Raw genomic sequence first — 55,096 nt, forward strand, 5'->3', positions numbered from 1 at the left:
CGCGACCCTCCCGGCCGAAGTAGGCGTGCAGCAGGTAGACCATCGCCCAGAGGTGCCGGCCCTCCTCGACGTTGACCTGGAACAGGTTGCGCAGGTCGTAGATGCTCGGCGCGGTGTTGCCCAGCACCCGCTGCTGCTCGACCGAGGCGGGCTCGGTGTCGCCTTGCACGACGATCAGCCGCATCAGGTCGGCCCGGTGTTCGCCGGGGACCTCCTGCCAGGCCGGCTCGCCCTTGTGCTTGCCGAAGCTCACGGTGCGGTCGGGGTTCTGCTCGGCGAGGAAGATGCCCCAGCGGTACTCCTCCATCGGCACGTGCTCGAAGTGCGCCCAGCCGTCGCGGCCGACCGCCACCGCGGTGCGCAGGTAGACGTCCTTGGTCGGCAGCGCCGGGCCGAGGGTCTTCCACCAGTCGATGAACTTGGGCTGCCAGCCCTCGAGCGCGCGCTGCAACCGGCGGTCGTCCGCGAGGTTGACGTTGTTCGGGATCCGCTCGGAGTAGTCGATCTTGCTGAGCGGGCCGGTGGGCGCGGGGGCTGCACCGGTGCGGTCGTCGGGGCTGGTCGCTGGGCTGGTCATCACGGCTCCTGTCGATGGGGCTTCCCTCTAAGTTCTACACTTCCTTTGCGAACAGGACAAGAGTTTGTCGACTGTTTCTGCCCCGTCGCACGTCCGCTGCCGGGCGGCCGGGATACTGCGGGCATGAGCGACTCTCGTGTGGACGGCCTGCTGGACGACGACATCACCGGCGACTTCGTGCGACACCTCGGCGTCGAGTTCGGGGAGGTCACCGGCGACCGGGTGACCGCGACCTGGACCGCGAAGCCCGACCTGCACCAGCCCTACGGCATCGTGCACGGCGGCGTGCACTGCTCGGTGATCGAGACGCTGGCCAGCGTGGGCGCCGCCGTCTGGATGGGCGAGCGCGGCAAGGTCGTCGGGGTCAACAACAACACCGACTTCTACCGCGCCGTCCGGACCGGCACGCTGACCTCGACGGCGACCCCGCTGCACCGCGGCCGCTCCCAGCAGGTCTGGCTCGTCGAGACCCTCGACCCGGACGGCAAGGTCGCCGCCCGCGGGCAGGTCCGGCTGCAGAACCTCTACCCCGAGGCCTGACCGGAGGCCGCCCGCAGCGCGCTCCCGGGCCGCTCGGCCGGCGTCTCACGCCAGTAGCCCATGAACGTCACCGCGCTGCGCGGCAGCCCCGCCGCCCCGACCAGGTGCCGCCGCAGGCCGCGCACCACGGCCGCCTCCCCCGCGACCCAGACGTACGGCGCCCCCGTCGGCCGCCCGCCGACGGCCGGCTCCCACAGCACCTCGTCCGGGTCGACGTCGGCGACCGGGCGGGACCCGCGTGCCGGGGCCACGGCCCGGACCGCCTCGGCGAGCAGCTCGCCGCGGGCGTGCGTCCCGCGCGCCAGCCAGGTCACCGCCACGTCGGCGTCGGTCCGCACGTCGAGGAAGTCCGCCGGGGCGGGCACCTCGAGGACCGCGCGCCCGTCGTACCCGGCGGGCAGGGTGGCCAGGACCGACGCGATCGCGGGCACGGCGGTCTCGTCGCCGACGAGCAGCAGCGGACCGGCGCCGGGGGCCGGCGGGGCCCACTCGATGCCGGCGTACTCCTCGCGGCGGCCGCGGCGCGGGCCGAGCAGGGTGACCCGGTCGCCGCGCTCCGCGGCGCACGCCCACGCCGACGCGGGGCCGGTCGCGCCGTGCAGCACGAAGTCGACGTCCACCTCGGTGCCCGTCCCGGACCCGCGGACGGCCCGCACCGTGTAGGTGCGCATCTCGCCGCGCAGCGCGGGGTCCCGCGCGAGCCACCGCGGGTACCAGCCCGGGGACAGGTCGCGGAGCGGCGGCGCGGCCCCGCCGGCCAGCGGCACGACGAGCTTGACCCGCTGGTCGCGCGGGCCGAGCGGGCCGCCGTCGTCGAAGCCGGCCAGGCAGTCGCCGCCGAACGTCACCCGCGCGAAGGTCGGCGACATCCGGTGCACGGCCCGGACCTCGACCTCGAAGCAGGCCAGCGGGCTCTCCCCGGCCGGACCGGTCATCGCGCGACCCGGGTGGCCGGGCGGCCGTGCCGCCCGAGGGGTACGACGAGCGGGGTGCCCGACACGGGGCACTCCACGACCAGCGAGTCGAGGCCGAACACGTCGCGGACCAGCTCCGCGGTGACCACGTCGCCGGGGGCACCGGCGGCGACGACCCGGCCCCGGGTCAGCGCGACGAGGTGGTCGGCGTAGCGCGCGGCCAGGTTGAGGTCGTGCAGCACCATCACCACCGTCGTGCCGCGGCTCGCGTTCAGGTCGCGGAGCAGGTCGAGCACCTCGACCTGGTGGGCGACGTCGAGGAACGTCGTGGGCTCGTCGAGCAGCAGCAGGTCGGTCTGCTGGGCCAGCGCCATCGCGATCCAGACCCGCTGGCGCTGGCCGCCGGAGAGCTCGTCGACGGCCCGGCCGGCGAGGTCGAGCACGTCGGTGGAGCGCATCGCCGCGGCGACGGCCGCGTCGTCCTCGGAGGTCCACCGGCGGAACCAGCCCTGGTGCGGGTACCTCCCCCGGCCGACCAGGTCGGTGACCGTGATCCCCTCCGGCGCGACCGGGTCCTGCGGCAGCAGGCCGAGCACGGTGGCCACCTCGCGGGTCGGCAGCTCGTGGATCGCCCGGCCGTCCAGCAGGGCCGCGCCGTGCGTGGGCGCCATCAGCCGCGCGAGCCCGCGCAGCAGCGTGGACTTCCCGCAGGCGTTCGCGCCCACGACGATCGTGACCTCGCCGGGCGGGACGTCCAGGGTGAGCCGGTCCACGACGGTCGTGGCGTCGTACGCCAGGGAGAGGTCCTGGGCGCGCAGGGTGTGGGTCATGCGGTTCTCCGGTTCGAGGCGACGATCAGGGCCAGCAGGAACGGTGCGCCGAGGGCGCCGGTGACCACGCCGACCGGCAGGGTCGCGCCGGGCACGAGGTTGTGCGCGACGAAGTCGGCGGCCAGCACGACGGCCGCGCCGACCAGCCCGGCCGCGACCAGCGACACCCGTCCCCGCAGCAGCCGGCGGGCGATCGGCCCGGACACGAAGGCCACGAAGGCCACCGGTCCGGCCGCGGCGGTGGCGACCGCGGCGAGCGCGACCCCGACGACGAGCAGCGCGAGGCGGGCGCGGGCCACCGGGACGCCGAGCCCGGCGGCCGGGTCGTCCCCGAGCGCCAGCACGTCGAGGAACCGGGCGAGCAGCACCGCCAACGGCAGCAGCACCGCCAGCGCGACCACGAGGTCGCGGACCCGGGGCCAGGTGCTGCCGTTCAGCGAGCCGGTCAGCCAGACGAACGCGTCGGACGCGACCCGCACGTCGGAACGGGTGAGGAGGTAGGACACCACCGACTGGAGCATCGCCGCGAGCCCGATGCCGACCAGCACCATCCGCGCGCCGCCCCCGCGGGCCAGCAGGTGGATCGCCAGCGCGACCACGAGGGTGCCGCCGAACGACCAGGCCGAGAGGGCCGGCCCGCTCGCGCCCAGCACGACGATCGCCAGCACCGCCCCGGCGCTCGCCCCGGCGGTCACCCCGATCACGTCGGGACTGGCCAGCGGGTTGCGCAGCATCGTCTGGAACACCGCCCCGGACACCCCGAACGCGGCGCCGACGAGCAGGCCGGTCACGGCCCGCGGCAGCTTGTCCTCCAGGACGACGAACGTCGCGCCCGGCAGGTCGGCGCCACCGACGATCCGGAGCAGGTCGGGGAGGGTGACGGTGAACGTGCCGAGCAGCACCTCGACGAGGAACAGCGCGGCCACCAGGACCACGAGCCCGGCCACGACCAGGCGGGTGCGGCGGTGCGTCGTCCGCCGGGTGCGGGTGACGACCTGCCGCGCGGCCGGGAGGTCGAGGCGCGCGCTCACAGCCCGACCGCCGTACGCCGCCGGACCAGCCAGACGAAGACCGGCGCCCCGACCAGCGCGGTCATCAGCCCGGCCTGCACCTCGGTCGGCGGGAGCAGGACCCGGCCGACGGTGTCCGCGCCCACGAGCAGCGCGGCGCCGAGCACGGCGGACACCGGCAGCACCCAGCGGTGGTCGCCGCCGACCAGCGAGCGCGCGGCGTGCGGGACGACGAGGCCGACGAACCCGATCGGGCCGGCGACCGCGGTCGCGGCCCCGCAGAGCAGCACCACCGAGAGGGCCGCCACCGCCCGCGCCACCCCGGGCCGCTGGCCCAGGGAGCGCGCGGAGTCCTCCCCGAGCGCGAGCCCGTTGAGCGCCCGCGCGGTGGCCAGGGCGACCAGCGTGCCGACCACCAGGAACGGCAGCACGTCGAGCACCGCGTCCCAGCTGCGCACGGCGACCGAGCCGAGCGCCCAGAACCGGTAGCGGTCGAAGGTGTCCTGGCTCACCACGAGCAGCCCGTTCGTGAGCGAGACGAGACCGGCGCTGGTCGCGGCCCCGGCCAGCGCGAGCGTGAGCGGGGTCGCGCCGGCCCGCGCGAGGCTCGCCACGGCGTACACCAGCACCGCCGCGGCGGCCGCACCCGCGAAGGCGAACCAGACGTAGCCCGACACGCTGCCCACCCCGAACCCGGCGATCGCGACGACCACCGCGAGCGCCGCGCCGGCGTTCACGCCGAGGATGCCGGGGTCGGCCAGCGGGTTGCGGGTCACGCCCTGCATCACCGCACCGGCGAGCCCCAGGGCCAGCCCGACGAGCACGCCGACCGCGGTCCGCGGCAACCGCGCCCGCACCACGGCGTGGTCGCCGTCGGCCGCGTCGGCGTGCAGCCACGCGTCGAGCAGCGTCGACCAGCCGACGGAGCGGGCACCGAGGGCCAGCGACGCCAGCCCCAGCACCGCGAGCAGCAGCACCGCCGCGGCGAGCACGACGCCCGGGGCGGGCCGGGGCCGGGTCGCCGTCCGGGCGAGGACGGCGGCGCTCACGCCTTCTCGGCCGCCGCGCCGAGCATCGGCAGGAACCGGTCCAGCGCCCACGGCAGGCTGAGCGGGCTCGACGCCGAGACGGACAGCGTCAGGGTGTTGTCGGAGTCGGCGACCCAGGAACCGCGCCTCACCGCCGGGATCTGGCCGAGCAGCGGGTCCTTCTCGATCTGCGCGACGGTCTTCTCGTCCGGGACCCAGGTCACGAAGACGTCGGCCTCGAGCTCGTCGGCGCGCTCGGCGGACCACGGGATGAAGAACGCCTGATCGTCCTCGGTGTTCTGCTCCACGACCGGCGCCTGCTTCATGCCGAGCTCGTCGAGGAACCGGGGCCGGTTGTCGGCCTCGGTGTAGACGTTCACCCCGTCCGCGGAGGCCGGCTCGAGGTTGCCGTAGATGAAGGTCTTGCCCCCGAGCTGGGGGTAGGCAGCCACCTCGTCGTCGATGGTCCTCTCGGTCGTGTCCACCAGCGCCTCGGCCGCCTCCTCGCGTCCGAGGGCCTCGCCGATCATCTCGGTGGAGTCCTGCCACGACGTCCCGTAGGCGATCTCCGGGTAGGCGACGACCGGGGCGATCTTGGAGAGCTTGGTGTACTCCGGCTTCGTCAGCCCGGAGTACGCCGCGAGGATCACGTCGGGAGCCGTCCGGGCGATCGCCGTGTAGTTGATCCCGTCCGCCTCGGAGTACTGCGCCGGCGCCGCGTCACTGCCGATCGGCGCACCCAGCCGCTCCAGCGCCGCGTCCTTCCAGGGCGTCGAGCCGTTCGCGTTGCCGCCCCACTCGTCCCTGGCCATCCCGACCGGGACGACCCCGAGGGCCAGCGCGACGTCGGCGTTGACCCACGAGACGGTCGCCACCCGGGTCGGTGCCTCCGGGATCGTCGTCGACCCGAAGACGTGGTTGATGGTGACCGGGAAGGCGTCCGGGTCGGCCGAGGAGCCAGTGCCGGCGGGGGTGGCCTGGGTCGCCCCGTCCGTCGTACCGGTGGAGCAGGCGGCGAGCAGCAGGGCGAGCACGGCGGCGGCGACGGCAGGCCAGCGCAGGGGACGACGGGGCACGGGGAGCTCCTGGAGGCGGCAGAGGTAGGTGGACGAAGTTAGGTAAGGCTGACCTTAGTTAGCCGACCCTAACCAGCGCAACCCACAGATCCGCCCACCCGGCGCGTCTGGCGGCGACACACCCGCCCACCCGGCGCCTTTGGCGCCGACCGCTCGTCCGGACGCGGCGCCCAGGTCGCCAAAGTCGCCGGGTCGGGCGTTCGGGCTCGCCAAAGTCGCCGGGTCGGCCGTTCGTGCTCGCCAGAGTCGCCGGGTGGGTCAGGGGTGGGCGAGGGCGCGGTCGACGGCGGCGGAGTCCAGGACCTCGCGGATCGCCATCGCGGCGCAGCCGACGACGCCGGACTGCTCGCCGTGGGTGACCGGGACGATCACCAGCTCGCGGGTGGCCAGCGCGGACGCCTGGGAGTAGACCGACTCCCGCAGCCCGGCCACGAACGTGTCGTAGGCCTGCGCCAGGTCGCCGCCGACGACGACCGCCTCGGGGTTGAGCAGGTTGACCGCGGAGGCGAGCGCCTCGCCGATCCGGCGGCCGGCCTCGCGGACCAGGTGCCGGGCGTCGGGGTCGCCGACGACGGCCAGCCGGACGACGTCGCGGATGTGGTCCACCTGGTGGCCGCGTTCGCGAGCGGTCTGGACCAGTGCCCAGCCGGCGGCGACCGCCTCGACGCAGCCGGTGTCGCCGCAGCGGCAGGGCAGCCCCTCGGCCGAGGAGGTCTTGGTGTGGCCGATCTCGCCGGCCGCGCCGGACGCCCCGCGCAGCAGCCGGCCGCCGGACACGATGCCGACCCCGATGCCGGTCGAGGCCTTGACGAAGATCAGGTCCCGGTGCCGCTCGAGGTGCCCGCGCCGCTCGGAGAGCGCCATCACGTTGGCGTCGTTGTCGACGAAGACCGGCGCGGCGGTCAGCGGGCGCAGGAACGGCGCCAGCTCGACCCCGTCCCAGCCCGCCATGATCGGCGAGTCCAGGCTGGCGCCCCGGTCGAAGTCCACGGTGCCCGGGATCGACAGCCCCACCGCGCGTACGGCGTCCGGCGACCGCCCCACGCTCGCCAGCAGGTCCCGGAAGGCCGCCACGACCTGCGCCATCAGGTCCTCCGCGGCCGGCCCGACCTCCTGGTCGAGGTCGACCGACGCGAGCACCGCACCGTCGAGGTCGCACACCCCGAGCTGGGTGCGGCTGCGACCGATCGCGCCGGCCAGCACCACGCCGGCCGCCCGGTTGAACCGCAGGTGCACCGGCGGGCGACCCCCCGTGGACGGGCCGCGATCGTCGGGCTCGGCGCCCTCGACGACCAGCCCGGATCCGAGCAGCGCGCCGAGCCGGGCGGCGACCGCGGTGCGGGACAGGCCGGTGATCCGGCCCACGTCGCTGCGGGTGAGCGCGCGGCCGTCCCGGATCAGGGAGAAGACCTGACCCGGCGTGGCCGGGCCCTGGCCCGTCGTGAACGCGGTCGACATGACTGGCATTGAACCACCTCGAGGTACCTGGAAACCCAGATGTTCTCACTTATGCTTTCTGAAATACATATCCGTGTCTTGCCAGCACGCATATCCGTCCCTACCGTGGACGACAGACGTGCACCTGCCCCGTCCCGAGAGAAAACCTGAGATGCCCCCCACTTCCGGCCCCGCCCCCACTCCCGTCTCCCCCTGCGACTTCGTCGTGTTCGGCGGCACCGGCGACCTGGCCGTCCGCAAGCTCCTCCCCGCCCTGTACCTCCGCGACCGCGACGGCCAGCTGCCGCCGGAGACCCGCATCGTCGCGGTCTCCCGCGCCGGCCTCGACGAGGCCGGCTACCGCGACAAGATCCGCGGCGAGCTGCCGCGCTTCGTGCGCGCCGCCGAGCTCGACCCCGAGCACAACGGCGCCACCGTCGAGCGGTTCATCGAACGGCTCACCCACGTCAGCCTGGACATCGACGACGAGTCGAGCTGGCCGGCCCTGGTCGAGCAGCTGCCGGTCAGCGACCGGGTCCGGGTGTTCTACCTGGCCATCGGCCCGGCGCTGTTCGGCCGGGTCAGCCAGCGGCTCGCCGAGCACGGCCTGGTCACCCCCACCTCGCGCCTGGTGCTCGAGAAGCCGCTCGGCCACGACCTGGCCTCCGCCCGCGAGGTCAACGACGCGGTCGGCGCCGTGTTCGAGGAGCAGCAGATCTTCCGGATCGACCACTACCTCGGCAAGGAGAGCGTCCAGAACCTCCTGGTCACCCGCTTCGCCAACACGTTCCTCGAGCCGCTGTGGAACGCGAACACCATCGACCACGTGCAGATCACCGCCTCGGAGTCGCTCGGCGTCGGCAGCCGCGGCGGCTACTACGACGGCTCCGGCGCGCTGCGCGACATGGTGCAGAACCACCTGCTCCAGCTGCTCTGCCTGGTCGCCATGGAGCCCCCGACGTACGTCGACCGGGAGACCGTCCGCGACGAGAAGCTCAAGGTCCTCCAGGCGCTCAGGCCCCTCGAGGACGGCGACGTGGACCGCTCGGTCGTCGCCGGGCAGTACGCCCCCGGGCTCGTCGACGGGCTGGCCGCGGCGTCCTACCGCGCGGACGCCGAGCGTCCCGACTCCACCACCGAGACCTTCGTCGCGATCAAGGCCGAGGTGCAGAACTGGCGCTGGGCCGGGGTGCCGTTCTACCTGCGCACCGGCAAGCGGATGGACCGGCGCTGCTCGGAGATCGTGATCCAGTTCAAGGCGGTCCCGCACGCGATGTTCCCGGGCAGCGAAGGCGCCCAGGAGCCCAACCGGCTGGTGATCCAGCTGCAGCCCGACGAGGGCATGAAGCTGCACATGACCGCGAAGGAGCCGGGCCCCGGCGGCATCCGGCTGCGTCAGGTCTCGCTCGACCTGAGCTACGCCAAGACGTTCCAGCGGCGCTCCCCCGAGGCCTACGAACGCCTGCTGATGGACGTCGTCCGCGGCAACCCGACCCTGTTCATGCGCCGCGACGAGGTCGAGGCCGCCTGGGCGTGGGTCGAGCCGATCCTCGAGCGCTGGTCCCGTCCCGACCACTCGCCGCGGCCCTACCCGGCCGGCACCAGCGGCCCGAGCGCCGCGACCACGCTGATCGAGCGCGACGGCCGCTCCTGGCACGAGAGCACCACCACCGCATGAGCCCCTCCCCCGAGCGCCCCGCGCGCTCCCGGAACGAAGGCACCAGCTGATGAACCACATGCACCCCGTCGTCGCGGAGGTCACGGCCCGCATCGTCGAGCGCAGCAGGGCCGAGCGCACGGCGTACCTCCGGCGCACCGACGCCGCCGCCCAGCGCGGACCGACCCGCGGCCGGCTGGCCTGCGCGAACCTCGCGCACGGCTTCGCCGCCTCGGGCGAGGTGGACAAGAAGGCCCTGCGCGGCACGGTGAAGCCGAACGTCGCGATCGTCTCCGCCTACAACGACATGCTCTCGGCGCACCAGCCGTTCGAGTCGTTCCCCGCGCAGATGAAGAAGGCGGTGATGCGCTCCGGCGGCATCGCCCAGTTCGCCGGCGGGGTGCCTGCCATGTGCGACGGCATCACCCAGGGCCGCGACGGCATGCAGCTGTCGCTGTTCAGCCGCGACGTGATCGCGATGTCCACCGCGATCGCGCTCTCCCACGACATGTTCGACGCGACGCTGATGCTCGGCGTCTGCGACAAGATCGTCCCCGGCATGCTGATCGGCGCGCTGTCCTTCGGGCACCTGCCGACGATCTTCGTGCCGGCCGGCCCGATGACCTCGGGCCTGCCGAACGACGAGAAGGCCCGGATCCGCCAGGAGTACGCCGCCGGCAACGTCGGGCGCGAGGAGCTGCTCGAGGCCGAGGCCGCCTCCTACCACTCGGCGGGCACCTGCACGTTCTACGGCACCGCGAACTCCAACCAGATGCTGATGGAGGTGATGGGCCTGCACCTGCCGGGTGCGAGCTTCGTGAACCCCGGCACCCCGCTGCGGGCCGCGCTCACCGACGCCGCCGCCGCGCGCGCCACCGCCCTGACCACCTGGGGCGAGGAGTACACCCCGGTCGGGAAGATCGTCGACGAGCGCGCGATTGTCAACGGCTGCGTGGCGCTGCTCGCCACCGGCGGGTCGACCAACCACACGCTGCACCTGGTCGCGATCGCGCGGGCCGCCGGGATCATCCTGACCTGGGACGACCTGTCCGACCTGTCGGCCGTCGTCCCGCTGCTGGCCCGGGTCTACCCCAACGGCAAGGCCGACGTGAACCACTTCCACGCCGCCGGCGGGCTGGCGTTCACCGTGCACTCGCTGCTCAAGGCGGGGCTGCTGCACGACGACGTGCACACGGTCGCCGGCCACGGCCTGTGGCGCTACACCACCGAGGCCCGGCTCGACGGCACCGGCGTGACGTGGGAGGAGGGCCCCAAGGCCAGCCACGACACGGACGTGCTGCGCGGCGCGGACGACCCGTTCTCCCGCGACGGCGGCCTGCGGATGCTGGACGGCAACCTCGGCCGCGCGGTCATCAAGACCTCCGCGGTCAGGCCGGAGCACCGGCAGGTCAAGGGGCCGGCCCGGGTCTTCGAGGACCAGAACGACTTCCTCCAGGCGTTCCAGGACGGGCTCCTCGACGACGGCGACTTCGTGGCCGTGCTGCGCTTCCAGGGCCCGGCCGCCAACGGCATGCCCGAGCTGCACAAGCTCACGCCGGCGCTCGGCGTGCTGCAGGACCGCGGCCAGCGGGTCGCGCTGGTCACCGACGGCCGGATGTCCGGTGCGTCCGGCAAGGTGCCCTCGGCGATCCACCTCACCCCCGAGGCGGCCGTCGGCGGTCCGCTCGCCCGCGTCCAGGACGGCGACCTGGTCACCCTCGACGCCGACGCCGGGGTGCTCGAGCTGCACGTCGCGCCGTACGACCTCGACGCCCGTGCCGCCGCCGTCCCCGACGACACGCTGGTGTTCGGCACCGGCCGCGAGCTGTTCTCGTCCTTCCGCGCCGCCGTCGGGCCCGCCGACCAGGGCGCGAGCGTCTTCCCCACCGCCACCCCTCTCACGGAGAACGCCGATGACTGACTCACTCCTCGACCGCGTCCCGGTCATCCCGGTCGTCGTCCTGCACGACCTCGACCACGCCGTCCCCGTCGCCCGCGCGCTGGTCGAGGGCGGCGTCCCGGTGATCGAGCTGACCCTGCGGACCCCGGTCGCGCTCGACGCCATCGAGGCGATCGCCACCCACGTGCCGGAGATCCTGGTCGGCGCCGGCACCATCGTCGCGCCGGCCCAGGCCAAGGACGCGCTGTCCGCCGGCGCGCAGTTCCTGGTCTCCCCCGGTACGACGGAGACGCTGGCCGCCGCGATGCAGGACACCGGCCTGCCGCACCTGCCCGGGGCGGCGACCGTCTCGGAGGTGCTGCGGCTGCTCGAGCTCGGCTACTCGGAGATGAAGTTCTTCCCGGCCGAGGCCTCCGGCGGCGCGGACTTCCTGAAGTCGATCGGCTCGCCGCTCCCCCACGCGCGGTTCTGCCCGACGGGCGGGATCACGGCGTCGAGCGCGGCGTCGTACCTCTCGCTGCCCAACGTGGGCTGCGTCGGCGGCTCCTGGCTGACCCCGGCCGACGCCCTGCTCGACCACGACTGGGACCGCATCGTGCGCATCGCCACCGAGGCCACCTACCTCCCGAGCTAGCGCGAGGTCATCGGGCCGCCGTCGCGGCCGTGCGAGACGGCGACGAGCTCGGCGACCACCGACAGCGCGATCTCACCGGGTGCCTTGCCGCCGGTGTTCAGGCCGGCCGGGACGTGCAGCCGGGCCAGCGTCGCGGCGTCCAGCTCGGCGTCCAGCGCGGCGAAGACGCCCTCGGCCCGGCGCCGGCTGCCCATCATCGCGACGTAGCCGGCCCGCCCGGCCAGCGCCTGGCGCAGCAGGGCCTCCATGCCCGGCGTGTCGTGGTCGCACATCACGAACGCGTCGGCCTCCTCGAGCGGGTGCTCGGCGAGCCACTGCGCGGGCGTCGGGTCGACGTCCTCGTCCGGCAGCAGCACGGTCCGGCGGCCCACGACCTGCGCGATCGCGACGACCGCGCGGCCGATCGGGTTGTCGGTGACCACCACGACCCGGCCCTGCTCCGGGACGTCGTCGGACCAGGGCTGCTCACGGTTCGCGCTCATGGCGCCGACCCTACTGCCGGCTGGCAGACTGGCCGGGTGATCCTCGACGGCGGGCTGTCCAACGCGCTGGTCGCGCGGGGGCACGACCTCTCCGACGACCTCTGGACCGCGGCGCTGCTGCGGGACCGGCCCGAGGAGGTCGCGGCGGTGCACCGGGCGTACTTCGCGGCCGGGGCCGAGGTCGCGACCACCGCGAGCTACCAGGCCAGCGTGCCCGGCTACGAGCGGGCCGGGCTGTCCCGGCCCGAGGCCGAGGCGCTCGTCCGGCGCAGCGTCACGCTGGCCCGTGAGGTCCGCGACGAGCTCGCCGGCGACGGCCGGCGCCGGCTGGTCGCCGCGTCGGTCGGTCCGTACGGCGCGGTGCTGGCCGACGGCTCGGAGTACCGCGGGCGCTACGGGATCGGCGCGGCCCGGCTCCGCGACTTCCACCTGCCCCGCCTGGAGCTCCTGGTCTCGGCCGGCCCGGACCTGCTCGCGGTCGAGACGATCCCGGACCTCGACGAGGCGGCGGTGCTGGTCGACCTGCTCGACGAGCTCGGCGTGCCCGCCTGGCTGTCCTACTCCTGCGCCGGCGACACCACGCGGGCCGGGCAGCCGCTCGCCGAGGCGTTCGCGGTGGTCGCCGGCAGCACCGCGGTCGTCGCCGCCGGGGTGAACTGCTGCGCCCCCGAGGACGTGCTCCCGGCGCTGCAGACCGCGGCCCGGGTCAGCGGCAGGCCCGGGGTGGCCTACCCGAACTCCGGTCAGGGCTGGGACAGCGGCACCCACTCCTGGCAGGGCCCGACGGCGTACGACGTGCGTCTCGCGCCGGACTGGGTCGCAGCGGGCGCGACGTACGTCGGGGGCTGCTGCGAGGTCGGGCCGGCGGACATCTCAGCGCTGAGGGACGTGCTCGGTCAGTCATCGTCGTAGCCCCCACCCGTCCTCATGCCGCCATCCTCCGGCAGCCGGGCCGGGCACGCCATGGCCCGGCCTGACCATCACCGATGACTTCCCCGCCGCGCCGGGGTCTACCTCCCGACGCACGACGAGAGGACTTCCGATGTTGAGGGACAGCACGACGATGAGCGGCTTCTCCGTGGACGACCCGGAGGCGGCGCGCACGTTCTACGAGGACACCCTGGGCCTGCGGGTCGAGGCCGGCGACGGGGGCTTCCTGCGGCTGAAGGTCGCGGACGGCCGTGACGTGCTGGTGTACCCCGCGCCGCAGCACCGGCCGGGGTCCTACACCGTGCTGAACTTCGAGGTCCCGGACATCGAGGCCGCGGTGCGCGACCTGACCGCACGCGGCGTGGTCTTCGAGAAGTACGCCGGCACGGAGATGGCGACCGACGACCTCGGCGTGTTCCGCAAGGGCGGCCCGCTGATCGCGTGGTTCACCGACCCGGCCGGCAACGTGCTGTCGGTGCTCGAGCAGCCCGACGCCTAGGCACGACGCAGGACCGGGTCAGCCGCCCAGGGCCGCGCTGACCACCTCGCGGGCCTCCTCCTGGACCTGCCGGAGGTGGTCGGGGCCGCGGAAGGACTCGGCGTAGATCTTGTAGACGTCCTCGGTGCCCGAGGGGCGCGCCGCGAACCAGGCGTTCTCGGTGGTCACCTTGAGCCCGCCGACCTTGGCGCCGTTGCCGGGGGCCTCGGTGAGCTTGGCGGTGATCTCCTCGCCGGCGAGCGAGGAGGCGCTCACGTCGTCCGGGGACAGCGCGGCGAGCTTGGCCTTCTCCGCGCGGTTCGCCGGGGCGTCGACGCGTGCGTAGGCCGGGTCGCCGAACTCAGCGGTGAGGTCGGCGTAGTGCTCCGACGGCGACTTCCCGGTGGTCGCGAGGATCTCCGAGGCGAGCAGCGCCAGGATGATGCCGTCCTTGTCGGTGGTCCACACCGAGCCGTCGAAGCGCAGGAACGACGCCCCGGCGGACTCCTCGCCCCCGAACGCGATCGACCCGTCGAGCAGGCCGGGCACGAACCACTTGAAGCCGACCGGCACCTCGGTCAGGGTCCGCCCGACGAGACCGGCCACCCGGTCGATCATCGAGGACGACACCAGCGTCTTGCCGATCGCCGCGTCCCCGGGCCAGTCGGGGCGCGCGCCGCCGTACAGGTACTTGATCGCCACCGCGAGGTAGTGGTTCGGGTTCATCAGGCCACCGTCGGGCGTGACGATGCCGTGCCGGTCGGAGTCGGCGTCGTTGCCGGTCGCGATCGCGTACTCGTCCTTGCGGGCGATCAGCGACGCCATCGCCGACGGCGAGGAGCAGTCCATCCGGATCTTGCCGTCCCAGTCGAGGGTCATGAACCGCCAGGTCGGGTCGACCAGCGGGTTCACCACGGTCAGGTCGAGGCCGTGCCGGTCGGCGATCTCGCCCCAGTAGGCCACCGACGCCCCGCCGAGCGGGTCCGCGCCGATCCGGATGCCGGCCTGCTTGACCCGGGCCAGGTCCACGACGTTCGGGAGGTCGTCGACGTACGTGCCGAGGAAGTCGTACGGCGCGGCCGCCGCCCGGGCCCGCGCGAAGGGGATCCGCCGCACCCCGGCGAGGTCCTTCTCGATGTAGGCGTTCGCCGCGTCGGCGACCCACTTCGTCGCGTCGGTGTCCGCGGGGCCGCCGTTCGGCGGGTTGTACTTGAAGCCGCCGTCGTAGGGCGGGTTGTGCGAGGGCGTCACCACGATCCCGTCGGCCAGACCGCTCGTCCTGCCGCGGTTCGCGCGCAGGATCGCGTGCGAGACCGCCGGCGTCGGGGTGTAGCCGTCCCGGTCGTCGACGAGCACGGTGACGTCGTTGGCCGCGAGCACCTCCAGCGCGGAGGCCCAGGCCGGCTCCGAGAGACCGTGGGTGTCCCGGCCGATGAACAGCGGTCCGTCGTACCCCTGCCGGCTGCGGTAGTCGCAGATCGCCTGGGTGGTGGCGAGGATGTGCGCCTCGTTGAACGCGGTGTTCAGGCTGCTGCCGCGGTGCCCGGAGGTGCCGAACGCGACCCGTTGGTCGGGGTCGGAGGGGTCCGGCTGCCCGGTGTAGTAGGCGGTCACGAGGTGCGCGACGTCGACGAGGTCGGACGGCTGGGCGACGGTTCCGGCGCGAGAGCTGTTCACGGGGACACTCCGTTCGTGCGGGCGGGCGGGGACGACTGCGGTGGGACGGACGGTAGCGGGGGCACCCGGACCGCGACCACGGCGATGTCGTCGCGGGCGGTGCCGGCCTGGAAGTCCAGGACGTCGCCGAGGATCCGCTCGGCGGGCCGGGAGGTCCCGCGGTGCGTGCGGACGGCGTCCTCGAGCCGCTCGTCGCCGTAGAACTCGGCGCCGTGCCGGCCCTCGGTCACCCCGTCGGTGTACATCACGAGCACGTCGCCGGGGACCAGCCGCACCTCGCTGTCCTGCGCGGTGATGGCCGCGAGCACGCCGATGAGGGAGCCGGTCTCCCCGACGGTGCGGACCACGCCGGCGGCGGAGACGTGCAGCGGGAGCGGGTGGCCGCCCGACGCGAAGGTGGCGAGCCAGCCCTCCTCGTCGAGCCGCAGCCGGACCAGCACCACCGTGCAGAACCGGTCGGTGCCCTGGCCGACCAGGATGTCGTTGAGGGCGTGCAGCACCTCGCTCGGCTGCTCCTGCTGCACGGACAGCGCCCGCAGGGAGTAGCGCACCAGCGCCGTGACGACCGCGGCCTCCACGCCCTTGCCGCACACGTCGCCGATCGCGACGACCCAGTCGCCGGACGCGATCTGGAAGATGTCGTAGAAGTCGCCGCCGACCTCCTCGCCGTCCCCCGCGGGGCGGTAGGCGGCGGACACGTCCAGGCCGGGCAGGCTGGGCGGGGACGGTGGGATCAACGTCGACTGGAGCGTCCGGGCCAGCGCCTGGGCCCGCTCCTCGGAGCGCTCGGCACGCTGCTTGGCGATCAGCAGCTCGCGCTCGTAGGCCCGCCGGTGCGTGGCGTCGAAGACCGCGACCCGGATCAGCCGGGGGTCCCGTCGGGCTCGGTCTCGAGCACCGCGTTGACCAGCACCGGGATCCGCCCGCCGTCGGCGCGGACCACCTCGAAGGCGACCTCGGCGACCTGGCCGTGCATCCGCAGCAGCGGCGCGAAGTGCGTCTCGTGGTAGATCCGGCCGCCGGCGGTGAGCAGCTCGGAGAAGGTACGGCGGCCGATCAGCTCCTCGCGGTCGTACCCGGTCAGCGTGCTGAAGGTCGCGTTCGCCTTCACCACCGTGCCGTCCGGCGTGGTGGTCAGGTAGCCGCACGGCGCGCGCTCGTAGAGCTGCTCCGGGTCGTCGTCGAGCAGGGCGGCGTAGAACGCCTCCGTGGCGGTCTCCCAGCTCATGCGCCGACGACGGCGCTGCCCCGGACGAAGCGGGTGATCGCGGCGACCGTCTCCTCCGGGGCGCTCATGTGCGGACAGTGCCCGGTCGCGTCCAGCACCACCAGCGACGCCTCCGGGATGGCGTCGGCGACGTACCGGCCGACCTCCACGGGGGCGATGGCGTCGTGCGCGCACTGCAGCACGAGCGTCGGGGTGCGGACCTCGGGCAGGTCGGCCCGGTTGTCGGAGAGGAAGGTGACCTCGGCGAACCGGCGGGCCCGGTCGGGGTCGGTGCGGCAGAAGCTGTCGGTGAGCTCGCCGCCGAGGTCGGGACGCTCGGGCGCGCCCATGATCACCGGGGCCATCGCGCTCGACCAGCCGAGGTAGTTGCTCTCCAGCGACTCGAGCAGCTCGCGCACGTCCGCCTCGGTGAACCCGCCGACGTAGCCCTCGTCGTCGATGTAGCGCGGCGACGGGCCGATCAGCACCAGCCGGTCGAACAGCTCGGGCGCCGCGGCGTCCGCGAGCACGCCGATCATCGAGGACACCGAGTGGCCGACGAACACCCCGTGGGTGATGCCCAGCTCGCGGCAGATCTCCACGACGTCGTCGGCGTACCCCTGGAGCGAGGCGTGCCGCTCCTCGTCGTACGCCGCGGGGTCGGACTCGCCGGCGCCCGCGTGGTCGAACAGCACGACCCGGAAGTCGTCCTCGAACGCCGGCGCCACCCACCGCCACATGTGCTGGTCGCAGCCGAACCCGTGGGCGAACACGAGGGCGGGCCCGTCTGCCCGTCCCGTGACGGAGACGTGGTGCCGGGTGAGCGCGCTCATGGGGGCGAGCCTAGCCCGGGACGGCCCCTCCTGCGCGTCCTCGGCCGGACGTCTCGCCCCGGCGCGCGCCGCCAGGCATGACTGCCCGCGCGCCGGGTAGCGGTGGGGAGGGATCCCGACTGGAAGGTGCGTGGCTCGTGGGTGCAGGACTGTTCCTGGTGGTGTTCGGGGCGCTGCTGACGTTCGCCGTCAAGGACGAGATGCCGAACGTGAACCTCGCGGTGGCGGGGCTGATCCTGATGGTCGCCGGGGCCGCGGTGATCGCGCACGCGCGGGCCACCGCCGCGAAGGAGCGGGTCGTCACGACCCGCGAGGAGTCCGGTGACCCCGCGGTGCCGACGCACGTCGTCGAGGAGATCGTCCGGGAGCGCCGCCGCGACTGACCTGGCGCCGCCAGAGCCGGCCGGGTCGGCGGGTCAGGCGATCGGGAGGCCGAACGCCCCGGCCATCGACGGTGCGGTGCCGGCGTTCGCGAGGTACGGCAGGTGCGCCACGTCGTCGTACAGCCTGGTCAGCGAGTAGTGCGTGAGCCGGGTGCTGACGACGTGGTGGCTCTGGCTGGGGTGGATGACCACGGTCAGCACCTTGTTGCCCTGGTTGTGGTCGTCCTCGTCGGCGGTGAGCACGACGGCGAGGCGCCCGGACTTCCAGTCCGGGCCGGCGAAGACCTGCTGCATCCGGGCGCGGAACCAGGCATCGGCGGTGGCGAGCGAGCCGTCGTGCGCGTCGTGCGCGAGGTTCGGGATGACCAGTCCGACGTTCGGCAGCCGGCCGGAGCGCACCGCGGTGCCGAAGGCGCGCAGGCCGAGGTCGTGCGCGGCACAGCTCGTGCGCTCGCGGGCGAAGTAGGCCCACGGGTTGTGCTTGACGGCGTAGGCGCCCCGGCTGGTGCGAGCGCACGGGGACGGGATGCCCTCGGCGTACGTCGCCGCGGTCATGCCGTGGCTCAACGCCTGGCCGAACACCGAGCGGCCGGCGATGCGATGACGGGCCGGCGGGTCGTCGTCGTGCACGCCGAAGGTCTGCCCTCCCGCGATCGCGAGGTAGTTCGGCAGCGAGGGGTGCCGGATCGCGTGAAAGTCGGTGGCGTAGCCGTACTTCTTCGCGAGACCGGCGGTGTAGGGCATCCCGGACCGCATCTGGTCCAGCGAGTGGTTCTCCTCGACGAACACCAGCAGCTTGCTCACCGCGGCCGGGGCGTGCGCCCTGGTCGCGGCGGCCGGCGTCTGGGCCGGCGTCTGGGCCAGCGTCTTGGCATCGGTCGCCGTGGTGGTGCACGCGGCCACGGCCACACCGGCCGCGAGGACGGACGTCAGCGTGCACAGCGCACGGGGCAGGAGACTCATGCCACCAGTCTGCGCGGCCGGCTCCACCCCGGCAACAGAACCCCGGGTTCCAGCGTGCCCGACCTCGCGGCCGAACCGCTCAGGCAGTGCCCGGGGCCACCGGCTGCTCGCCGACCGCGTGGGCGGTGGCCAGGTGGCCCGCCAGCAGGTCGGCGGCCAGGTGCTGGTCGAGCTGCTCGCTGAGCGCCTCGACCGCGTCGTCGATGGCCGCCTGGGGCAGCCAGGACGCCATCTCCGTGCGCTGGTAGGGGATCAGCAGCGCCGCGACGCCGCCCTCGCGCACCGACGCGACGTAGGACCGCTGCACCGTCTCGTGCAGCTCGCCCCAGCAGTCGGAGTGGAAGGTCATGGCCGCTCGCGGCAGCGGGACGGCTGCCTGCCGGCCGCGGATCGGGTTGCGGCATTGTGCACAGCGTTCGTGGTTCACGGTGCCCTCGCTCCCGCCCGGCGGGGCTCGATCGGCGTTCGGCTCGCCGCTCGTGCCCGGTCCCGGGCTGCAGTTGCGTGAGTCCTGCTCCTCGACCGTCGTCCTGCGACGCGCAGTGCTCACCTGTCCTCCCTAGTCTCGGAAGCCCGGACGGGGCGGATGAAGCGCAGCGAGGCAAAGAATCCCGGCGTGCATGTCCGCGTGGTCGACGGGGCACGGTCCGGGTGACCGTCACCACCGTCCCCGAGAGGCATCCGATGACCTGGAATGACCGTCCCCCGTTCCGCGCCGACCACGTCGGCAGCCTGCTGCGGCCGCCCGCGCTGCTCGAGGCCCGGTCCCGGTACGCCGCCGGGGAGATCGACGCGGACGCGCTGCGCGAGGTCGAGGACCGGTCCGTCGCGGAGGTGGTCGCGCTGCAGCGCGACGCCGGCCTGGAGACGGCCACGGACGGCGAGCTGCGACGTACCTCGTGGCACATGGACTTCATCTACCAGCTCGAGGGCGTCGGCAGCACCGACGAGAAGCTGCAGGTGCACTTCCGCAACGCCGAGGGCGACCTGGACTTCGAGTCCGCCGCGCTCCAGGTGCACGACAAGGTGACGCTCGGCGAGACGATCTTCGGGGACGCGTTCGCGTTCCTCGCCGAGACCGTCCGGCAGACCGCCGACGGCCTGACCCCGAAGCTGACCATCCCGTCGCCGAGCATGGTGCACTACCGCGGCGGCCGGGCGGCGATCGACGAGGCCGTCTACCCCGACCTCGAGCCGTTCTGGACCGACCTGTCCGCGGCGTACGCCGAGGAGCTGCGCCGGGTCTCGGACCTCGGCTGCACCTACCTCCAGCTCGACGACACGAGCCTCGCCTACCTCAACGACCCCAAGCAGCGCGAGATCGTCGCGGCGCAGGGCGCGGACGCCGAGCACCAGCACGAGCAGTACATCCGCACGATCAACGCCGCGATCCAGGACCGCCCCGAGAGCCTCCGGGTCACCACGCACATGTGCCGCGGCAACTACCGCTCGTCGTGGGCGGCGGAGGGCGGCTACGACTTCGTCGCCGAGGCGCTGTTCAGCGAGCTCGCCGTGGACGGGTTCTTCCTGGAGTACGACGACGAGCGCTCGGGCGGCTTCGAGCCGCTGCGGTTCGTCCCGGAGGGCAAGCAGGTGGTGCTCGGCCTGGTGACCACCAAGAACGGCCGGCTCGAGGACGAGGACACCCTCAAGCGCCGGATCGACGAGGCGTCGAAGTACGTCCCCCTCGACCAGCTCTGCCTCTCCCCGCAGTGCGGCTTCTCCTCCACGGTCGAGGGCAACGCCCTGACCCTCGAGGAGGAGCGGGCCAAGCTGAGGCTGATCGTCGAGGTCGCCGCCGACGTCTGGCGCTGACCCGTCACCCGTGCAGCCCTTTCGGCGGTGTGTCGTTGCAGAAGTGACGGCTGGGCGGGCGGCGGGCTGCGCCCGGGCGCCCGGCCCGACCCGTCACCCACGCAACGACACACCGCGAGAACTGCTGCACGGGTGACGGGTGGGCGTCAGGTGCCGAGGGGGCGGAAGAACCCCTCCGGCGCCAGTACGTCCTCCGGGGACAGGTCGTGGACCGAGGAGTGGTTCAGCCCCAGCAGCGCCGAGTCGATGCCGCCGCGCAGCACGTCCAGCACGTTCTCCACGCCGGCCTGGCCGTTGGCGGCGAGCCCCCACAGGTACGCGCGCCCGATCATCACCGCCCGAGCCCCCAGCGCGACCGCCTTGACCACGTCGCTGCCGCGCCGGATGCCGCCGTCGAGGAGCACCTCGATCTGGTCGCCCACCGCGTCAGCGACCGCGGGCAGCGCCCGGATCGGCGCCGGGGTGCCGTCGATGTTGTTGCCGCCGTGGTTGGACACCGAGATCGCGGTGACGCCGGCGTCGACGGCCTTGCGGGCGTCGTCGACCCGGCAGACGCCCTTGAGCATGAACGGGCCGCCCCACTCCTCGCGCATCCAGGCGACGTCCTCCCAGGACGGCGGCTCGGTCTGCATCCAGGCGCCGTAGGCCCCGAAGAACGTCGGCGGCGGGGTGTCCCCCTCGGCGAGGTTCGGGGTGGTCAGGTCGGGGAAGCCGCCGGACCGGGCGAACTCGGCCAGCCAGCGCGGCCGGCGCAGGCCCTCCGGCGCGAGCTTCACCATCGTCTTGAGGTCCATCTTCTCCGGGATGGACGGGCTGCCCCAGTCCCGGCCGTGCGAGAACGACCAGTCCAGCGTGGCGATCAGGCCGACCGCGCCGGCTGACCGGGCGCGCTGCATCCGGGCGCGCATGTCGTCGCGGGAGCCCATCCAGTACATCTGGAAGAACGTCTGCGGGTTGGCCGCGACCACGTCCTCGACGGGCTTGCTGGCGAACGACGAGAGCCCGATCACCGTGCCCCTCGCCGCCGCCGCGCGGGCCACCGCGACCTCGCCGTCGGGGTGCACGGCCTGGACGCCGGTCGGCGAGATGATCACCGGCATCGAGATCGGCTGCCCCATCACCGACGTGCCCTGGTCGCGCTTGGCGGAGGCGCCCGCGACGTGCGGCGCGAAGCCGAGCTGGGCGAACGACGCGGTGTTGTCGGCGTACGACGACCCGCTCTCCGACCCGGCGAGCAGGGCGCCGTACACGGACGGGGGCAGCCGCTTCTTGGCGCGGCGCTGCGCCTCGGCGACGGACTCGAACCAGGTGCTCTTGCTCATGAGGTGCCTCTCCTGAAGGGAAATCCACGGAACGCGGGGACGAGTGCGCGGGGGCTGCGGGCGCGGGCGGCGCCGGCCCACAGCCCGGTGCCGTAGGCCAGGTCGTCGAGCCGCCGGGCGAGGACGTACCGGGCCGGGTCGAGGTCGGGACGGACCCGCCGGTGGTCGAGCAGCCCGTCGGCCACCGCCGCCACGAGCAGCGCGCGGCGGGCGCGGCGGGACCGGGTCGCGGCCAGCACCGCGACCGGCCAGTAGTGCCGGGTCAGCGCCGAGCCGGTCTGCTGCAGCGAGGAGACCGCGCCGAGCGCGGTCAGCGACGCGGCGGTGCGCACCGGGCGGTCGCCGGCGCGCAGTTTGCGGGCCACCGTCGCGGTGACGCCGAGGCAGACCGCCGCCGCCAGCGGCAGCGACCAGCGGCGCTGCGCGAGCACCGCCACGGTCAGCACCGTGGTCCACGGGTTCAGCACCAGCGGCGCGACGTCGGAGCCGTGCCGCTCGGCCAGCAGCGCCGCCCCGGTGCCGTAGAACGCCTTGCGGCGCAGCCAGGGGCCCGGCGTGGTCCGGTGGTCGTGGCGTACGGCGGCCGCGGGCTCGTAGCGCACCCGCCACCCCGCCTCGTGCACGCGCCAGACCAGGTCGACGTCCTCGGCCACCGGCATGCTGTCGTCGAACCCGGCGATCCGGTCGGGACTGTCGAGCCGGTCGGACCCGTCGGGGAGCAGCGCGGACCGGCGGGCCAGCAGGGCCGCGCTCGGGAGGTAGGCGACCCGGCCCAGGGGCTGCACCGGCGCGGGCCGGGGACCCAGGTCCAGGGAGGAGCGGGCCGCCTCGTAGCGGCACAGCCACCCGTCGCCGGGCCGCGGGACGCCGCCGAGCACGCGGGGCCCGACGACACCGACGGCGGGGTCGTCGAGGTGCCGGCGGAGCAGGCCGAGCCAGCCGGGGACCGGCACCACGTCGGAGTCCAGGAACGCGACGAGGTCGGTGCGCACCCGGGCCAGGCCGGTGTTGCGGGCCGCCGCCGGCCCGCGGCCGACCGGGTGCCGCAGCAGCCGGGCGCCGAACTCCGAGGCGACCGCCCGGGTCGGCCCGGGGTCCGCGGAGCCGTCGTCGACGACCAGCACCGGGAGGGACGGGGGCAGCGCGGAGAGCAGCCGGGCCAGCTGCCGGGGCCGGTCGCGCACCGGGACCACGACGGTGACGTCGGTGACCTCCTCGTCGGGCGTCGGCGTCGGCCACCAGGGGTCGGCCAGCCCCCGGTCCATCAGCAGCCGCGCCACCGTGGAGGAGTCGGCGTCGCGGGCCACGAGCGTGCCGCCGTGCAGCATCTCCTGGGCCCGGGGGCGCAGGTGCAGCACCGACCCGGAGCCGCCGACCAGGGTGCGTCCGCCGTCGCAGGCCCGGGTGTCGTCGCCGAGCCGGACCGTGAACCCGGCCGGGAGACGTGGCGCGCTCACGAGCGGAACCCGCCGTCCGCGTGCAGCACGGACCCGTGCACGACCGGCCCGGCGGTGGCGGCGAACTCCACGACGGCGGCGACCTCGTCGGCGGTCAGCGGACGCCCCGAGGACTGCGACGCCGCAAGCTCGTCGACCTCGACGTCGTAGATCGCGGCGGTCGCGCGGAGCATCGCGGTGTCGGTGGAGCCCGGGGACACCGCACTCGCGGTGACCGGGGTGCCGACCAGGTCGGCGGCCAGCCCGCGGACGATCCCGACGACGGCGTGCTTGGCCATGCAGTAGGCCGCGAGGTGGAACAGCCCGTGCTCGCCGGCCGCCGACGCGACGCCCACGAACGCCGGGGACGCCGGGGACCGGAGCAGGTGCGGGACGGTGGCGTGCGCGGTGTTCCAGACCCCGAGCGCGTCGGTCTCCCAGAGGATCCGCAGGTCGGCCGGGTCGGTCTCCCACAGCGGCGCTCCCCCGGCCATCACCGCGGCGCCGGCGACCACCACGTCGAGCGACCCGTGCGCGTCCACGGCGGCCTGCGCGGCCCGGTGCAGCGCGGCGAGGTCGCGGACGTCGGCGACGACCGGCACCACCCGCGCCGGGTCGAGCGCGACGACGGCGTCCAGGTCGGCGGGCGAGGCGAGCGGGTACGCCGTACCCCCGTCGGCGCCGGCGCACGCGTCCAGGGCGTGCACGACGAAGCCCCGGTCGAGCAGGCGGCGTACGACGGCCGCGCCGATGCCCCGGGCGGCACCCGTGACCAGGGCTGTCGGCGGGGCGACCGGTGGAGCGGTCATGGGGTGCCGAGCGGCTCGCGGGACAGGGTGGGGCCCGCCAGCCGGCCGTTGGCGGTCACGTCGAGGGCGGTCAGCTCGGCCACCAGGTTGCGGACCAGCCGCTCGAACAGCTCGCGGCCCCGCTCCGCGCTGCTGGTCGTCGGGTCGCCGAGCACGCCGTTGGGAGACACCCCGCGGACGCCCTCGTCGCGCAGCCGCGGCATCAGCTCCTGGACCGGGGCGGTCGCGCCGGCGGCCATCAGGTCGACGCGCACCGACCAGGGCGCGAGGTAGCGCAGGATCGAGGTCTCGGTCTCCCCCGCGTGCGCGTCCGCGTCCGGCAGCGCCGTCGAGGTCCACGCCACCGACCGGCCCTCGAAGCGCAGCAGGTCGACCACCTTGGTCACCGTCGCGGTGTTGCCGCCGTGCCCGTTGACGAAGATGACCCCGGAGGCCCAGTGGCTCGCGGAGCGGCCGTACTCCGCGAGCAGCAGGTGCAGCGCCTCGTGGCCGATCGAGATGGTGCCCGGGAAGCCCTCGTGCTCGCCGCTGGCCCCGTAGTTCACCGACGGCGCGACCAGCACCTGGGCACCGGTCGCGTCGAGGCGCTCGGCGGCCGCCCGGGTCACCGCGTTGGCGATCATGGTGTCCGTGGCGAGCGGGAGGTGCGGGCCGTGCTGCTCCACCGACCCGACCGGCACGAGCAGCAGCACCTCACCGGGGCGGACCTTGGGCCACCGCTGCTGGCCCAGCCCCAGCGACGTCGCCGGGGGCACGGCCGTCCCGCGCGCCACGACCCGCCTCAGCTTCCCGCGCGCAGGCCGGCGAGCGGGTTCTCGTCGCAGGCCTTGTCGGGCGGACGGCGGGTCAGCGTCAGCGGCACCGGCGCGTTGCGGACCGTCCCGGTGTGCGAGTGGTCGCCGGAGGACTGCGGTCGCTCGACCACCACCTCGCCGGCGTTGCCCTTCACGCACTCGGGGTCCGGGCCGTCGAGCGGCAGGCCGGTGAAGAACTTCGCCGCCATGCAGCCGCCCCGGCACGAGTCGTAGGCCGAGCACTTCGTGCACGCGCCGCCGGTCTGCGGGCTGCGCAGCTCGGTGAACAGCTCGGAGTGCTTCCACACGGTGTCGAAGTCGGTCACCGCACCCGGGGTGTCGCGCACGTTGCCGGCCTTGAACCGGTCGTGGATCGCGAACGGGCAGGCGTAGACGTCGCCGACCGGGTCGACCAGGCAGACCACCCGGCCCGCGCCGCAGAGGTTCAGGCCGGGCAGCGCCTCTCCGTAGGCGGAGAGGTGGAAGAACGAGTCGCCGGTGAGCACCTGGTCGCCGTTGGCGATCAGCCAGTCGTAGAGCTCGCGCTGTTGCTCCGGGAGCGGGTGCAGCTCCTCCCACACGTCCGCCCCGCGACCCGAGGGGCGCAGCCGGGTCAGCCGCAGCTGGGCGCCGTACCGGTCGGCGATGGCCTTGAAGTCGTCGAGCTGGCCGATGTTGTGCCGGGTGCAGACCACCGACATCTTGAAGTCCTTCATGCCGGCCGCCTGGAGGTTGGCCATCGCCCGCATCGCGGCGTCGTAGGTGCCGGCGCCGCGGACGTGGTCGTTGACCTCGGCGGTCGCGCCGTCCAGCGAGATCTGTACGTCGACGTAGTCGGTCGCCGCGAGCTTGGCGGCCCGCTCCGGGGTGATCCGGAACCCGTTGGTGGAGAACTTCACGCCGACGTGGTGGTCCACGGCGTAGTCGAGCAGCTCCCAGAAGTCCGGCCGCACGGTGGGCTCGCCGCCGCCGATGTTGACGTAGAAGATCTGCATCCGCTCGAACTCGTCGATGAGCGCCTTGCACTCGTCGGTGGACAGCTCGTCGGGGTCGCGCCGTCCGGAGGAGCTCAGGCAGTGCACGCACGCCAGGTTGCAGGCGTAGGTCAGCTCCCAGGTCAGGCAGATCGGCGCGTCCAGGCCCTTCTCGAACTGGTCGATCAGCCGGCCCGGAGCGGGCGGCGGCGAGGCGGGTCGTTGGGCGAGGATCGTCATGCGGGGTCCCTCCTGCTGATCATGCCGCCGGTCGCGAGACCCTCCAGCGCGGCGACGTACGCCGGCCAGTGCGGCTCGGGCACGCCGGCGTCGGTGAGGGCCGCCTCGACCGACGGGCTCTGCTCGAGGCGCCGGACGACGTCGACGAGCTCGGGGGTCTTGAGGAAGCTGAGCTTGCGGGTGCCGAAGTGGTAGGCGAGCGCGCCGAACGGCTCGGGGCGCAGCGCCACCGAGCCGTCCAGCCGCCACTGCTCGGCGAGCATGGTGGAGGTCGGCATCAGTAGACGCCGCACATCCCGTCGATGGACACCTCTTCGACCAGCGCGGTCTCGGCGAGGTCGGCCTCGGGGGTGGTGGTGTCGGCCTGGGGCTGGGGGTCGGTCATGGGGCACCGCTCTCTCTGGTCAGCTGGGTGGAACCGGTGACCTCACGCTAGGTGCGCGACCCCGGGGTCCACACCCCTCGGCAGGACGCGGGATACCTGTCCGGGAGGAGAGGTACGACCCCACGTCCGGACAGCACCGGGACGGGACCGACGGGCCGTTTCCCGATCCTCGTCTGTGCCTCGGCCCACCTGGCTCCTACGTTCGCAACGACCAGACGAACCGCCCCGCAGGAGGCCAGGATGCAGGTTGACGAGCTACTCAAACCGTTCCCGATCAAGGAGTTCCACCCGTTCCCGCGGGCCCTGATGGGTCCCGGTGCCCACGAGATGATCGGGCCGGAGGCACTCAAGCTGGGGTTCAAGAAGACCCTGGTGATGACGTCCGGCCTGCGCGGCTCGGACATCGTGCACAAGATCGTGGAGTCGATGAAGTACCACGGCCTCGACGTCGTGGTCTACGACAAGGTCGAGTCCAACCCCAAGGACTACAACGTCATGGACGCGGTCGGTCTCTACAACGAGAACGCCTGCGACTCGTTCGTCTCGATCGGCGGCGGCTCCTCGCACGACGCCTGCAAGGGCGCCCGCGTCTCGGTCGCGCACGACGGCCGCAACGTGAACGAGTTCGAGGGCTTCAACATGTCCGAGAACCCGAAGAACCCGCCGCACATCGCGGTGTCCACGACGGCCGGCACCGGCTCGGAGACCTCGTGGGCCTACGTCATCACCGACACCACGACGGACCCGGACAACCCGCACAAGTACGTCGCCTTCGACGACGCCTCGGTGACGACCCTGGCGATCGACGACCCGGTGCTCTACTACTCGTGCCCGATCGACTACACCGCGCAGTGCGGCTTCGACGTCCTGGCGCACGCCAGCGAGCCCTACGTCTCCAGGCTGAACTTCCAGCCCTCGCTGGGCAACGCGCTGCACGCGATCAAGCTGACCAACGAGAACCTCCGGGCGGCCGTCTGGAACGGCGAGGACCTCGCCGGCCGCGAGGGCATGATGTACGCGCAGTACATCGCCGCCCAGGCGTTCAACTCCGGCGGTCTCGGGATCATCCACTCGATCTCGCACGCGGTCAGCGCGTTCTACGACACCCACCACGGCCTGAACAACGCCGTCGCGCTGCCCCGCGTGTGGGCGTTCAACATGCCGGTCGCCTACAAGCGGTTCGCCGACATCGCCCGGGCGATGGACATCGACACGCACGGCATGAACGACGTGCAGGCCGCCGAGGCCGCGCTCGCTGCGGCGATCCGGCTGCTGCGCGACGTGGGCATCACCGAGAAGTTCACCGACGTGACCGCCGACAGCTACTCCAAGAACCGGCTCGGGCAGGGCCCGACGAAGTTCTACGAGAACTCCAAGGTGATCACCGGCGACGACGCCGACGTCGACCGGATCACCAAGCACGTGCTCGGCGACGCCTGCACCCCGGGCAACGCCAAGGAGTGCACGTTCGAGACCGTGCGTCCCGTCGTGGACCACTGCATGAACGGCGACCTGGACGACCTGCTCGGCTGACCAGTCCACCCGTCACCCACGGGCCCGCACCACCCGCACCACCAGCACTGCCAGCACCACCCCTCGCACCCGTGTGCTCCGACGACGGTGACCGGACGTGACCGGAAGGTCACTCTTCGTCACCGTTGTCGGGGCACGGTCCACGGGGGGGACAGTGGAGAGACGACGCACAGCACCCGCACCCACGAAGGAGCACCGTGACCGACGACGACTTCGCCGACGTGGCAGCCACCAAGGACCAGCTCGCCGAGTTCGGCTACCTGTCCGACGACCGGCTCGCCACCACGGTGTTCCTGCAGTCCCGGCTCGGCAAGCCGCTGCTGCTCGAGGGGCCGGCCGGCGTCGGCAAGACCCAGCTGGCCACCACGCTGGCCCAGGCCACCGGGCGCCGGCTGCTGCGGCTGCAGTGCTACGAGGGTCAGGACGAGTCCAAGGCGCTCTACGAGTGGGACTACGGCAAGCAGCTGCTCTACACCCAGATCCTGCGCGAGAAGATCGGCCAGGTCGTCGAGGACGCCGTCGACCTCAACGAGGCCGTCGAGCGGATCGCCAAGCAGGACAGCGTGTTCTTCTCCGAGCGCTTCCTGGCACCCCGGCCGCTCCTGGAGGCCATCACCTCCGAGCAGCCCGTCGTACTCCTGATCGACGAGGTGGACCGCGCCGACGAGGCCCTCGAGGCGGTGCTGCTCGAGCTCCTGTCGGAGTGGCAGATCTCGATCCCCGAGATCGGCACGGTCACGGCGAAGGTGCTGCCGTACGTCGTCCTGACCTCCAACAACACCCGCGACCTGTCGGCGGCGCTCAAGCGGCGCTGCCTGCACATGTTCCTGGACTACCCGACCGCCGAGCGCGAGCTGGCGATCGTCCGCTCCAAGGACACCGGGCTGCCCGAGGCGCTCGCGGTCCGGCTCGTCGAGATCGTCCGCGGTTTGCGCGAGCTGGAGCTGCGCAAGGCGCCGAGCATCTCCGAGACCATCGACTGGGCCCGCACGCTCGCGGTCCTCGGGGTCAGCGAGCTCGACGGCGAGGTCCTCGGCCAGACCCTCAACGTGGTCGTGAAGTACGAGCGCGACCTGCGCCGGGCGACCGAGGCGCTGCCCCGCCTGGTCGACCCGAACGCCACCGTCCCGGACTCCGTGGGCGGTCACGGCCACGGCCACGGCCACGGGCACAGCCACGACGACGGCGACGTGGACGGCCGCGCCAAGCGGGCCGCCAAGGACGAGCCGGGCCGGCACGACGAGAACTACTACGGCGCCCCCCGGCGGCGGGCCGGCGGTCCGCACCTCGGTCAGCGCCGAGAAGGGCCAGCGGTCGTTCGCGCGCGGCGCCCGCAAGCGGCCGGTGTGACCACGGCACCGAGGGGCGGGAGGTGAGCTAGGTGGAGGGAGCACTGCACCGGTTCGTCCGGCTGCTACGGCTGAGCGGGATGCGCGTCAGCGTCTCGGAGGCGATCGACGCCATGCACGCGACCGCGCAGCCCGGCGTGCTCGCCGAGCGGGAGCTGCTGCGCTCGGCGCTGACCGCGACCCTGGTCAAGGACCGCCGCGACGTGGAGACCTTCGACCGGGTCTTCGACCGGTTCTTCGGGCTCAGGGCGGTCGTGCCCGCCGAGGAGGAGGGCCACTCCCACGCCCACGACGACCTGTCCGACGACGGCGAGCTCGAGCAGTTCACGCTCTCCGACAACCCCGGCGACAACCCCGAGCAGGGCCACTCGCACGGCAAGCCCAGCGACCTGAAGGAGTACTTCGACCCCGAGGACATGGCCCAGCAGTACAACCTGCACCAGGAGGCCAACCGCCTCGACATGTCCGCGCTCACCGACGAGATCGTGCTGTCGAACGACACCAAGGACAGCCGGGGCGAGGCGGCCCGGGTGCAGCTGTCCACCAACCGCATGCGCAACCCGGGCAACCCCGGCGACCTGACCGCGAGCCCGGGGCTGGAGATCGACACCGAGCTGAGCGTCGCCGAGGAGATGGCGCTGTTCGACTGGCTGGCCGACAACCTGCCCGACGAGGCCGACATCGACGTACCGGAGAACATCGCCGCCCTACGCGCCGCCCTCGCGCCGCTGCTCGCCGGCCTCCCCGAGCGGCTGCGCGACCACCTCCAGCGGCTGCTGTCGGTGGAGAAGGAGATCGAGACCCGGCAGATCGAGGCGGCCCGTGCCGAGACCCTCGACGAGGCCGAGCGCGCCGACCTCGAGGAGTCGCTGCGCCGGCTGCTGCGCAGCCTGCACGGCGCGCCGCGTCCCAAGCGCGCGATCGCCGCGCAGGGCGTGGTCGACGGACGGCGCACGATGCGCGCGAACATGAAGTACGACGGGGTGCCGTTCCGCCCGGTGACGGTGCGCAAGGTCGAGGACCGGCCGCGGCTGCTGGTGCTGTGCGACGTCTCGCTCTCGGTCCGCAACACCGCCCGCTTCACGCTGCACCTCGTGCACAGCCTGCAGTCCGTCGCCGCCCAGGTGCGCAGCTTCGCGTTCGTCAAGGACATGGTCGAGATCACCGACCTGTTCGCCGAGCACCGGATCGAGGACGCGCTGTCGCTGGTGCTCGCCGGGTCCCCCGCCGGCGGGATGCTCGACGTCGACGCGGACTCCGACTACGGCACCGCCTTCGAGCAGTTCCTCGAGCAGTACGGCTCGGCCGTCACCCGTCGTACGACGCTGCTGGTGCTCGGCGACGGCCGCGGCAACGGCAACGACCCGCGGGTGCCGGTGTTCGAGGAGCTCGCCCGGCGGGCCCGGCAGACCGTGTGGCTCACCCCCGAGCCGCGCTACTCCTGGGGGCTCGGCCGGTGCGACCTGCCGGCCTACGAGGAGTACTGCGACCGGGTGCAGGTGGTCCGCAACCTGCACGGGCTGGAGAAGGCGACCACCTCGATGTCGGGGGGCGGCGGATGACCAGCGACGTGGTCGCGCCGATCGACCCGCTGACCCCGACCGTGGGGGGCCGCTACGAGGACCCGCTCGTGGTCGTCGAGGCCGCGCACGGCGCGCGCCGGCCGGCCACCGGTCGGACGGTCCGCACGGGGCACTTCGACCTGACCCCGCGGGACGGGCGGGCGCACGTCACCCACGTCGTCCCCGCCGAGGCCGTCGACGACGACCTGGCCGGGCTGCTCCAGGACGAGCTGTTCGGGCCGGGCTGGCTGCGCGGCGCCGACCTCTTCGAGCGGGTGTTCACCGGCGTCGTACGCACGAGTGCGCCGGACCCGCTGGACAGCTGGGAGCTGTTCTACCGCAACACGCTGCGCCGTCTCGCGGACGCCGGGCCGGCAGCCACGGCGGACGGCCCGCGGGGCTCGCACGGCTCGATCGCGGGCTACGCCCCGGTGCACGACCACGTGCTGGAGCTGCTGGCGCCCGGCTCGGTGCTGGAGCTCGGCTGCTGCTTCGGCTTCCTCGCGCTGCGGATCGCCGCCACCGGGCGGACGACGAAGGCCTCCGACGTCTCGCCCGGGACGGTGCAGCTGCTCGCCAGCATCGCCCCGCGGCTGGGGCTGCGTCTCACCACCGAGACCGCCGACGCGGCACGGTTCCCGGCCGAGGACGGGTGCGCCGACACGGTGTTGGCGATCCACCTGCTCGAGCACCTCGAGCCCGGCCACGGCAGCCAGGTGGTCGCCGAGGCGCTGCGCCTGGCCGCGCGGCGGGTGGTGATCGCCGTACCCCCTGGAGGACGAGGCCAACGAGACCTACGGGCACGTGCGCACGGTGAGCCTCGACGACCTGCACCGCTGGGGCCGCAGCACCGGCCGCCCCTACGACGTGCACGAGTTCCACGGCGGCTGGCTGGTCATCGACGCCCCCTGACCCGGCGCCTCCGGCGGCCGAGAACCCGCCGACCCGGCGACTCTGGTCGCGCTCCTGCCCGCCACCGCCGCCAAAGGCGCCGGGTGGGCGGGGTTCCGGCAACCAAAGGCGCCGGGTGGGCGGGGGTTTGGGCGCCAGAGGCGCCGGGTCAGGCTACGTAGGGGATGGTCTGGGGGCCTTCGGGGAGGACGCAGACGCGGGCGTCGGGACCACCTCGGTGCAGCGCCTCGAGCACCGTCTCCGCGACGTCCTCGGTGTGCCCGAGGTGCGCGGTGGCGAGGTCGGCGGCGGACAGGTAGGAGGAGCGCACGACCACGTCGGCGTGCGACTGCACCTTGGCCTGCACCTGGACCTGCCACTGGTCGGGGACGGTGCGCTCGCGGGCCGCGATGGTCGCGAGCAGCGCCTGCGGGGAGGCCTCCGAGGCGAGCACCTCGCGGTAGGAGCCGTGGTCGGGGAACCCGTCGCGGCACTCGGCCGCGCAGACGATCGTGCCGCCGCGCTTCACCACCGTCATGCCCGCCGACATGCCCTTCACCGCCTGGTAGAGGTTCTGGTCGAGCGGGAAGCCCGCGTTGGTGGTGACCACGACGTCGAACAGCGCCGGCACGGGCTGCATCGCCAGCCGCTGCGACGCCGCCCGGGCGGCCGCGTGCATCGCGGACAGCGTGCCGCCGAACGCCTCGACGATGCGCTGCTCGCGGTTGAGCACCACGTCGAGCCCGAAGTCGACCTTGCCGACCGCCGCGACCACGGCCCGGATGTCGTCGTGCACCGGGTTGCCCTCGACCACCGCCCAGGTCGCGCGCGGGTCGCCGATCCGTCGGGCGTCGTGCAGCGTCAGCACGGTCTCGAGCCCCGCGAGGCCGGGCGCGACCAGCTTGGGGCCGCCGCTGAAGCCGGCGAAGAAGTGCGGCTCGACGAAGCCGGTGGTGATCCGCACGTCGGCCTCGACCCAGAGCCGGTTCAGGAAGACGGGTACGTCGCGGCCGTGCCGCCCCAGCCACACCAGCGACGCGTCGTCGCGGGCGTCGTGGTTGACCACCCGGACCCGGTCGGCGGCGTCGCCGAGCATCTGCCGGACCTCCGCGTCGCTGTTGCCCCGGTGCGTGCCGGTCGCGACCAGCACGACGACGTCGTCGGGCGACACGATGCCGTCGAGCTCGTCGAGGACCGCCGGGATCATCAGGTGCCGGGGCTGCGGGCGGGTGCCGTCGCACATCGAGATCGCGACCGTCTGGCCCGGCTTCACCAGCTCGCGCAGCGGCGGGCCGTCGACGGGGTTCCGCAACGCGTCGCGCAGCAGCCCCGCCTGGTCCTCGGCCGCCTCGACGTAGGTCGGCTCCACGACCGTCGTACGGTCCGCGGGCAGCTCGACCTCCAGCCCGCTCTCGCCGTAGGCCAGCCGGACGGTCACCGTGTCCCGAGTCATGCTCTCCACCCTTGCACGGCTCAGATGACCCCGAGCTTGCTGGCCTCGTAGACCGCCTCCGCGCGGCGGGAGACGCCGAGCTTGCGCAGGATGTTCCCGACGTGGAACTTCGCGGTCGTCTCGGAGATGTAGAGCCGGGCGCCGATGTCGCGGTTGGACAGGCCGCGGGCGAGCAGGCTGAGCACCTCGCGCTCGCGGGCGGTCAGCTGCTTGGTCTCCTCCACCGGCGGGGCGTTCAGGCCGCGGACCATGGCGGCGGCGCTGCGGGCGTCGAACGCGCTCTCGCCGCGGGACACGTCGCGGATCGCCCGGATCAGCGCGGAGGTGTCGACGTCCTTGACGACGTACCCGCGGGCGCCGGCGCGGATGGCCTGCAGCACCAGGTGCTCGTCGAGGAACGTGGTCAGCACCAGCACCCCGATCTCGGGGTGCTTGCCGGTCAGCTCCTGGCAGAGCTCGAGGCCCTCGCTGTCGGAGGACGTGGAGAGCTTGAGGTCGAGCAGCACGATCTGCGGGTCCGCGCGGCCGACGACGGCGAGCGCCTCGCTGGCGCTGGACGCCTCGGCGACGACCCGCAGGTCGTCCTCGCGCTCCAGGATCGAGCGCAGGCCCTGCCGGACGATCGCGTGGTCGTCGACGAGCATGATGCCCACGACGTCGCTACGGGCACTTCGCTGGGACGGGGCGAGCGTGGCCATGTCAGGCCTCCAACTGGTCGGTGTCGCGGTGCTCGTCGACGGGGTCGCCGACGAGCTCGGTGACCAGGCCCGGAGGGGTCAGGGTCAGCGGGAGCGGGATGCGCATCTCGACGCGGACGCCGCCGAGCCGGGCGCGGCGGAACGCCAGGCTGCCGCCGAGGTCGGCGATCCGGCTCTCCATGTTGACCAGGCCGCGGTGCCGTCCGTCGACCATGGTGGCGCGCTCGAGCCGCAGCTTGCGGCTCAGGTCGGTGGGGTCGCCCTCGCCGTCGTCGGCCACGGACACGGTCATCTGGTCGGGCCGGTAGCGCAGCCGGACGATCGCCCGGGTCGCCTGCGCGTGGGTGGCCACGTTGAACAGCGCCTCGCCCACGGTCCGGGCGATCTCGTGGTCGGCGTCGTTGGGCAGCCGGATCACGTCCCCCTCGACGCGCAGCTGCACCTGCAGGTGCGGCTTGTGCTGGTGGGCGACCTCGTGGAGCAGCTCGGGCAGCGTGGAGACCGTGTCGCGGTGCGGCTGGTGCAGCGCGTAGATCGCCCGGCGGAGCTGCTCGACGGCGTCCTGCGACAGTTTCTTGGCGGTCGCCAGCCGGGCCAGGATCGAGGACCCCGGCCGTCCCAGCGCCTCCGCCTCGCCGCGGGCGATCTCCACCGCCATCCCGGCGGAGAGGACGTACTGGGTGACGCTGTCGTGCAGCTCGCGGGCGATCCGGTGCCGCTCGCCGTCGATCAGCTCGCGCTGGTGGGCCAGCAGCAGCCGCTCCTCGACCTGGCGCAGCTCGGCGGTCCGGTCCGCGAGGTTGCGGGCCTGGGCGGTGGCCTCGTCGTACAGGTGCTGGGCGCGGCGGTGCAGGGCCAGGCCGGCCTGGTACTGCTCGGAGGTGTGCAACGAGACCGCGGCCTGGTTGGCCAGGATCCGCAGCACCGACAGGTCGCCGGGCTCGGGGTCGACCTGGAGCCGGTGCTGGGCGACCAGGCTGCCCACCGTGCGGCCCTCGAGGGTCATCGGCACCCGGATCCAGCCGTTCTTCTCGATCACCGGCCGGGTGTGCCCGGCCCGGATCGACTCGAGCTCGAGCTTGACCGGGGTGGGCAGGTCGTCCTCGTCCACGGTGATGTCGCCGTGCGCGTCGGAGGCCAGGAAGCGCGGCCGGGCGCCGCGCAGGTGGCCGTCGGAGAGCGCCAGCACCGTCCACTCGGCGTTCAGGTGCGCGGCCGCGGCCCGGACCACCTCCTCGAGCAGCCCGCGGGGGCCCTCGACGGTGCGCACCAGCGCCCGGGAGATCGAGTCCATCGCGCGCACCGCGTGCTGCATCCGCTCGTCGGAGCGGACGTAGGCGCGGTAGTAGGACGTCTTGCCGGAGCGCACCCCGGTGAGGGTGGCCAGGTCGATGCGCTGGCGACGGGGGCTCATCGGGGCGTCAGCGGCATCAGAGTGCCGCCAGGAAGAGCTTCTCCACGTCGCCGGAGGACGCCGCCCGAGGGTTGGTCGTCAGGCACGCGTCGTCGAGGGTGTTCAGCGCGAGGCGCGGGATCGCGCTCTCGTCGACGCCGAGCTCCCGCAGGCCCCGGGGTACGCCGACGTCGTCGGCCAGCTCGCGCACGTGCACGGCGAGCATCTCAGCCGCCTCGCCCGCCGGCACCCCGTCGACCTGCAGGCCGGCGGACCGGGCCAGCTCGACGAACCGCTCGGGGCTCTCCTGGGCGTTGTAACGGATCACGTGCGGCAGCAGCACCCCGTTGACCACCCCGTGCGGGGCGTCGAGCAGCCCGCCGACCTGGTGGCTCATCGCGTGGGTGGCGCCGAGGATCGCGTTGGTGAACGCGAGCCCCGCGTTGAGGCTGGCCTGCGCCATCTTGGAGCGCGCGGCCTCCTCCGTGGGACGCAGGATCGTGGTGCGCAGGTTCGCGCAGACCAGGCCGACGGCGTTCAGGGCGTGGATGTCGGCCAGCGGGTTGTGGGCCAGCGACACGAACGACTCGATGCCGTGGGTGAGCGCGTCCAGTCCGGTCGCGGCGTTCAGCCACTCCGGCATCGTCATCAGCAGCCGCGGGTCGGTGATCGAGATGTCCGGCACCAGGGCCCGGCCCATGATGGTGATCTTCACCGACCGCTCGGTGTCGGTGACGATGCAGAACTGGGAGACGTCGGCGCCGGTGCCGGACGTGCTGGGGATCATCAGCAGCGGCGGGATCGGCTTGGCGACCAGGTCGACGCCGCCGTAGTCCAGGATCCGGCCGCCGTTGCCGGACAGGATCGCCACGCCCTTGGCCGCGTCGATGCACGAACCGCCGCCGAGCGCGATCAGGACGTCGCAGCCCTGCTCGACGTACCGCTCGTAGGCGGCGTGGATCTCGTGGTCCTTGGGGTTCGGCGTGACGGCGGACCAGACCACCGGGGCCAGCCGGGCCTCCCGAAGGTGGCCGAGGAGCTCGTCGCACCAGCCGGCCTCGATGATGCCGGGGTCGGTGACGACCATCGGTCTGCGGGCCCCGAGACGGGCGGCGGAGAAGCCGGCCTCGCCGAGCGAGCCGAGGCCGAACACGACCTCGGGGGCGTGGAACTTGACCAGCGGGGGACGGGGAGCCGGGGGCTGGGGCTCGTCGTCGCGCTGGGTCGGCAGGTCTGGTTCCGCGATCGACTGCACGGCGCCTCCCATCAAGACGCCTCCAAACTACACGCGGGTGGGCGACACCGGCACCGGTGCGCCGTGACGCGCGCCCGCCGCCGGCGCCATCGTCGTACGCCGATGGCCACACGGTAGGTGGCGGTGCGGGCCGGGTCCCCCGTCCGCCGAGGGGCACCCACCTGACCGGACGGGTAGGTGCGTCGTCCACCAGGCGGGACCAGACTGCGAGGACCGGTCGAGACGACCTCCCCTGTGCTTGCGAGGAGCAGCCCATGAAGACCACCGCAGCCGTCGTGTACGAAGCGGGCAAGCCCATCGAGATCGAGGAGCTGGACCTCGACGGGCCCAAGGAGGGCGAGGTGCTGATCCGCTACACCCACGCCGGGCTGTGCCACTCCGACGTGCACGTGGCGCACGGCGACCTCGAGGCCCGGTTGCCGATGGTGCTCGGCCACGAGGGCGCCGGGATCATCGAGGAGGTGGGCCCGGGCGTCACCCGGGTCAAGGCCGGCGACCACGTGGTCTGCTCGTTCATCCCGAACTGCGGCACCTGCCGCTACTGCGCGAGCGGCCAGCAGTCGATCTGCGACATGGGCGCCACCATCTTGGAGGGCTACCTGCCCGGCGAGCGCTTCCCGTTCACCGGCCCGCGCGGCAACTACGGCGCGATGTGCATGCTCGGCACCTTCAGCCAGTACGGCGTCATCCACCAGAACTCCGCGGTCAAGGTCGACGACGACCTGCCGCTGGAGAAGGCGGTGCTCGTCGGCTGCGGCGTGCCCACCGGCTGGGGCGCCGCGGTGAACACCGCGAACGTCCGGCCCGGCCAGACCGTGATGGTCTCCGGGATCGGCGGCATCGGCATCAACGCCGTCCAGGGCGCGCGGTACGCCGGCGCGAAGTACGTCGTGGCCGTCGACCCGCTGGAGAACAAGCGCGAGAAGGCGATGGAGCTCGGCGCCACGCACGCGTTCGCCACCGTCGAGGAGGCACAGGAGGTGATCACCGACCTGACCCGCGGCCAGATGGCCGACTCCGCGATCCTCACCCCGGGCCTGATGACCACCGAGATCGTGACCGGCGGCTTCAACGCGGTCGGCAAGGGCGGCGTGGTCGTGCTGACCGGCCTGAACAAGGTCATGGAGCCGAACATCCAGCTGCCCGGCACCGTGATGACGCTCTACCGCAAGTCGCTCAAGGGCAGCCTGTTCGGCGACTGCAACCCGACCGTCGACATCCCGAAGATCCTCGGGCTCTACCAGTCCGGCGACCTCAAGCTCGACGAGATCATCACCCGCACCTACACCCTGGACCAGGTCCAGGAGGGGTACGACGACCTGCTCGCGGGCAAGAACGTGCGCGGCGTCGTCGTGCACTCGCACAACTGATCTTGGTCGCTCCCGGACCCGTCCTGGACCGGGCCCGCGAGGTCGAGCTGCTCACCGCCGCGCTGGACGGCGGTGCGCACGTCCTCCTCGAGGGCCCGCCAGGGACGGGCAAGTCGACGCTGCTGCGGGCCGTCTCCACGGCCCGCTCGGCGCCGTTCCACCTCGTCGAGGGCAACGCCGAGCTCACGCCCGCGCGGCTGGTCGGGCACTTCGACCCGGCGCAGGTCCTCGCGCAGGGCTACTCCCCCCGACGTGTTCGTCGACGGCCCGCTGGTGCTGGCGATGCGCGCCGGCGGCCTGCTGTACGTCGAGGAGATCAACCGGGTCCCGGAGGAAACGCTGAACGTCCTGATCACGGTGATGTCGGAGGCCGAGCTGACGGTCCCCCGGCTCGGGCTGGTGCACGCCGAGGCGGGCTTCCGGCTGGTCGCGGCGATGAACCCGTTCGACGCGGTCGGCACCGAGCGGATCTCCTCGGCGATCTACGACCGCACCTGCCGGATCTCGATGGACTACCAGTCCGCGGCGACCGAGGCGCAGATCGTCGCGCTGCGGGCCCCCGCCGCCGGGGTGGCCGACGACTGGCGTGCGCTGGTCGTCGAGCTGGTCCGTCGTACCCGCTCGCACCCGGACGTCCGGATCGGCTCCTCGGTGCGCGGCGCCATCGACATCGTCGCGATCGCCGGCCGGCTCTGGTCGATGCGCGGCGTGGCTCCCGGGGACTGGCACGCCGGGCTGGACGCGGCGCTGGTCTCGCTGTCGGGACGGATCCGGATGCACGAGTCGGCCGGGCGGCGTCCCGAGGACGTCGTCCGCGAGCTCTACGAGGCGGTCTTCGGGCCGCCCCCGTCCGACGAGGAGCCCGGCGGGTCCGACCCGGGGGAAGCCTGAGCCCGCCTCCTCCCCAGCAGGCGGGCCGGCCCCAGCAGCGCAGCAACCCCAAGCAGGACGCGTCGCGCAACCGGACCGTCGGCCGGTCGACGCTGGCCAAGCACGCCCGGTTCGCCGAGGTCTCCCCCGAGGTCGGGGTGCTCGACGAGCAGGCCCTGGACCGGGCGCTGGCCGCCGACCCGGACGGCACGCTGGCGCTGGTCGCCGACCTGGTGCACGCCACCGACGAGTCGCTGCGCGCCCGGGCCCGGAAGCTGGCGGCCCGGCTGGTCCTCGACCGGTCGCGGTCCGGACGCCCGGTGCGCAGCGGCACCGCCCGGCCCCGGCTCGTCCCGGCCGGCCAGGGCGGGGACCTCGACGTCGACGCCTCCCTGGACGGGATCCTCACCGCGCGCGGCGAGCGGCGGCCGGCCGACCTCGACGAGCTGGCCGCCCGGGACTGGGGCCGCCAGGACCTCGCGGTGTGCCTGCTGGTCGACGCCTCGGGCTCGATGAGCGGCGAGCGGCTCGCGGTGGCCGCGACGGTGGCGGCGGCCTGCGCGCTGCGCGCCCCCGGCCAGCACGCCGTGATCGCGTTCGCCGGCGACGTACGCACGCTGCGGCACCTGCACGGTCAGGACCCCGCGGCCAGCGTCGTCGACCGGGTCCTCGCGCTGCGCGGGCACGGCGTGACCCAGCTGGCCGACGCCCTGCGCGCGGCGTCGGCCGAGCTGGCCGGGGCCCGGGCCCAGCGCCGGGTCGTGGTGCTGCTCTCGGACTGCCGGCACACCGACGAGGACCCGCTGCCGGTGGCCCGCACCGTCCCGGACCTGGTGGTGCTTGCCCCGCGCGACGACGCCGAGCAGGCGCACGCGTTCGCGGCGGCGGCCGGGGCCCGGTGCGCCGAGCTCGACGGGGCCGACAGCGCCCCCGCGCTCCTGCGCGACCTGCTGTGAGGCCGGGTCAGAACAGCAGCGGCAGCGCGAACAGCATCACCGTGGACCAGGTGACGTGGGTGAGCACCGGGGCCAGCACGCCGCCGGACGCCCGGCGCTCGAGGCCGGTGACGACGCCCAGCAGGATCGCCGCGAAGGCCAGCATGAAGTTGCCGGTGGCCAGGGTCGCGACGACGTAGGCGACGGTGCTGACCGCGACCGGGTGCCGGGGTACGGCGGCGTAGAGCGCGCCGCGGAAGAACAGCTCCTCGGCGATCCCGTTCACCACCGTGATCAGCACCAGCATCGGGGTGACGCCGGCGTTCGCGTGGCTCAGGACGCTGGAGATCTGCCGGTCCACGAGCGGGATCTCCCGCACCACCAGGGCCCCGACCACGAAGATGCCGGCGAGCAGCAGGCCGAGCACGATCGCGCCCACGACGGGCCGGCGCAGGTCGTCGTGCCGCTCCGGGTGCGCGATCCGGCCGAGGTAGAGCGGGCCGGACGCGAACGCGCCGATCGTCCAGATCGACGCCAGCACCAGGGTCGCGACGTAGAACGTCGAGTCGCCGGCCTCGATCTGCAGCGACCAGCCGAGCACCACCGCGCCGATCACCACGAAGACACCGGTGACCACCCGACGGACCAGGAAGGGGCGCGGGTCCTGCCGGTGGTTGCGCGGCACCTTGTCCCACAGCAGGCCGCGCAGGGCACGCTCGGCGGAGGTGCGCAGCCCGCCGCGTCCGGTGCCCGTGCCTCGCACTCCTTCGCCCACCCGCTCAGACCAGCCGGTCCGGTTCGGTGCGCTCGGCGCGGCGGGTGCGGACGCCGAGCAGCACGGCGGCGAGCACGGTCCGGGGCGCCTGGAGGATCCGCGAGCCACGCACGGTGACCGACCCGCCGGACCAGCCGGGGTCGGTCGGCGCGGGGGCCTGCGGGTCCGCGTCCGGCTCGGTGCCGTCGGGCACCGGGCTCAGCGAGCGGCGCAGCGCCTCCTCGAGCGGCAGGAAGGTGTGGTCGCCGCCGGCCAGCTCGGTGCGGGCGTCGTCCTCCTCGCAGACCATGTCGTGCGCGAGGCTCTCCACGAGCGCCGAGACCGTCCCGCGCGGCATCCCGGTGATCGCCGACACCACCCGTCCGACCAGGGCGGACGGCACGAGCGGCACGAACACCTGGCGGCGCCGGAGCCCGGCGACGCGGGCGAACAGCCGCAGCAGCTCGGGGTAGGTCACCTGCTCCTCGCCGCCGACGTCGTAGTGCCGGTTGCGGGGCTCGCCGCGCAGCGCGCAGGCCAGCAGGTGCACCACGTCCTGGACCGCGACCGGCTGGACCCGCCGGCGCATCCAGGTCGGCACCGGCGTGACCGGGACCCGCTCGCTGAGCCGGCGCAGCAGCTCGAAGGACGTGGAGCCGGCGCCGATCACCATCGCGGCGCGCAGCACGACGGCCGGCACCGCCCCGTCGAGGAACACCTCCTCGACCTGGAGGCGCGAGCGCAGGTGGTCCGACAGGTCGCCGGCGGGGACCAGGCCGGAGAGGTACACCAGCCGGGTGACGCCCGCCTGCTCCGCGGAGCGGGCGACGAGCTGCGCGGCCTCGCGGTCCTTGGCGACGAAGTCCCCGGAACCCATCGAGTGCACCAGGTAGAACACCGCGTCGACGCCCGCGACGGCGGAGCGGACCAGGTCGGGCTCCTCGATGTCGAACAGCGTCGTGTCGACGTCGTCGACCCACGCGAAGGCGTCGACGTCGCCCTCCTTGCGGATGGCCGCCACGACGTCGTACCCCTGGGCGAGGAGCGTCGGGATCAGCCGGGAGCCGACGTACCCGGTGGCGCCGGTGACGAGAACGCGCATGGGGGACTCGGCTTCCTGGGTGGGGACCCGGGGGTGGGACACGCGGCCACGGGCTGAGCCGTCCACGGTACCGGGGCACCCCAGCGCGCCCGGCTCACCGCGACAGCCGGCCCCGTACGACGGACAGGGTGCCGAGCACCACCAGTCCGGCCAGCGCGAGCACGCCGAGGAGGACCCGGCCCAGCAGCACCGCGACGACCAGCAGGGCGAGGCAGGCGACCGCGCCCTTCGAGGCCCGCCGGGCGCCGGCCGCGTGCTCCCGGCGCCGGGCCACCGGGTCACGGGCGGCGCGCCGGTTGGCGAACCCGTTCAGCACGAGCAGCGCCGCCACCAGGCCGACGACGAGGAGCGCGATCAGCTCGAGGGTCGCGGAGTCGGGCACGACGTCAGCCTGGCACGAGCAGCGCGCGGTGGAGGGTGCCGAGTCCCACCTGCCGGTCGCCGACGGTGGCCGGGGTCAGGTCCGGGACGGGCCGGCCCCCGCACCGGCGACTGCCGCCTCGGACTCCCGCTCCGCGGGCCCGTCGCCTCGAGCGTCCGTGGTGGCGCCGCTGGCTCGTCGGGTCCGGGCCACGCCGGAGGCCAGCCCGAGCGCGAAGACGATGCTCACCGCGTCCCAGCGTTCCGCGTTGTTCGGCTCGTACAGGAACGGGAGCGCCAGGCAGCCGAACGCGACCGCACACAGCAGCCAGTCCCTCGTCATGACCATCACCAGCAGGTACAGCGCCAGAGCCACCAGGCCGAGGAGCACGAAGCTCGTGCCCACCGGAGCGGGCAGCTGGATCTCCTGGGTGCCGTCGTTGCTCAGCCACCCGGTCAGCCAGCGGGAGGAGTACGCGACGTAGTCGCGGAACCATGTCACCCAGCCGCGCCAGTACTTGTCGTTGAAGATGCTGTAGAACAGCTTCTCGTAGGGCACCTTCGCCACGTAGCCGCTCCGCAGCATCAGCCAGATCAGCGCTCCTGGCAGGACGAAGACGGCCGAACCCAGCGCGACGGCTCGCGCCCGCGTGGTCCCGAGGGCCGTGGGACGCAGCAGCGCGACCAGGCCCCACGGGACGAGGCCGATGAGCAGGATGAGCATGTACTGCGTGTGCCACAGGCCGAGGACGGTAGAGCTCAGGACCACCGCGAGCAGCCAGGCACCGCGACGCGCGGCCGCTCGGTGGAACCCCAGGATGCACAGCGTGGTGACCAGGAACAGCATCACCCCGATCCACTTCTCGTCCGCGCGGGTGGCCATGGTGCGCATCGCCGGCGACAGGCCGAGGTAGGCGACGGCGACGGTCGCCGACCCGGCACCCCCGCCCCTGAGGAAGGCGAACCCGACGACGAGCACGACGACGAGCACGACCGCCACGGACAGGAGCAGGAACCAGCCGGACGCCGGGGTCAGCCCGCCCGGAGGCTGGAAGTGACAGTCCCACCGCTGGATCAGCGCATTGCCCAGCGGGTGGGCCGAGTCACCCATGCCCTTGACGATCCACTGGCCCCCGCAGGGCGCGGCGGCGCGGGCGATGAACGTGTCCGTGTCCAGGTCGGGGACCGCGTGGTGCCAGATCAGCGAGATCTGGGACACGAGGGTCAGGAAGCCGATCGCCACGAGCACGACGAGGTCGGGCGCCCACCGGGGCCGCTCCCCCCGCCGCCGTCGGGTCGAGAGCCCCGAGCGCCTGGGACCAGCAGGCTCTGAGCCCATGTCGGTGGTTCTGCCTGAGTACATGGGGAGAGAGTCTGCACACTGCGGGGCTAGGTGTCCACGCGCGCCCGGAGCAGGGCGCGGTGGTGGGTGCCGAGTCCCACCAGCCGGTCACCGACGGTGGCCCGGCAGGTGAACACCGCCCGGCGTCCGGACACGGACGCGGCGGCGCACTCGACGGTGACGGTGTCCCCCACGTCGGCGCGGCCGAGGTGGTGCACGAGGATCCCGGCCCCGACGTGGGTCAGCTCCGGGGTGGGCGGTGGCAGCAGGTCGCAGGTGACCAGCTCGAACCAGAGCGCGAGTCGCGGCGATCCCAGCACCTGCACGTCCGCGTCCGGGTGGCCCATCGCCGCCGCGGTGTCCTCGGCGCCGACCGCGAGGTCTCGGACCACCGACGCACCGACCGCCGGCCACGCGGGGTGCGGGTCGTCGATGACCGGCGGGGCGAGGGCGGCCGCGGCGCGGGCCAGCGACGCGAGCCGCTGCTCGTCGACGTCGCCGGCCGCGGCGGCCAGGGACACCCGCAGGGTCTCGGTGACGATCGCGCTCTGCGCAGGGGTCAGCACCCGGCCAGCCTAGGACGCTAGGCGGTGAGGTCGGCGGCGGCGTCGCGCGCGTCCTTGTCGTCGTACAGGCTCACGTCCGCCTCCCGGTAGAGCCGGTCCGCCGCGGCGCGCTCGTGCGGACCGAGCACGCCGACGGCCACGCCGATGCTCAGCCGGACCGCGAGCCCGGGAGCGATCCGCTCCCAGTCGGTGGCCACCACGGCCTCGCGCAGCGCCCGGGCACGGGCCTCCGCGGTCGCGCGCAGCCGGTCGAGCACGCCGGGGCTGGCCGTGCCGTCCCCGTCGGTGACGATCACCGCGAACTCGTCGCCGCCCAGCCGGAGCGCCAGGTCACCGGGCCGGACGTGGCCGGCGACCACCCGGGCCACCCGGCGCAGCGCCTCGTCGCCGACCGCGTGCCCGTGCAGGTCGTTGACCACCTTGAAGGCGTCCAGGTCGATCAGGAGCAGCGCGGTCGCCCGTGCGGACTCCGGGACCTCCTGGCGCCAGTCGTCGAAGACCCGGCGGTTGGACAGCCCGGTCAGCGGGTCCAGCAGGACGTCGCGGGAGAGCACGGCGTGCTCGGCGCTGAGCCGCTCGGTGGCGATCGTGGCGCGGGCCGCGGCGAGCACCGCCCGGCGCGCGGACCACCGGGCGCGGGAGACCAGCAGGCCGTAGGCACGGTGCGCGTCGACGGTCTCGCCGGGACCCGTCGTACCGGCGGACTCGGCCAGCACCCCGGCCCGCACCCAGGCCGGGAAGGAGCGGGCGCCGGTCGAGGACGAGTCAGGCACCGCAGGCCGCAGCCGCGCCCGGGCCTCGGCCCCGCGGCCCAGCCTGAGCAGCGCGAACCCGACCAGCGCGTCGAGCAGCGGCAGCACCTCGACGTCCTCGATGGCGACAAGTGTCTCGCGGTGTGCGTCGAGCACGGCGAGCGCGTCGTCGACCGGCGGGGCTCCCTCGACCGGCTCCCCGCAGGCGGCCAGCACGAACGGCACCAGGTCGTGGCAGGCCAGCACGTCGAGCCGCCACAGGTCCTCGGGCAGGTCGGCGGCGACCGCGAGCCGGACCGCGTCGCCGGCCCGGTGCAGCTGGTCGAGGGCCTGCCGCTCCTCGCCGAGCTCGAGCAGCGCGGTCGCCCACTCCAGCCGGAGCAGCACCCGGTCGACGGTGACCGCGGGCTGCAGCATCGGCTGCTCGCAGGCGGGCGCCAGGTCGGTGGCCCGGTCGTAGAGCTCGTCGACCAGCTCCCACAGCGAGAGGGTGTTGTACGCCGCGGCGGACACCACGAGCGCGCAGCACCGGTCCAGGGCGGGCAGCGACTCGTCGTCGACGAGCACCACGGCCCGGCCGGCGTCGGCGAGCAGCGCGGCGCTGTCCTCGCGGCGGGCCGCGGTGACCGCGCGCAGCGACAGCGCGATCCCGCGCAGCGCCGGGGTGCCGACCGCCTCGGCGCGCTCCACCAGGTCCTCGACGAGCCCCTCGGCGACCGGCCGCTCGCGTCGCACGATCGCGTGCACCGTCCGGCCGGCCGCGGCCAGGAACGCCGCGTGCTCCCAGCCCTGGCGGCTCGCCTCGGCCTCGAGGGTCACCAGCGCGGCGAGGGCGTCCTCCGGGGCGTGACCCTGGGCTGCCTCGAGCAGGGAGTAGGCCTGCAGCCGAGCCGCCGCTGCAGCGTCAGTGGGCATGGCAGAAGTATGGAGGCCGAACGTCCCGGGCGGGAGAGTTCGCACCGATTCATCCGTTGGGCGTCCACACCCCGGACGAGCCGCGCCGGTGGCTGTCGACCAGGTGCGTGTCGACGATGCCCACCGCCTCCATCAGCGCGTACATCGTGGTCGGCCCGACGAACGCGAACCCGCGCCGCTTGAGCTCCTTGGACAGCGCCAGCGACTCCGCGGACCGGGTCGGCACGTCGGCGTACGTCGACGGGGCCGGCGTGGCCGCGGGGCGGAAGGACCACACCAGGTCGACGAGTCCGCCGTCCGTGCGCAGCGCCAGCGTCGCGCGGGCGTTGGTGATCGTCGCGTCGACCTTGCGGCGGTTGCGGACGATCCCGGCGTCCGCCATCAGCCGTTGCACGTCGGCGTCGCCGTAGGCCGCCACCCGGTCCGGGTCGAAGTCGTCGAACGCCGTGCGGAACGCCGGCCGCTTGCGCAGGATCGTGGCCCAGGACAGCCCGGACTGGAACGCCTCGAGGCTGAGCCGCTCGAACATCCCCCGCTCGTCGCGGACCGGCATCCCCCACTCGGTGTCGTAGTACTCCTGCATCAGCGGGTCCGAGGCCGCCCACGTGGGCCGCGCCAGACCGTCGTCACCCAGCACCGTCATGGGCCGAGTCTGTCAGGAACCGGGTCTCCACTAGCGTGGGCGCATGGAGGGACCCGCCTGCTGCGCACCGGCAGCCGAGACGCCGGCCCGGCCGCGCGCCGTCCCCGCGCGCAGCGACCGCCGTCCCCGGGGGCAGGTCCCGGTTCCCGCGGGCCGCTTCGAGATGGGCGACGCGTTCGGCGAGGGCTACCCCGCCGACGGCGAGACGCCGGTGCACGCCGTGCACCTGGAGGCGTTCCGGATCGACGCGACCGCCGTCACCAACGCGCAGTTCGCCACCTTCGTCAAGGACACCGGCCACCTCACCGGCGCCGAGGAGTTCGGCATCTCCGCGGTGTTCCACCTCGCCTGGGAGCGCAACACCGACCGACGGGAGCGCGACCTGGTCAACCGCGCCGACGGGGTGCCGTGGTGGCTGGCCATCCACGGCGCCGACTGGCGCTCCCCCGAGGGACCCGGCTCCGACGTCAGCCGGCGGCAGAACCATCCCGTCGTGCACGTCTCCTGGTACGACGCGCAGGCCTACGCCGCGTGGGCCGGCAAGCGGCTGCCCACCGAGGCGGAGTGGGAGCGGGCCGCACGGGGCGGCCTGTCGCGCCAGCGGTTCGCCTGGGGCGACGAGCTCACCCCGCGCGGCCGCTGGGCGTGCAACATCTGGCAGGGCGAGTTCCCGACCCGCAACACCGAGGACGACGGCTTCCTGACCACCGCGCCGGTGAAGTCCTACGCCCCCAACGGGTTCGGGCTGTGGTGCACCGCCGGCAACGTGTGGGAGTGGTGCGCCGACTGGTTCGACCCGGGCTACTACGCACGCTCCCCCGAGCACGACCCGACCGGCCCGGACGCCGGCGAGCAGCGGGTGATGCGCGGCGGGTCCTACCTCTGCCACGACTCCTACTGCCACCGCTACCGGGTCGCCGCGCGCTCCTCGAACACCCCCGAGTCCACGTCCGGGAACACCGGCTTCCGCTGTGCGGGAGAGGCCTGATGCCCCGCGTCCGCGAGCTCACCGGCGACCACCTCGAGTTCTGGCGCGAGCGGCACCTGTGCACGGTGACCACGCTGCGCGGGGACGGGTCGCCGCACGTCGTACCCATGGGGATCGTGGTCGACGTGGACGCCGGCGTCGCCTGGGGCATCACCTCGACCACCTCGCAGAAGGTCGCGAACCTGCGCCGCGGCACCGACCCGCGGGTCGCGGTGTGCCAGGTCGACGGCCGGCGCTGGTCGACCCTGGAGGGCACCGCCGAGGTGCGCGACGACGAGGCGTCGGTCGCCGAGGCCGTCCGCCGCTACGCCGAGCGCTACCGGCAGCCGCGCGAGAACCCCGACCGCGTCGCGATCCGCATCACCCTCACCTCCGTCATCGGCAACGTCTGACATGGCACCAGGAAAGGCACAGCTGTGAAGCAGCACTTCCGGCTCGACACCCACCCGATCGCCGACCCGGCCAACGTGGTCCGCGGCGACCGCTACCGGATCACCGTCCTGGACGCCGGCCTGGTCCGGCTGGAGTACGACGAGTCCGGCACCTTCGAGGACCGGGCGTCCCAGACCGCGGTGAACCGGGCGTTCGCGCCGAGCGACTTCTCGGTGACCGAGACCGAGGACCTGCTGGAGATCCACACCGACCGGCTGCACCTGATCTACGACAAGGGGCCGTTCACCACGCACGGCCTGTCGGTGCAGGCCAAGGGCGGTTTCCACTCCAACGACTCGGTGTGGCGCTACGGGCAGAACACCCCCAACCTCGGCGGCACCGCCCGCACCCTCGACGACGTCGACGGCGCGATCCCGCTGGAGGACGGCGTCCTCGCGTTCAACGGCGTCGCGCTGGTCGACGACTCCGAGACCGTGCTGCTCGACGAGCGCGGCTGGATCGCGCCGCGCCGCCCCGGCACCCTCGACCTCTACCTGTTCGCGTTCGGCCGCGACTACAAGCGTGCCCTCAAGGCGCTCTACGAGCTGACCGGCCCGACCCCGCTGCTGCCCCGCTACGCGCTCGGCAACTGGTGGAGCCGCTACCACCCCTACACCGCCGAGGAGTACGTCGCGCTGGTGGACCGGTTCGCCGCCGAGGACGTGCCGCTGTCCGTCGCGGTCATCGACATGGACTGGCACTGGGTCGAGATCGACCCGAAGTACGGCAGCGGCTGGACCGGCTACACCTGGAACACCGACCTGTTCCCCGACCCGGCCGGCTTCCTGGCCGACCTGCACGAGCGCGGCCTGGCCACCTCGTTGAACGTGCACCCGGCCGAGGGCGTGCACGCGCACGAGGCGGCGTACGCCTCCATCGCGAAGCGGATGGGGCTCGACCCGGCCAGCGAGCTGCCGGTGAGCTTCGACCCCACCGACCCGGAGTTCATCGAGGCCTACCTCGAGGAGCTGCACCACCCGCTCGAGGAGGAGGGCGTCGACTTCTGGTGGCTCGACTGGCAGCAGGGCGGGGTCACCAAGATCGCCGGCCTCGACCCGCTGTGGCTGCTCAACCACTTCCACTTCCTGGACTCGGGGCGGGACGGGAAGCGGCCGCTGACGTTCTCGCGCTACGCCGGGATCGGCAGCCACCGCTACCCGATCGGCTTCTCCGGCGACACGATGATCACCTGGGAGTCGCTGGACTTCCAGCCGTACTTCACCGCGACCGCGTCGAACGCCGGCTACGGCTGGTGGAGCCACGACATCGGCGGGCACTTCAAGGGCTACCGCGACGACGAGCTCGCCACCCGCTGGGTGCAGCTCGGCGTGTTCTCGCCGGTGAACCGGCTGCACTCGGGTCTCAACCCGTTCAACACCAAGGAGCCGTGGCGGTTCACGGCCGCCGCCGAGACGGTGATGACCGACTTCCTGCGGCTGCGTCACCAGCTGCTGCCGTACCTCGCGACGATGAACCTGCGCGCGCACGCCGAGGGCGAGCCGGTCGTGCAGCCGATGTACTACGACCACCCGGACGAGCCCGCGGCCTACGACGTCCCGAACCAGTTCATGTTCGGCAGCGAGCTGCTGGTCGCGCCGATCACGTCGCCGGCCGACCCGGCCACCGGTCTCGGCCGGGTCCGCGCGTGGCTGCCCGAGGGCACCTGGACCGACGTGTTCACCGGGCAGACCTACTCCGGCGGGCGCACCCTGCACCTGCACCGCGACCTGGCCTCGATCCCGGTGCTGGCCCGGGCCGGCGCGATCGTCCCGATGGTGCCGGCCGAGGAGCTGCCGCGCGGCACGGACCTCGCGGACGTCGTGGAGCTGAAGGTCTACCCGGGCGCGGACGGCGCGTTCACGCTGGCCGAGGACCGCGACGACGACCGCTGGGCGCGGACCCGGATCACCTACGACGACGCGAGCGGCGAGGTGACCGTGCACGACGTCGAGGGCGACGCCGCGACGCTGCCCGCCGGCCGGACCTACCGCGTCGAGGTGGTCCGCTCGCGGCTCACCGCCGAGGAGCGGGTGTTCGCGCTGCTCGACCGGGCGCAGATCGGCTTCGAGCTCAAGGCAGCGGTGTACGACGCGGTCCGCACCGCGCCCGACGCCGGTGCCGCGGTCCTCGCGCTGCAGGGCCTCGACGTCTCCCCGGTGCTGCTCGGCGCCCTCAGCGAGATCCTCCTCTCCCCCTGACCCGGCGCCTCCGGCGGCGAAAAGCCCGCCGACCCGGCGCCTCTGGCGGACCGTCCGTCGCCAGAGTCGCCGGGTCGGCGGCGTTCTCTGCGCCAGAGTCGCCGGGTCAGCGGGACAGTGCGGTCGCGTCCAGGACGTAGGCCCACAGCCGGGCGAGCTCGTCGGCGCTCTCCCGGGTCCGGGGCAGGTAGTGCTCGGGGCGCGGCGCGCGGTCGTGCCAGAACTGGCCGCCCCCAGGCGCCGGCTCGGTCGCGGCGAGCCACACGACGGTGTCTGCGCCGGTCTCCGCGTCGCGCAGCACCGGCCCCATCACCTTGTGGAAGCCGGGCAGCGACGTCACCACGCCGGGGGTGTCGGCCCAGCCGGGGTGCATCGTGTGCACGGCGATCCCGTCGGCGGCCCAGCGCTCCTGCATCAACGGCGCCAGCGCGACCTGCATCCGCTTGGTGCGCGCGTAGGCGGTGGTGCCGCGGTACTCCCCGTCGCGGTACTCCGGGTCGTCGGCCGGCAGCTTCTGGGCGTACATCCCACCGGAGGACACCACCACCACCCGCGACCGACCGGCCGCGGCCAGCAGCGGGCGCAGCAGCTCGGTCATCAGCAGCGGGCCGAGCACGTGGGTCGCGAAGGCGACCTCGTGCCCGTCGGCGGTCTCGGTGCGCTCGGGCGGCAGCACCCCCGCGTTGTGCACGAGTACGTCGACCCGCTCGGCCGACCCGCGCAGCGCGGCCGCGAAGGCCCGCACCGAGGCCAGGTCGGACACGTCGCAGCGGTGCAGGTGGACCTCGGCCCCGGGCACCTCGCCGCGGATCGCGGTGACCGCCGTGCGGCCCTTGGCCAGGTCGCGCACGACGAGGTGCACCGTCGCGCCGAGACGGGCGGTCGCGGTGGCGGTGGCCTGGCCGAGGCCGGAGCTCGCGCCGGTCACCACGACCGTCTTCCCGGTCAGCGACCCGGGCCGCGGGTCGTCGGCGTCCCAGGAGGGACGGCGCAGCCAGTACCCGATCTTGCTGTAGCCGGGGACCACGGTGCGGTCCAGGGCGGTGTCGAGGGCGCGGGTGAGCAGGTGGGTCATGCGGGCACCTTCAGGTCGGCGAGCACGGCGTGCGCGGCGCGGCGCCCGGAGACGAGGGCGCCCTGGATCGAGCTGGTGTCGCGGTGGTCGCCGGCGACGTACACCGTCTCGCCGCCGCCGGTGAGCCGGACCGCCCGGCGCAGCGGGTGCGGGGCGGGCATGCCGGGCAGCGCGTGCGGCAGGTCGTAGGTCGCGACCAGCTCCCAGCCCGAGGTGTCGACGCCGTGCAGCCGGGACAGCGCACGGCGTACGACGGGCCCGTCCGGGTCGTCGGGCACGGTGCCGTGCACCATCGAGGTGGAGACCAGCGCGCGTCCCGCGGGGGCGTACTCCGGCGCCGCGGCCGACAGCACGATGCTGTTGGCGATCGGCGAGGAGCCGGCGTCGAGGAGCAGCCGCGCGGACGACTCCGGGAAGGCCGGCGCCGCGTGGTAGACGGTGGTGACGCCGCGCGCGACCGGCTCGGTGAGCACGTTCGGGAGCAGCCGGGACGCGGTCCAGGCGTCGGTGGCGACGACCACGGCGCGCGCGCCGAACCCGCCGACGGCGGTCTCCACCTGGTCGCCCGCGAGCCGGTGCGCCGCGGTGCCGAGACGGACGGTGCCGGCGGGCAGCCGCCCGGCGAGCTGCTCGGGGAGGCTCTGCATGCCGCGGGCCGGGACGGTGGAGACGCCGCGCGCGAACATCCGCAGCATCAGGTCGGTGAAGCGACGGGAGGTGGACAGGTCCTGCTCCAGCAGCACCCCGGAGAAGAACGGCCGCAGCAGCCCGTTGACCAGGTCGGGCGGGATGTGCGCGCGCCGCCACGCCTCGGCGGAGCTCACGTCCGGACGCTCCTTGAGTCCGGCGACGGGCCGGGTCGCGCACAGCCCGGCGTACAGCCCGAGGGCCGCCTTGCCGCGGACCCCGCCGACCGGCAGCCCGAGCGCACCGGCCGCGCCGGAGAGCTTCTGCGCCGGGTTGGTGATCCGCTGCCGCTCGCCGTTGAGCAGCACCTCGACCGTCGCGTCGAAGGGGCGCAGGTCGAGGGCGTCGAGGTCGACCGCCGACCGGAGCGCCGGGTAGCCGGTGTTCAGCACCTGGAAACCACGGTCGAGGGTGTAGCCGTCGACGTGGTCGGTGCGCACCCGGCCGCCCACCGCGTCGCCGGCCTCCAGCACGGTCACCTCGACGCCCCGGTCGGTCAACTCGCGCGCGCACGCGAGCCCGGCCAGGCCGGCCCCGATCACGACGACGTCGGTGGTGCGGGTCATGGGGTCTCCTGGTGGGCGTGCCGGAACAGGGGCGGAAGGTAGCGCACCATCAGCGTGGACCACGTGAGGTGGGTGATCACCGGGGCCTGCAGGCCGCCGGAGGCCCGCCGCTGGAGGCCGAAGAGCGTGCCCATCACCGCGGCGGCGAGCATCAGCGCGGGGTTGCGGGTGGACGCGGTGGCCAGCGTGTAGACCGCGGTCGAGGCGGCCACCGCGCGGTCCGCGTCGAGGGTGGCGTACATCGCGCCGCGGAAGAACACCTCCTCGCCCAGGCCGTTGGCCAGCGTGGTCGCGACGACCAGCGGGCCACTGCCCTCCTCCGCGAACACCAGCACCTTGCCGATCGCGCGGTCCAGGACCGGGATGCTGCGGGCCACCAGCGCGCAGCCGTAGAAGAACCCGAACGCACCGACACCCGTCGCGACCGGGGTGAGCACCGGTCGGCGCAGGTGCTGGTCACGGCCCTGGATCCAGCCGAGGTGCAGCGGCCCGGACAGCAGCCCGCCGGCGGTCCACGTCGCGGCCACCGCCGCGGTCAGCCCGTAGAACTCCTTGGAGTTCGGCTTCGTGGACAGCGAGAGACCGAGCAGGCCGGTGCCGAGCAGCGACACCCCCGCGACCACCCGGCGCCGGCGCCGTACGACGGGCGCGGTCTCGGTGTGCTGCACCGGCACCACGTGGGTGATCGGCATCGGCAGCCGCGCCTCGACCTGCGCGCGGGTCCGCCGCCACCAGGCCGACCCCATCAGGCGGGCTCCGGGGCGTCGTGCTCCGCGAGCGCGACGCGCACCGCCTCGTCGTACCCCATCGGCTCGAACGGCACCACGCCGCGGATGCTGTCGTCCTGGACGACGACCTCGTTGGCCATCGAGTCCACCAGCGAGCGGCCGGCCTGGGTGTCGACGTCGGTGACCAGGGCCAGCCAGCGCGAGGAGAGCCCGGGGGTGAGCAGGGGCACCGGGACGACCAGCAGCCGGCGCTCCTTGATCGCCGCGACCCGGCGCATCATCGTGACGTACTGCAGGACCTCGGGGCCGCCGATGTCGAAGACCCGGCCGATCGCCTGGTCCTCGTCGAGCACCCCGACGAGGTAGCGCACCACGTCCGCGACCGCGATCGGCTGGGTCTTGGTGCGCACCCAGCGGGGCGTGACCATTGCCGGCAGGTGGTCGACGAGCTGGCGGGTCATCTCCCAGGAGATGCCGCCGCTGCCCACGATGATGCCCGCGCGCAGCACGGTGACCGGGACTCCGGCGGCGCCCAGCAGGCCTTCGACCTCGCGGCGGCTGCGCAGGTGCGTGGACAGCTCGTCGGCCTCGCTGCCCAGTCCGCCGAGGTAGACGATCTGGCGCACCCCCGCCTCGGCGGCCGCCCGCCCGAAGGACGTCGCGGCCTGCGCGTCGAGGCGCTCGAAGTCCTTGGAGTCCAGCGAGTGCACGAGGTAGTACGCCGCCCGGCAGCCGGCCAGCGCGGCCGGCAGCGAGTCGGCGTCGTGCACGTCGCCGAACACCGCCTTGCCCTCGCCCTCGTAGGTGTCCGGGTGCCGGGTCATGGCGCGGACCTCGTGACCGGCCCCGGTGAGCGCGCGGACCAGCCGCCGTCCCACGAAGCCTGAGGCTCCCGCGACCAGGACCGGTCCGGATGCCGACTCGGGTGATGTCACTCGTTCTCCTCGTGCTGCGTCTGGTTCCACTCGTCCCGGGTGCGGGCGGTGGGGCGGGTGGGCTGGGGCCGCTGGTGCCCGATCTCGCCGCCGGCGCGACCGCCGTAGGGGCGGCCGTGGTCGGCGTACTCCTCACGGTAGAACGACAGCGTGTGGTCGCCCAGGTCCACCCGGGACGCGGTGCGCAGCACCGAGGAGTCGACAGGCGCGCCGTTCACCCGCGTGCTGCCCGGCCGGCCCCGCCGGACCAGGACGTACTCGTCGGCGTCGTCGTGCCGGACCTCCGCGTGCAGCGGTTCCAGGCCGGCCAGCACGACGTCGCAGCCCGGGTCGGAGCCGAGGGTGGTGACGTCCGCGCGCAGACCGAACACCTCCTGTCGGTCGCCGGGCCACGGGTCGGGCCGCGGCGCCATGATGAGTCGGGGGTTCCCGCCGCCGGGCAGAGCATGCGTGGTGGTCACCGTGCGACGGATCCGGCGCGCGAAGGTGGGCGCGATCGGGAACAGCGTGGCGGGCGGGGCGAGGTCCGCGGCCGGCAGCGCGCCCCCGCTCGGCGCCTGGGCGCGCCCCCGGGCCAGCGACCACAGGCCGGCCCCGCGCAGCACGCGGATGTGCCGCGACCCGGTGACCCGGCGCTGCAGCCAGGAGGCCCGCCGGACGCCCAGCGTGACCAGCGGCCCCGAGGGGGCGACCACCGTCAGCGACAGGCCCTGCCGGGCGAGCAGGGCGGCGAGGCCGCGGACGGCACCCGCGTCCGACCGGCCCGCGAACAGGAACGGGTCGCTGACCCGGAGCCGGAGCTCCGTGCCGGAGCCGGTCAGCGAGCCCGTCACCGTGCGCGATCCGGGCAGGTCGACCGAGAACTCCAGGTCGGCGTCGACGGTGAGGTCCAGGGACATCGGCTCAGGCGTCCGAGGTGGCGGCGTTGTCCCGGGTGGTGACCTGCAGGGTGCCGTTCAGCTTCCAGGTCGCCCGCGGCGCCTCGGCGCCGGTGTCGCGGGGCACCTCGACGGCCATGTCGATGAACCGGTAGTTGATGGCCGCCTCCCGGCCGGTCAGGAAGGACCACATCTCGCGGCCGAGGTCGGTCCAGTCGACGACCTCTTGCTGGTGGATGTCGTGGGTCATGGCGGGTTCTCCTCGTGTCGGTGGGGCGGGGCGGACCGTCCGGAAACTTCAACACTTTCCTCAACGGCTTGTTTAGGTTTACCCTGCCATGGTGAACCTCAACCCCGCCACCGCGCAACCCCCCGGCCTCACCATCGGCGAGCTCGCCACCCGCACCGGGCTGGCCCCGGCGACCCTGCGGATGTGGGAGTCCCGGCACGGCTTCCCCCGACCCCAGCGCCTGGACAGCGGGCACCGCCGCTACGACGAGCACGACGTCGACCTGGTCCGCCAGGTGGTGCGCCG

Annotated in this window: 57 protein-coding genes and 1 pseudogene (2 of these 58 running past the window's edge); 20 read left to right on the forward strand and 38 right to left on the reverse strand. The window is 73.7% G+C overall.

The genetic code is table 11. The features are described 5' to 3' along the window. Positions 1–577: the 5' end (the start) of a benzoyl-CoA 2,3-epoxidase subunit BoxB gene (gene boxB / locus KRR39_RS16265; protein ID WP_216938558.1), read on the reverse strand. Its footprint begins 917 nt before the window's first position; 577 of the gene's 1,494 nt are visible here — the first part of the coding sequence; its start codon is at positions 575–577; its stop codon lies off the left edge, out of view. 123 nt (positions 578–700) lie between these two features. Between boxB and KRR39_RS16270 the strand changes: the two genes are divergently transcribed. Next, entirely contained in the window at positions 701–1,117 is a 417-nt protein-coding gene (locus tag KRR39_RS16270) for a PaaI family thioesterase (RefSeq protein ID WP_216938559.1), read from the forward strand. On the opposite strand, the gene KRR39_RS16275 is transcribed toward KRR39_RS16270, so the two are convergent. The 6 genes from KRR39_RS16275 to KRR39_RS16300 form a co-directional block, all read right to left on the reverse strand. Further along, positions 1,102–2,052: a siderophore-interacting protein gene (locus KRR39_RS16275; RefSeq protein WP_216938560.1), complete on the reverse strand. Its 951-nt coding sequence runs from the start codon at positions 2,050–2,052 to the stop codon at positions 1,102–1,104. The genes KRR39_RS16270 and KRR39_RS16275 overlap by 16 nt on opposite strands. Beyond that, positions 2,049–2,861, reverse strand: coding sequence for an ABC transporter ATP-binding protein (locus KRR39_RS16280; protein ID WP_216938561.1), 813 nt, complete (start codon positions 2,859–2,861; stop codon positions 2,049–2,051). The genes KRR39_RS16275 and KRR39_RS16280 overlap by 4 nt, the downstream gene beginning before the upstream one ends. Then, positions 2,858–3,892, reverse strand: coding sequence for a FecCD family ABC transporter permease (locus tag KRR39_RS16285; protein WP_216938562.1), 1,035 nt, complete (start codon positions 3,890–3,892; stop codon positions 2,858–2,860). The genes KRR39_RS16280 and KRR39_RS16285 overlap by 4 nt, the downstream gene beginning before the upstream one ends. Then, positions 3,889–4,920 (reverse strand): FecCD family ABC transporter permease, encoded by a 1,032-nt coding sequence (locus KRR39_RS16290; RefSeq protein WP_254185190.1) that lies wholly within the window; start codon positions 4,918–4,920, stop codon positions 3,889–3,891. Before KRR39_RS16290 ends, KRR39_RS16285 begins: the two co-directional genes overlap by 4 nt. Beyond that, positions 4,917–5,975, reverse strand: coding sequence for an iron-siderophore ABC transporter substrate-binding protein (locus KRR39_RS16295; RefSeq protein WP_216938563.1), 1,059 nt, complete (start codon positions 5,973–5,975; stop codon positions 4,917–4,919). The genes KRR39_RS16290 and KRR39_RS16295 overlap by 4 nt, the downstream gene beginning before the upstream one ends. Before the next feature lie 258 nt (positions 5,976–6,233). Further along, complete coding sequence (locus tag KRR39_RS16300; protein ID WP_216938564.1) at positions 6,234–7,433, reverse strand: ROK family protein; 1,200 nt, start codon at positions 7,431–7,433, stop codon at positions 6,234–6,236. 151 nt (positions 7,434–7,584) lie between these two features. Between KRR39_RS16300 and zwf the strand changes: the two genes are divergently transcribed. From zwf to eda, 3 genes are read left to right on the forward strand one after another with little or no spacing between them, the layout of a single operon-like run. Then, the gene (gene zwf / locus KRR39_RS16305) at positions 7,585–9,090 is read left to right on the forward strand and encodes a glucose-6-phosphate dehydrogenase (protein ID WP_216938565.1); all 1,506 of its coding nucleotides are present in this window, start codon (positions 7,585–7,587) and stop codon (positions 9,088–9,090) included. Between the two features lie 49 nt (positions 9,091–9,139). Beyond that, complete coding sequence (edd, locus tag KRR39_RS16310; RefSeq protein ID WP_216938566.1) at positions 9,140–10,990, forward strand: phosphogluconate dehydratase; 1,851 nt, start codon at positions 9,140–9,142, stop codon at positions 10,988–10,990. Then, positions 10,983–11,603, forward strand: a complete 621-nt coding sequence (gene eda, locus KRR39_RS16315) for a bifunctional 4-hydroxy-2-oxoglutarate aldolase/2-dehydro-3-deoxy-phosphogluconate aldolase (protein ID WP_216938567.1) — start codon at positions 10,983–10,985, stop codon at positions 11,601–11,603. Before edd ends, eda begins: the two co-directional genes overlap by 8 nt. Here the strand turns inward: eda and KRR39_RS16320 are convergent. Beyond that, a complete protein-coding gene (locus KRR39_RS16320) occupies positions 11,600–12,085 on the reverse strand; it encodes an XdhC family protein (RefSeq protein WP_216938568.1) in 486 nt (161 codons plus the stop codon). The two genes, eda and KRR39_RS16320, sit on opposite strands and share 4 nt — an antisense overlap. Positions 12,086–12,121: 36 nt before the next feature. On the opposite strand from KRR39_RS16320, the gene mmuM reads away from it, so the two are divergent. Together mmuM and KRR39_RS16330 are read left to right on the forward strand one after the other, a co-directional pair. Next, positions 12,122–12,997: a homocysteine S-methyltransferase gene (mmuM, locus tag KRR39_RS16325; RefSeq protein WP_216938569.1), complete on the forward strand. Its 876-nt coding sequence runs from the start codon at positions 12,122–12,124 to the stop codon at positions 12,995–12,997. Positions 12,998–13,127: 130 nt separating this feature from the next. Continuing rightward, positions 13,128–13,514: a VOC family protein gene (locus tag KRR39_RS16330; RefSeq protein ID WP_216938570.1), complete on the forward strand. Its 387-nt coding sequence runs from the start codon at positions 13,128–13,130 to the stop codon at positions 13,512–13,514. An 18-nt stretch (positions 13,515–13,532) separates the two neighbouring features. Here the strand turns inward: KRR39_RS16330 and pgm are convergent, their stop codons facing one another. The 4 genes from pgm to KRR39_RS16350 form a co-directional block, all read right to left on the reverse strand. Continuing rightward, entirely contained in the window at positions 13,533–15,170 is a 1,638-nt protein-coding gene (gene pgm, locus KRR39_RS16335; RefSeq protein ID WP_216938571.1) for a phosphoglucomutase (alpha-D-glucose-1,6-bisphosphate-dependent), read from the reverse strand. After that, on the reverse strand, positions 15,167–15,907 hold the full coding sequence (locus tag KRR39_RS16340) for a PP2C family protein-serine/threonine phosphatase (RefSeq protein WP_216938572.1): 741 nt from the start codon (positions 15,905–15,907) through the stop codon (positions 15,167–15,169). The genes pgm and KRR39_RS16340 overlap by 4 nt, the downstream gene beginning before the upstream one ends. Positions 15,908–16,032: 125 nt before the next feature. After that, positions 16,033–16,398: a PAS domain-containing protein gene (locus KRR39_RS16345; protein ID WP_216938573.1), complete on the reverse strand. Its 366-nt coding sequence runs from the start codon at positions 16,396–16,398 to the stop codon at positions 16,033–16,035. Then, a complete protein-coding gene (locus tag KRR39_RS16350; protein ID WP_216938574.1) occupies positions 16,395–17,210 on the reverse strand; it encodes an alpha/beta fold hydrolase in 816 nt (271 codons plus the stop codon). The genes KRR39_RS16345 and KRR39_RS16350 overlap by 4 nt, the downstream gene beginning before the upstream one ends. A 137-nt stretch (positions 17,211–17,347) precedes the next feature. Here KRR39_RS16350 and KRR39_RS16355 point away from each other — a divergent pair, with 137 nt between their 5' ends. Next, positions 17,348–17,593, forward strand: a complete 246-nt coding sequence (locus tag KRR39_RS16355) for a DUF6458 family protein (protein ID WP_216938575.1) — start codon at positions 17,348–17,350, stop codon at positions 17,591–17,593. Between the two features lie 33 nt (positions 17,594–17,626). Here KRR39_RS16355 and KRR39_RS16360 read toward each other — a convergent pair whose 3' ends face one another. Together KRR39_RS16360 and KRR39_RS16365 are read right to left on the reverse strand one after the other, a co-directional pair. Then, positions 17,627–18,556: an alkaline phosphatase family protein gene (locus KRR39_RS16360; RefSeq protein ID WP_216938576.1), complete on the reverse strand. Its 930-nt coding sequence runs from the start codon at positions 18,554–18,556 to the stop codon at positions 17,627–17,629. A 79-nt stretch (positions 18,557–18,635) separates the two neighbouring features. Beyond that, on the reverse strand, positions 18,636–19,106 hold the full coding sequence (locus KRR39_RS16365; protein WP_216938577.1) for a hypothetical protein: 471 nt from the start codon (positions 19,104–19,106) through the stop codon (positions 18,636–18,638). 134 nt (positions 19,107–19,240) lie between these two features. Between KRR39_RS16365 and KRR39_RS16370 the strand changes: the two genes are divergently transcribed. Further along, entirely contained in the window at positions 19,241–20,371 is a 1,131-nt protein-coding gene (locus KRR39_RS16370; RefSeq protein WP_216938578.1) for a 5-methyltetrahydropteroyltriglutamate--homocysteine S-methyltransferase, read from the forward strand. 146 nt (positions 20,372–20,517) lie between these two features. Here the strand turns inward: KRR39_RS16370 and mftD are convergent, their stop codons facing one another. From mftD to mftA, 7 genes are read right to left on the reverse strand one after another with little or no spacing between them, the layout of a single operon-like run. Next, positions 20,518–21,693 (reverse strand): pre-mycofactocin synthase MftD, encoded by a 1,176-nt coding sequence (gene mftD, locus KRR39_RS16375; protein WP_216938579.1) that lies wholly within the window; start codon positions 21,691–21,693, stop codon positions 20,518–20,520. Then, complete coding sequence (gene mftF / locus KRR39_RS16380; RefSeq protein ID WP_216938580.1) at positions 21,690–23,150, reverse strand: mycofactocin biosynthesis glycosyltransferase MftF; 1,461 nt, start codon at positions 23,148–23,150, stop codon at positions 21,690–21,692. Before mftF ends, mftD begins: the two co-directional genes overlap by 4 nt. Further along, a complete protein-coding gene (locus KRR39_RS16385) occupies positions 23,147–23,938 on the reverse strand; it encodes a mycofactocin-coupled SDR family oxidoreductase (protein ID WP_216938581.1) in 792 nt (263 codons plus the stop codon). The genes mftF and KRR39_RS16385 overlap by 4 nt, the downstream gene beginning before the upstream one ends. Beyond that, positions 23,935–24,711: a mycofactocin biosynthesis peptidyl-dipeptidase MftE gene (gene mftE / locus KRR39_RS16390; RefSeq protein WP_254185191.1), complete on the reverse strand. Its 777-nt coding sequence runs from the start codon at positions 24,709–24,711 to the stop codon at positions 23,935–23,937. The genes KRR39_RS16385 and mftE overlap by 4 nt, the downstream gene beginning before the upstream one ends. An 8-nt stretch (positions 24,712–24,719) precedes the next feature. Beyond that, entirely contained in the window at positions 24,720–25,946 is a 1,227-nt protein-coding gene (mftC, locus tag KRR39_RS16395) for a mycofactocin radical SAM maturase (protein WP_216938582.1), read from the reverse strand. Continuing rightward, the gene (gene mftB, locus KRR39_RS16400) at positions 25,943–26,224 is read right to left on the reverse strand and encodes a mycofactocin biosynthesis chaperone MftB (RefSeq protein WP_254185192.1); all 282 of its coding nucleotides are present in this window, start codon (positions 26,222–26,224) and stop codon (positions 25,943–25,945) included. The genes mftC and mftB overlap by 4 nt, the downstream gene beginning before the upstream one ends. Then, a complete protein-coding gene (gene mftA / locus KRR39_RS16405; protein WP_216938583.1) occupies positions 26,224–26,331 on the reverse strand; it encodes a mycofactocin precursor MftA in 108 nt (35 codons plus the stop codon). Before mftA ends, mftB begins: the two co-directional genes overlap by 1 nt. A 240-nt stretch (positions 26,332–26,571) precedes the next feature. Here mftA and mdo point away from each other — a divergent pair, with 240 nt between their 5' ends. The 4 genes from mdo (at position 26,572) to mftM (ending at position 31,848) form a co-directional block, all read left to right on the forward strand. Continuing rightward, on the forward strand, positions 26,572–27,864 hold the full coding sequence (gene mdo / locus KRR39_RS16410; protein ID WP_216938584.1) for an NDMA-dependent methanol dehydrogenase: 1,293 nt from the start codon (positions 26,572–26,574) through the stop codon (positions 27,862–27,864). Positions 27,865–28,061: 197 nt separating this feature from the next. Further along, positions 28,062–29,240 carry an AAA family ATPase gene (locus tag KRR39_RS16415; protein WP_216938585.1) on the forward strand — a complete coding sequence of 393 codons (1,179 nt, stop codon included), beginning with the start codon at positions 28,062–28,064 and terminating at the stop codon, positions 29,238–29,240. Positions 29,241–29,245: 5 nt separating this feature from the next. Continuing rightward, positions 29,246–30,775, forward strand: coding sequence for a VWA domain-containing protein (locus KRR39_RS16420; protein WP_216938586.1), 1,530 nt, complete (start codon positions 29,246–29,248; stop codon positions 30,773–30,775). Next, positions 30,772–31,848: a mycofactocin oligosaccharide methyltransferase MftM gene (gene mftM / locus KRR39_RS16425; RefSeq protein ID WP_216938587.1), complete on the forward strand. Its 1,077-nt coding sequence runs from the start codon at positions 30,772–30,774 to the stop codon at positions 31,846–31,848. The genes KRR39_RS16420 and mftM overlap by 4 nt, the downstream gene beginning before the upstream one ends. On the opposite strand, the gene larA is transcribed toward mftM, so the two are convergent. Genes larA through KRR39_RS16445 form a run of 4 tightly spaced genes read right to left on the reverse strand, consistent with a single transcriptional unit; the run spans position 31,836 to position 36,477 of the window. Beyond that, positions 31,836–33,119 carry a nickel-dependent lactate racemase gene (gene larA / locus KRR39_RS16430; RefSeq protein ID WP_216938588.1) on the reverse strand — a complete coding sequence of 428 codons (1,284 nt, stop codon included), beginning with the start codon at positions 33,117–33,119 and terminating at the stop codon, positions 31,836–31,838. The genes mftM and larA overlap by 13 nt on opposite strands. A gap of 20 nt (positions 33,120–33,139) precedes the next feature. Further along, the gene (locus tag KRR39_RS16435) at positions 33,140–33,817 is read right to left on the reverse strand and encodes a MadR family response regulator transcription factor (RefSeq protein WP_216938589.1); all 678 of its coding nucleotides are present in this window, start codon (positions 33,815–33,817) and stop codon (positions 33,140–33,142) included. A 1-nt stretch (position 33,818) separates the two neighbouring features. Beyond that, a complete protein-coding gene (locus KRR39_RS16440; protein ID WP_254185193.1) occupies positions 33,819–35,231 on the reverse strand; it encodes a MadS family sensor histidine kinase in 1,413 nt (470 codons plus the stop codon). A gap of 16 nt (positions 35,232–35,247) precedes the next feature. Beyond that, positions 35,248–36,477, reverse strand: a complete 1,230-nt coding sequence (locus KRR39_RS16445) for an iron-containing alcohol dehydrogenase (protein ID WP_216938590.1) — start codon at positions 36,475–36,477, stop codon at positions 35,248–35,250. Between the two features lie 242 nt (positions 36,478–36,719). Here KRR39_RS16445 and KRR39_RS16450 point away from each other — a divergent pair, with 242 nt between their 5' ends. The 4 genes and pseudogenes from KRR39_RS16450 to KRR39_RS25030 all read left to right on the forward strand — a co-directional run bounded on the left by KRR39_RS16450 (position 36,720) and on the right by KRR39_RS25030 (position 39,661). Next, a complete protein-coding gene (locus KRR39_RS16450) occupies positions 36,720–37,835 on the forward strand; it encodes an NDMA-dependent alcohol dehydrogenase (RefSeq protein WP_216938591.1) in 1,116 nt (371 codons plus the stop codon). A 2-nt stretch (positions 37,836–37,837) separates the two neighbouring features. Further along, positions 37,838–38,044: pseudogene (locus tag KRR39_RS25670) on the forward strand (AAA family ATPase); the annotation flags it as partial. Between the two features lie 43 nt (positions 38,045–38,087). Then, positions 38,088–38,726: an AAA family ATPase gene (locus tag KRR39_RS16460; protein ID WP_216938592.1), complete on the forward strand. Its 639-nt coding sequence runs from the start codon at positions 38,088–38,090 to the stop codon at positions 38,724–38,726. Positions 38,727–38,863: 137 nt separating this feature from the next. Next, a complete protein-coding gene (locus tag KRR39_RS25030; RefSeq protein WP_254185194.1) occupies positions 38,864–39,661 on the forward strand; it encodes a VWA domain-containing protein in 798 nt (265 codons plus the stop codon). Between the two features lie 7 nt (positions 39,662–39,668). Here the strand turns inward: KRR39_RS25030 and KRR39_RS16470 are convergent, their stop codons facing one another. The 7 genes from KRR39_RS16470 to KRR39_RS16500 form a co-directional block, all read right to left on the reverse strand. Then, positions 39,669–40,415 carry a CPBP family intramembrane glutamic endopeptidase gene (locus tag KRR39_RS16470; protein WP_254185195.1) on the reverse strand — a complete coding sequence of 249 codons (747 nt, stop codon included), beginning with the start codon at positions 40,413–40,415 and terminating at the stop codon, positions 39,669–39,671. Positions 40,416–40,419: 4 nt separating this feature from the next. After that, the gene (locus KRR39_RS16475) at positions 40,420–41,496 is read right to left on the reverse strand and encodes an NAD(P)H-binding protein (protein ID WP_216938593.1); all 1,077 of its coding nucleotides are present in this window, start codon (positions 41,494–41,496) and stop codon (positions 40,420–40,422) included. 94 nt (positions 41,497–41,590) lie between these two features. Further along, complete coding sequence (locus KRR39_RS16480) at positions 41,591–41,878, reverse strand: hypothetical protein (protein ID WP_216938594.1); 288 nt, start codon at positions 41,876–41,878, stop codon at positions 41,591–41,593. A gap of 75 nt (positions 41,879–41,953) precedes the next feature. Beyond that, the gene (locus tag KRR39_RS16485; RefSeq protein WP_216938595.1) at positions 41,954–43,219 is read right to left on the reverse strand and encodes a hypothetical protein; all 1,266 of its coding nucleotides are present in this window, start codon (positions 43,217–43,219) and stop codon (positions 41,954–41,956) included. Positions 43,220–43,245: 26 nt separating this feature from the next. Next, on the reverse strand, positions 43,246–43,764 hold the full coding sequence (locus tag KRR39_RS16490) for a thioesterase family protein (protein WP_216938596.1): 519 nt from the start codon (positions 43,762–43,764) through the stop codon (positions 43,246–43,248). Between the two features lie 17 nt (positions 43,765–43,781). Beyond that, positions 43,782–45,431 carry a GGDEF domain-containing protein gene (locus tag KRR39_RS16495; protein ID WP_216938597.1) on the reverse strand — a complete coding sequence of 550 codons (1,650 nt, stop codon included), beginning with the start codon at positions 45,429–45,431 and terminating at the stop codon, positions 43,782–43,784. A 49-nt stretch (positions 45,432–45,480) separates the two neighbouring features. After that, positions 45,481–46,074 carry a DNA-3-methyladenine glycosylase I gene (locus KRR39_RS16500; RefSeq protein ID WP_216938598.1) on the reverse strand — a complete coding sequence of 198 codons (594 nt, stop codon included), beginning with the start codon at positions 46,072–46,074 and terminating at the stop codon, positions 45,481–45,483. Between the two features lie 43 nt (positions 46,075–46,117). On the opposite strand from KRR39_RS16500, the gene KRR39_RS16505 reads away from it, so the two are divergent. The 3 genes from KRR39_RS16505 to KRR39_RS16515 are packed head-to-tail and all read left to right on the forward strand — an operon-like array spanning position 46,118 to position 49,692. Beyond that, entirely contained in the window at positions 46,118–47,062 is a 945-nt protein-coding gene (locus KRR39_RS16505) for a formylglycine-generating enzyme family protein (protein ID WP_216938599.1), read from the forward strand. Continuing rightward, on the forward strand, positions 47,062–47,454 hold the full coding sequence (locus KRR39_RS16510; protein ID WP_216938600.1) for a pyridoxamine 5'-phosphate oxidase family protein: 393 nt from the start codon (positions 47,062–47,064) through the stop codon (positions 47,452–47,454). The genes KRR39_RS16505 and KRR39_RS16510 overlap by 1 nt, the downstream gene beginning before the upstream one ends. A 24-nt stretch (positions 47,455–47,478) precedes the next feature. Next, on the forward strand, positions 47,479–49,692 hold the full coding sequence (locus KRR39_RS16515) for a glycoside hydrolase family 31 protein (protein ID WP_216938601.1): 2,214 nt from the start codon (positions 47,479–47,481) through the stop codon (positions 49,690–49,692). Between the two features lie 106 nt (positions 49,693–49,798). Here KRR39_RS16515 and KRR39_RS16520 read toward each other — a convergent pair whose 3' ends face one another. Genes KRR39_RS16520 through KRR39_RS16545 form a run of 6 tightly spaced genes read right to left on the reverse strand, consistent with a single transcriptional unit; the run spans position 49,799 to position 54,811 of the window. After that, the gene (locus KRR39_RS16520) at positions 49,799–50,767 is read right to left on the reverse strand and encodes an SDR family NAD(P)-dependent oxidoreductase (RefSeq protein WP_216938602.1); all 969 of its coding nucleotides are present in this window, start codon (positions 50,765–50,767) and stop codon (positions 49,799–49,801) included. Beyond that, positions 50,764–52,020: an NAD(P)/FAD-dependent oxidoreductase gene (locus KRR39_RS16525; RefSeq protein ID WP_216938603.1), complete on the reverse strand. Its 1,257-nt coding sequence runs from the start codon at positions 52,018–52,020 to the stop codon at positions 50,764–50,766. The genes KRR39_RS16520 and KRR39_RS16525 overlap by 4 nt, the downstream gene beginning before the upstream one ends. Then, positions 52,017–52,766, reverse strand: coding sequence for a CPBP family intramembrane glutamic endopeptidase (locus KRR39_RS16530; RefSeq protein ID WP_216938604.1), 750 nt, complete (start codon positions 52,764–52,766; stop codon positions 52,017–52,019). The genes KRR39_RS16525 and KRR39_RS16530 overlap by 4 nt, the downstream gene beginning before the upstream one ends. Continuing rightward, positions 52,766–53,683 carry an NAD(P)H-binding protein gene (locus KRR39_RS16535; protein WP_216938605.1) on the reverse strand — a complete coding sequence of 306 codons (918 nt, stop codon included), beginning with the start codon at positions 53,681–53,683 and terminating at the stop codon, positions 52,766–52,768. Before KRR39_RS16535 ends, KRR39_RS16530 begins: the two co-directional genes overlap by 1 nt. Further along, entirely contained in the window at positions 53,680–54,582 is a 903-nt protein-coding gene (locus tag KRR39_RS16540) for an FHA domain-containing protein (protein ID WP_216938606.1), read from the reverse strand. The genes KRR39_RS16535 and KRR39_RS16540 overlap by 4 nt, the downstream gene beginning before the upstream one ends. Before the next feature lie 4 nt (positions 54,583–54,586). Next, on the reverse strand, positions 54,587–54,811 hold the full coding sequence (locus KRR39_RS16545) for a hypothetical protein (protein ID WP_216938607.1): 225 nt from the start codon (positions 54,809–54,811) through the stop codon (positions 54,587–54,589). 91 nt (positions 54,812–54,902) lie between these two features. On the opposite strand from KRR39_RS16545, the gene KRR39_RS16550 reads away from it, so the two are divergent. Continuing rightward, positions 54,903–55,096, forward strand: partial view of a DICT sensory domain-containing protein gene (locus KRR39_RS16550; protein ID WP_216938608.1) — the 5' portion only. 682 nt of this gene lie beyond the right edge of the window; only the first 194 of its 876 coding nucleotides appear in the window; its start codon is at positions 54,903–54,905; the stop codon falls past the right edge of the window.

Source organism: Nocardioides panacis (assembly GCF_019039255.1).
Lineage (GTDB): Bacteria > Actinomycetota > Actinomycetes > Propionibacteriales > Nocardioidaceae > Nocardioides_B > Nocardioides_B panacis.

What these genes read in the sequence shown, in the direction of transcription:
- KRR39_RS16270 (WP_216938559.1), top strand. Translation starts at nt 701, where the DNA reads ATGAGCGACTCTCGTGTGGACGGCCTGCTGGACGACGACATCACCGGC.
- KRR39_RS16275 (WP_216938560.1), bottom strand. Translation starts at nt 2,052, where the DNA reads ATGACCGGTCCGGCCGGGGAGAGCCCGCTGGCCTGCTTCGAGGTCGAG.
- KRR39_RS16280 (WP_216938561.1), bottom strand. Translation starts at nt 2,861, where the DNA reads ATGACCCACACCCTGCGCGCCCAGGACCTCTCCCTGGCGTACGACGCC.
- KRR39_RS16300 (WP_216938564.1), bottom strand. Translation starts at nt 7,433, where the DNA reads ATGTCGACCGCGTTCACGACGGGCCAGGGCCCGGCCACGCCGGGTCAG.
- zwf (WP_216938565.1), top strand. Translation starts at nt 7,585, where the DNA reads ATGCCCCCCACTTCCGGCCCCGCCCCCACTCCCGTCTCCCCCTGCGAC.
- edd (WP_216938566.1), top strand. Translation starts at nt 9,140, where the DNA reads ATGAACCACATGCACCCCGTCGTCGCGGAGGTCACGGCCCGCATCGTC.
- eda (WP_216938567.1), top strand. Translation starts at nt 10,983, where the DNA reads ATGACTGACTCACTCCTCGACCGCGTCCCGGTCATCCCGGTCGTCGTC.
- KRR39_RS16320 (WP_216938568.1), bottom strand. Translation starts at nt 12,085, where the DNA reads ATGAGCGCGAACCGTGAGCAGCCCTGGTCCGACGACGTCCCGGAGCAG.
- KRR39_RS16330 (WP_216938570.1), top strand. Translation starts at nt 13,128, where the DNA reads ATGTTGAGGGACAGCACGACGATGAGCGGCTTCTCCGTGGACGACCCG.
- KRR39_RS16345 (WP_216938573.1), bottom strand. Translation starts at nt 16,398, where the DNA reads ATGAGCTGGGAGACCGCCACGGAGGCGTTCTACGCCGCCCTGCTCGAC.
- KRR39_RS16350 (WP_216938574.1), bottom strand. Translation starts at nt 17,210, where the DNA reads ATGAGCGCGCTCACCCGGCACCACGTCTCCGTCACGGGACGGGCAGAC.
- KRR39_RS16360 (WP_216938576.1), bottom strand. Translation starts at nt 18,556, where the DNA reads ATGAGTCTCCTGCCCCGTGCGCTGTGCACGCTGACGTCCGTCCTCGCG.
- KRR39_RS16370 (WP_216938578.1), top strand. Translation starts at nt 19,241, where the DNA reads ATGACCTGGAATGACCGTCCCCCGTTCCGCGCCGACCACGTCGGCAGC.
- mftD (WP_216938579.1), bottom strand. Translation starts at nt 21,693, where the DNA reads ATGAGCAAGAGCACCTGGTTCGAGTCCGTCGCCGAGGCGCAGCGCCGC.
- KRR39_RS16385 (WP_216938581.1), bottom strand. Translation starts at nt 23,938, where the DNA reads ATGACCGCTCCACCGGTCGCCCCGCCGACAGCCCTGGTCACGGGTGCC.
- mftC (WP_216938582.1), bottom strand. Translation starts at nt 25,946, where the DNA reads ATGACGATCCTCGCCCAACGACCCGCCTCGCCGCCGCCCGCTCCGGGC.
- mftB (WP_254185192.1), bottom strand. Translation starts at nt 26,224, where the DNA reads ATGCCGACCTCCACCATGCTCGCCGAGCAGTGGCGGCTGGACGGCTCG.
- mftA (WP_216938583.1), bottom strand. Translation starts at nt 26,331, where the DNA reads ATGACCGACCCCCAGCCCCAGGCCGACACCACCACCCCCGAGGCCGAC.
- mdo (WP_216938584.1), top strand. Translation starts at nt 26,572, where the DNA reads ATGCAGGTTGACGAGCTACTCAAACCGTTCCCGATCAAGGAGTTCCAC.
- mftM (WP_216938587.1), top strand. Translation starts at nt 30,772, where the DNA reads ATGACCAGCGACGTGGTCGCGCCGATCGACCCGCTGACCCCGACCGTG.
- larA (WP_216938588.1), bottom strand. Translation starts at nt 33,119, where the DNA reads ATGACTCGGGACACGGTGACCGTCCGGCTGGCCTACGGCGAGAGCGGG.
- KRR39_RS16435 (WP_216938589.1), bottom strand. Translation starts at nt 33,817, where the DNA reads ATGGCCACGCTCGCCCCGTCCCAGCGAAGTGCCCGTAGCGACGTCGTG.
- KRR39_RS16440 (WP_254185193.1), bottom strand. Translation starts at nt 35,231, where the DNA reads ATGAGCCCCCGTCGCCAGCGCATCGACCTGGCCACCCTCACCGGGGTG.
- KRR39_RS16445 (WP_216938590.1), bottom strand. Translation starts at nt 36,477, where the DNA reads ATGGGAGGCGCCGTGCAGTCGATCGCGGAACCAGACCTGCCGACCCAG.
- KRR39_RS16450 (WP_216938591.1), top strand. Translation starts at nt 36,720, where the DNA reads ATGAAGACCACCGCAGCCGTCGTGTACGAAGCGGGCAAGCCCATCGAG.
- KRR39_RS16475 (WP_216938593.1), bottom strand. Translation starts at nt 41,496, where the DNA reads ATGCGCGTTCTCGTCACCGGCGCCACCGGGTACGTCGGCTCCCGGCTG.
- KRR39_RS16485 (WP_216938595.1), bottom strand. Translation starts at nt 43,219, where the DNA reads ATGTACTCAGGCAGAACCACCGACATGGGCTCAGAGCCTGCTGGTCCC.
- KRR39_RS16495 (WP_216938597.1), bottom strand. Translation starts at nt 45,431, where the DNA reads ATGCCCACTGACGCTGCAGCGGCGGCTCGGCTGCAGGCCTACTCCCTG.
- KRR39_RS16500 (WP_216938598.1), bottom strand. Translation starts at nt 46,074, where the DNA reads ATGACGGTGCTGGGTGACGACGGTCTGGCGCGGCCCACGTGGGCGGCC.
- KRR39_RS16505 (WP_216938599.1), top strand. Translation starts at nt 46,118, where the DNA reads ATGGAGGGACCCGCCTGCTGCGCACCGGCAGCCGAGACGCCGGCCCGG.
- KRR39_RS16510 (WP_216938600.1), top strand. Translation starts at nt 47,062, where the DNA reads ATGCCCCGCGTCCGCGAGCTCACCGGCGACCACCTCGAGTTCTGGCGC.
- KRR39_RS16520 (WP_216938602.1), bottom strand. Translation starts at nt 50,767, where the DNA reads ATGACCCACCTGCTCACCCGCGCCCTCGACACCGCCCTGGACCGCACC.
- KRR39_RS16525 (WP_216938603.1), bottom strand. Translation starts at nt 52,020, where the DNA reads ATGACCCGCACCACCGACGTCGTCGTGATCGGGGCCGGCCTGGCCGGG.
- KRR39_RS16530 (WP_216938604.1), bottom strand. Translation starts at nt 52,766, where the DNA reads ATGGGGTCGGCCTGGTGGCGGCGGACCCGCGCGCAGGTCGAGGCGCGG.
- KRR39_RS16540 (WP_216938606.1), bottom strand. Translation starts at nt 54,582, where the DNA reads ATGTCCCTGGACCTCACCGTCGACGCCGACCTGGAGTTCTCGGTCGAC.
- KRR39_RS16545 (WP_216938607.1), bottom strand. Translation starts at nt 54,811, where the DNA reads ATGACCCACGACATCCACCAGCAAGAGGTCGTCGACTGGACCGACCTC.